General features: G+C 41.6%; 43 protein-coding genes, 1 tRNA gene and 1 pseudogene (1 of these 45 running past the window's edge). 26 read left to right on the forward strand and 19 right to left on the reverse strand.

Going from position 1 to position 42,808, the window contains the following annotated elements:
* Together V7K21_RS02370 and V7K21_RS02375 are read left to right on the forward strand one after the other, a co-directional pair.
* Window positions 1–624 carry the 3' end of a hypothetical protein gene (locus V7K21_RS02370; protein WP_335171218.1) on the forward strand. 636 nt of this gene lie to the left of the window's left edge, so the window shows 624 of its 1,260 coding nt (coding positions 637–1,260); its start codon lies off the left edge, out of view; its stop codon occupies window positions 622–624.
* A gap of 50 nt (window positions 625–674) precedes the next feature.
* Window positions 675–745, forward strand: a tRNA-Gly gene (locus V7K21_RS02375).
* A gap of 353 nt (window positions 746–1,098) precedes the next feature.
* On the opposite strand, the gene pstB is transcribed toward V7K21_RS02375, so the two are convergent.
* The 4 genes from pstB to pstS form a co-directional block, all read right to left on the reverse strand.
* Window positions 1,099–1,905: a phosphate ABC transporter ATP-binding protein PstB gene (gene pstB / locus V7K21_RS02380; protein WP_334794310.1), complete on the reverse strand. Its 807-nt coding sequence runs from the start codon at window positions 1,903–1,905 to the stop codon at window positions 1,099–1,101.
* A 58-nt stretch (window positions 1,906–1,963) separates the two neighbouring features.
* Window positions 1,964–2,845, reverse strand: a complete 882-nt coding sequence (gene pstA, locus V7K21_RS02385; RefSeq protein ID WP_335135561.1) for a phosphate ABC transporter permease PstA — start codon at window positions 2,843–2,845, stop codon at window positions 1,964–1,966.
* A gap of 19 nt (window positions 2,846–2,864) precedes the next feature.
* Entirely contained in the window at window positions 2,865–3,815 is a 951-nt protein-coding gene (gene pstC / locus V7K21_RS02390; RefSeq protein WP_335135563.1) for a phosphate ABC transporter permease subunit PstC, read from the reverse strand.
* A 184-nt stretch (window positions 3,816–3,999) separates the two neighbouring features.
* Entirely contained in the window at window positions 4,000–5,181 is a 1,182-nt protein-coding gene (pstS, locus tag V7K21_RS02395; protein ID WP_335171219.1) for a phosphate ABC transporter substrate-binding protein PstS, read from the reverse strand.
* Between the two features lie 936 nt (window positions 5,182–6,117).
* On the opposite strand from pstS, the gene V7K21_RS02400 reads away from it, so the two are divergent.
* Together V7K21_RS02400 and lspA are read left to right on the forward strand one after the other, a co-directional pair.
* Window positions 6,118–6,705, forward strand: a complete 588-nt coding sequence (locus tag V7K21_RS02400) for a biotin transporter BioY (RefSeq protein ID WP_335171220.1) — start codon at window positions 6,118–6,120, stop codon at window positions 6,703–6,705.
* Window positions 6,706–6,785: 80 nt separating this feature from the next.
* Window positions 6,786–7,262 carry a signal peptidase II gene (lspA, locus tag V7K21_RS02405; protein ID WP_273767335.1) on the forward strand — a complete coding sequence of 159 codons (477 nt, stop codon included), beginning with the start codon at window positions 6,786–6,788 and terminating at the stop codon, window positions 7,260–7,262.
* Between the two features lie 202 nt (window positions 7,263–7,464).
* Here lspA and V7K21_RS02410 read toward each other — a convergent pair whose 3' ends face one another.
* Complete coding sequence (locus V7K21_RS02410; protein WP_335171221.1) at window positions 7,465–8,187, reverse strand: hypothetical protein; 723 nt, start codon at window positions 8,185–8,187, stop codon at window positions 7,465–7,467.
* 429 nt (window positions 8,188–8,616) lie between these two features.
* Here V7K21_RS02410 and V7K21_RS02415 point away from each other — a divergent pair, with 429 nt between their 5' ends.
* Window positions 8,617–10,887, forward strand: a complete 2,271-nt coding sequence (locus tag V7K21_RS02415; protein ID WP_335171222.1) for a transglycosylase domain-containing protein — start codon at window positions 8,617–8,619, stop codon at window positions 10,885–10,887.
* A gap of 126 nt (window positions 10,888–11,013) precedes the next feature.
* Window positions 11,014–11,319: pseudogene (locus V7K21_RS02420) on the forward strand (four helix bundle protein); the annotation flags it as partial.
* A 58-nt stretch (window positions 11,320–11,377) separates the two neighbouring features.
* Here V7K21_RS02420 and V7K21_RS02425 read toward each other — a convergent pair.
* Complete coding sequence (locus tag V7K21_RS02425; protein ID WP_335171224.1) at window positions 11,378–12,808, reverse strand: DUF4335 domain-containing protein; 1,431 nt, start codon at window positions 12,806–12,808, stop codon at window positions 11,378–11,380.
* A complete protein-coding gene (locus tag V7K21_RS02430) occupies window positions 12,805–13,431 on the reverse strand; it encodes a DUF3038 domain-containing protein (protein ID WP_334964448.1) in 627 nt (208 codons plus the stop codon). The genes V7K21_RS02425 and V7K21_RS02430 overlap by 4 nt, the downstream gene beginning before the upstream one ends.
* A 482-nt stretch (window positions 13,432–13,913) precedes the next feature.
* Here V7K21_RS02430 and V7K21_RS02435 point away from each other — a divergent pair, with 482 nt between their 5' ends.
* Genes V7K21_RS02435 through V7K21_RS02445 form a run of 3 tightly spaced genes read left to right on the forward strand, consistent with a single transcriptional unit; the run spans window position 13,914 to window position 15,823 of the window.
* The gene (locus tag V7K21_RS02435) at window positions 13,914–14,432 is read left to right on the forward strand and encodes an adenine phosphoribosyltransferase (RefSeq protein WP_335171225.1); all 519 of its coding nucleotides are present in this window, start codon (window positions 13,914–13,916) and stop codon (window positions 14,430–14,432) included.
* A gap of 32 nt (window positions 14,433–14,464) precedes the next feature.
* Complete coding sequence (locus V7K21_RS02440) at window positions 14,465–15,511, forward strand: ABC transporter permease (protein ID WP_335171226.1); 1,047 nt, start codon at window positions 14,465–14,467, stop codon at window positions 15,509–15,511.
* 30 nt (window positions 15,512–15,541) lie between these two features.
* Window positions 15,542–15,823, forward strand: coding sequence for a hypothetical protein (locus V7K21_RS02445; protein WP_292832379.1), 282 nt, complete (start codon window positions 15,542–15,544; stop codon window positions 15,821–15,823).
* 216 nt (window positions 15,824–16,039) lie between these two features.
* Here V7K21_RS02445 and purF read toward each other — a convergent pair whose 3' ends face one another.
* Together purF and purL are read right to left on the reverse strand one after the other, a co-directional pair.
* Window positions 16,040–17,539 (reverse strand): amidophosphoribosyltransferase, encoded by a 1,500-nt coding sequence (gene purF / locus V7K21_RS02450; protein ID WP_335171227.1) that lies wholly within the window; start codon window positions 17,537–17,539, stop codon window positions 16,040–16,042.
* A 369-nt stretch (window positions 17,540–17,908) separates the two neighbouring features.
* Window positions 17,909–20,281: a phosphoribosylformylglycinamidine synthase subunit PurL gene (gene purL, locus V7K21_RS02455; protein ID WP_335171228.1), complete on the reverse strand. Its 2,373-nt coding sequence runs from the start codon at window positions 20,279–20,281 to the stop codon at window positions 17,909–17,911.
* 374 nt (window positions 20,282–20,655) lie between these two features.
* On the opposite strand from purL, the gene V7K21_RS02460 reads away from it, so the two are divergent.
* Window positions 20,656–20,886 (forward strand): hypothetical protein, encoded by a 231-nt coding sequence (locus V7K21_RS02460; RefSeq protein ID WP_335171229.1) that lies wholly within the window; start codon window positions 20,656–20,658, stop codon window positions 20,884–20,886.
* 846 nt (window positions 20,887–21,732) lie between these two features.
* Here the strand turns inward: V7K21_RS02460 and V7K21_RS02465 are convergent.
* Window positions 21,733–22,218: an allophycocyanin subunit alpha-B gene (locus V7K21_RS02465; protein ID WP_273767312.1), complete on the reverse strand. Its 486-nt coding sequence runs from the start codon at window positions 22,216–22,218 to the stop codon at window positions 21,733–21,735.
* Window positions 22,219–22,498: 280 nt separating this feature from the next.
* Between V7K21_RS02465 and rlmD the strand changes: the two genes are divergently transcribed.
* Together rlmD and V7K21_RS02475 are read left to right on the forward strand one after the other, a co-directional pair.
* Entirely contained in the window at window positions 22,499–23,905 is a 1,407-nt protein-coding gene (gene rlmD / locus V7K21_RS02470) for a 23S rRNA (uracil(1939)-C(5))-methyltransferase RlmD (protein ID WP_335171255.1), read from the forward strand.
* 390 nt (window positions 23,906–24,295) lie between these two features.
* Window positions 24,296–24,745 (forward strand): ATP-binding protein, encoded by a 450-nt coding sequence (locus tag V7K21_RS02475; protein ID WP_298911492.1) that lies wholly within the window; start codon window positions 24,296–24,298, stop codon window positions 24,743–24,745.
* Between the two features lie 64 nt (window positions 24,746–24,809).
* Here the strand turns inward: V7K21_RS02475 and V7K21_RS02480 are convergent, their stop codons facing one another.
* Window positions 24,810–25,088, reverse strand: a complete 279-nt coding sequence (locus V7K21_RS02480; RefSeq protein WP_335171230.1) for a DUF6439 family protein — start codon at window positions 25,086–25,088, stop codon at window positions 24,810–24,812.
* A gap of 45 nt (window positions 25,089–25,133) precedes the next feature.
* On the opposite strand from V7K21_RS02480, the gene V7K21_RS02485 reads away from it, so the two are divergent.
* A complete protein-coding gene (locus tag V7K21_RS02485) occupies window positions 25,134–25,496 on the forward strand; it encodes a hypothetical protein (RefSeq protein ID WP_335171231.1) in 363 nt (120 codons plus the stop codon).
* Between the two features lie 2 nt (window positions 25,497–25,498).
* A complete protein-coding gene (asnS, locus tag V7K21_RS02490; protein WP_335171232.1) occupies window positions 25,499–26,890 on the forward strand; it encodes an asparagine--tRNA ligase in 1,392 nt (463 codons plus the stop codon).
* 137 nt (window positions 26,891–27,027) lie between these two features.
* Here asnS and V7K21_RS02495 read toward each other — a convergent pair whose 3' ends face one another.
* The 4 genes from V7K21_RS02495 to V7K21_RS02510 all read right to left on the reverse strand — a co-directional run bounded on the left by V7K21_RS02495 (window position 27,028) and on the right by V7K21_RS02510 (window position 29,189).
* A complete protein-coding gene (locus tag V7K21_RS02495; protein ID WP_335171233.1) occupies window positions 27,028–27,213 on the reverse strand; it encodes a hypothetical protein in 186 nt (61 codons plus the stop codon).
* Window positions 27,214–27,331: 118 nt separating this feature from the next.
* The gene (locus V7K21_RS02500; RefSeq protein WP_335171235.1) at window positions 27,332–27,769 is read right to left on the reverse strand and encodes a hypothetical protein; all 438 of its coding nucleotides are present in this window, start codon (window positions 27,767–27,769) and stop codon (window positions 27,332–27,334) included.
* Window positions 27,770–28,106: 337 nt separating this feature from the next.
* Complete coding sequence (locus V7K21_RS02505; RefSeq protein WP_335171236.1) at window positions 28,107–29,024, reverse strand: hypothetical protein; 918 nt, start codon at window positions 29,022–29,024, stop codon at window positions 28,107–28,109.
* A gap of 27 nt (window positions 29,025–29,051) precedes the next feature.
* Window positions 29,052–29,189 (reverse strand): hypothetical protein, encoded by a 138-nt coding sequence (locus tag V7K21_RS02510; protein WP_335171238.1) that lies wholly within the window; start codon window positions 29,187–29,189, stop codon window positions 29,052–29,054.
* A 359-nt stretch (window positions 29,190–29,548) separates the two neighbouring features.
* Here V7K21_RS02510 and V7K21_RS02515 point away from each other — a divergent pair, with 359 nt between their 5' ends.
* Complete coding sequence (locus V7K21_RS02515; RefSeq protein ID WP_335171239.1) at window positions 29,549–29,713, forward strand: hypothetical protein; 165 nt, start codon at window positions 29,549–29,551, stop codon at window positions 29,711–29,713.
* Window positions 29,714–29,928: 215 nt separating this feature from the next.
* Here the strand turns inward: V7K21_RS02515 and V7K21_RS02520 are convergent, their stop codons facing one another.
* The 3 genes from V7K21_RS02520 to V7K21_RS02530 all read right to left on the reverse strand — a co-directional run bounded on the left by V7K21_RS02520 (window position 29,929) and on the right by V7K21_RS02530 (window position 31,412).
* Window positions 29,929–30,606, reverse strand: coding sequence for a response regulator transcription factor (locus V7K21_RS02520; protein ID WP_273767301.1), 678 nt, complete (start codon window positions 30,604–30,606; stop codon window positions 29,929–29,931).
* 328 nt (window positions 30,607–30,934) lie between these two features.
* Entirely contained in the window at window positions 30,935–31,105 is a 171-nt protein-coding gene (locus V7K21_RS02525) for a hypothetical protein (protein WP_335171240.1), read from the reverse strand.
* 43 nt (window positions 31,106–31,148) lie between these two features.
* A complete protein-coding gene (locus V7K21_RS02530) occupies window positions 31,149–31,412 on the reverse strand; it encodes a hypothetical protein (RefSeq protein ID WP_335171241.1) in 264 nt (87 codons plus the stop codon).
* A 246-nt stretch (window positions 31,413–31,658) separates the two neighbouring features.
* On the opposite strand from V7K21_RS02530, the gene groES reads away from it, so the two are divergent.
* The 11 genes from groES (at window position 31,659) to V7K21_RS02585 (ending at window position 41,944) form a co-directional block, all read left to right on the forward strand.
* On the forward strand, window positions 31,659–31,970 hold the full coding sequence (gene groES / locus V7K21_RS02535; RefSeq protein ID WP_069071443.1) for a co-chaperone GroES: 312 nt from the start codon (window positions 31,659–31,661) through the stop codon (window positions 31,968–31,970).
* 165 nt (window positions 31,971–32,135) lie between these two features.
* Window positions 32,136–33,770, forward strand: a complete 1,635-nt coding sequence (gene groL, locus V7K21_RS02540; protein ID WP_335171242.1) for a chaperonin GroEL — start codon at window positions 32,136–32,138, stop codon at window positions 33,768–33,770.
* Window positions 33,771–33,870: 100 nt separating this feature from the next.
* On the forward strand, window positions 33,871–34,311 hold the full coding sequence (locus tag V7K21_RS02545; RefSeq protein WP_335171243.1) for a hypothetical protein: 441 nt from the start codon (window positions 33,871–33,873) through the stop codon (window positions 34,309–34,311).
* Window positions 34,312–34,323: 12 nt separating this feature from the next.
* Entirely contained in the window at window positions 34,324–37,017 is a 2,694-nt protein-coding gene (locus tag V7K21_RS02550; protein ID WP_335171244.1) for a MinD/ParA family ATP-binding protein, read from the forward strand.
* Between the two features lie 38 nt (window positions 37,018–37,055).
* Window positions 37,056–37,595, forward strand: a complete 540-nt coding sequence (locus tag V7K21_RS02555) for a class I SAM-dependent methyltransferase (protein WP_335171245.1) — start codon at window positions 37,056–37,058, stop codon at window positions 37,593–37,595.
* Window positions 37,596–38,435, forward strand: coding sequence for an urease accessory protein UreD (locus V7K21_RS02560; RefSeq protein ID WP_335171247.1), 840 nt, complete (start codon window positions 37,596–37,598; stop codon window positions 38,433–38,435).
* Window positions 38,436–38,501: 66 nt separating this feature from the next.
* On the forward strand, window positions 38,502–38,804 hold the full coding sequence (gene ureA, locus V7K21_RS02565) for an urease subunit gamma (protein WP_335171248.1): 303 nt from the start codon (window positions 38,502–38,504) through the stop codon (window positions 38,802–38,804).
* 21 nt (window positions 38,805–38,825) lie between these two features.
* Window positions 38,826–39,131 carry an urease subunit beta gene (locus V7K21_RS02570; protein WP_335171249.1) on the forward strand — a complete coding sequence of 102 codons (306 nt, stop codon included), beginning with the start codon at window positions 38,826–38,828 and terminating at the stop codon, window positions 39,129–39,131.
* A 403-nt stretch (window positions 39,132–39,534) separates the two neighbouring features.
* A complete protein-coding gene (ureC, locus tag V7K21_RS02575) occupies window positions 39,535–41,250 on the forward strand; it encodes an urease subunit alpha (RefSeq protein WP_335171250.1) in 1,716 nt (571 codons plus the stop codon).
* A gap of 113 nt (window positions 41,251–41,363) precedes the next feature.
* Entirely contained in the window at window positions 41,364–41,573 is a 210-nt protein-coding gene (locus V7K21_RS02580) for a hypothetical protein (protein ID WP_335171251.1), read from the forward strand.
* On the forward strand, window positions 41,573–41,944 hold the full coding sequence (locus V7K21_RS02585) for a type II toxin-antitoxin system VapC family toxin (RefSeq protein ID WP_335171252.1): 372 nt from the start codon (window positions 41,573–41,575) through the stop codon (window positions 41,942–41,944). Before V7K21_RS02580 ends, V7K21_RS02585 begins: the two co-directional genes overlap by 1 nt.
* A gap of 107 nt (window positions 41,945–42,051) precedes the next feature.
* On the opposite strand, the gene V7K21_RS02590 is transcribed toward V7K21_RS02585, so the two are convergent.
* Window positions 42,052–42,808: ABC transporter substrate-binding protein (locus tag V7K21_RS02590; RefSeq protein WP_335171253.1), on the reverse strand; the 757-nt coding region annotated here is incomplete at its 5' end.

Below are 42,808 nucleotides of genomic sequence, written 5' to 3' on the forward strand. Positions count from 1 at the left end.
ACTCAGGAAACTCCAGCAACTCCGACTAAAGAAACTCCATCAACTCGAACTAGGGAAACTCCCGCAACTCCGATTAAAGAAACTCCATCAACTCGAACTAGAGAAACTCCAGCAACTCCGACTAAAGAAACTCCATCAACTCGAACTAGGGAAACTCCAGCAACTCCGACTAGAGAAACTCTACCAACTCGAACTAGAGAAACTCCAGCAACTCCGACTGGGGGAGCATCGGTAGCAATAGTAGCTCCTTTGCTTAGAGATAAAGTCAGTAACTTAATACAATCAGGAAGATTACGACAAGATGCTTTACCAGACGTTATCGCTTTATACAGAGGAAGCAACACAAAACAATTGGACTCAAGTTTTCTCCCCAGCGATTCCAAAGTTAAGCCTGCACAGCTCCTTGCTAGCTTAGTAATTGATAACAAGGGCAACTTTCAACAGGCTTTAGTCATAGAAATAGAACCAGCAACATCACAAAGTGAAAAAAGCACATATGAGCGAATTCTCAACGAAGTTTTCAAAACAGAAAACTTTCTTGCCGCTCACAACAACGATGGCACAAAACCAGATTTGAGCAATCTGTATGTATGGATCAAAATCCAACCTGCAAATTCCAACTAAATGCTTCAATTTTTGCAAAAACTGTGTTATATTTATAGGGTTGGAATTTTGCGGGCGTAGTTTAGTGGTAAAACTATAGCCTTCCAAGCTATTAATGCGGGTTCGATTCCCGCCGCCCGCTTATAAAAAGCTCTTAAGTGCATTAATCCACCTGAAATTTTAATTAGACAAGGGGCAAAAATTTTATATTTAATTTCGCCTAACTACTTATGTAGTTATCACAATACCTACAGGTAGATAATAAATAGCAAGGCAAGCCAACCTAATACTGCATTGTGTGTCGGGCTATTTTTGATCGGGTGTCTAATCTGCCCAGTCAATGCAAGTCTGATGTTAAATAGCTTAATTATTGCTTTTCTTTACCAAGAAATAGCCATAATTGGTAAACAAATAAAAAATAGAGGAATATCGCACAGCTTTAATTTCCGAGTATCCCTCATTGCTCTCACATCAACAATAGAAATATTTATCTATTTATCCAAATCTGCCGCTAACGTAATCTTTAGTATCTTGCTGCTGAGGATTGTTGAAAATTAGTTCTGTTGCGTCGTACTCTACCATGTACCCGTTACGACCTCCAGTTTCTGTAGTTTTAACATTAAAAAAGGCTGTTTTATCAGAAACTCGCGCTGCTTGCTGCATATTATGGGTGACGATAACGATTGTATATTGCTCTTTAAGTTGGTGAATAAGTTCTTCAACCCGTAACGTGGAAATGGGGTCGAGGGCAGAGCAAGGTTCATCCATTAATATAACTTCAGGTTGGACTGCGATCGCTCTTGCAATACATAACCTCTGTTGTTGTCCACCTGATAAAGACGAGCCACTTTGTCGCAGTTTATCTTTTACTTCGTCCCACAAAGCCGCTTGCCGCAAACTCCGTTCTACCAATTCATCCATATTACCTTTGTAGCCGTTGATTTTGGCTCCAAAAGCAATATTGTCATAAATTGATTTTGGAAACGGGTTTGGTCTTTGAAAGACCATCCCAATTCTGCGACGCACTTCTACAGGATCAATATCGGATGCATACAAGTTTTTATCGTAAAAAAGTATTTTACCTTCTGCCCGAAATGACTCAATCAGGTCATTAAGGCGGTTATAGCATCGCAACAATGTACTTTTACCACAACCAGAAGGGCCAATAAAGGCTGTCACCTGATTTTTCGGTATATCTAGCCAAATATTCTGCAAGGCTAAAAATTTGCCGTAGTAAACGTTGAGGTTTTCGGTGCGTAAAACGGTTTGAGTATCATTCACTGTGCTAACATTGGTAGCCATAAATTAAGTGCAGTATTAGTTTTAACGATACAAATCCGCCATGTAAATTGCTATTTCACTAAGCTTTCTTACGAGTTGCCCAGCGGGCGATGATACTTGTGATTAGAACCATCAATACCAAAATCAAAGATGCTGCCCAAGCTAGTGATTGCCAATTTTTAAACGGAGAAATAGCGTATTTGTAAACCAAAACAGCAAGGGAAGCTGTGGGTTCAAATAAGCTACCAGGCCAAAAATTGGAAAAAAGAGCGGTAAATAGTAAAGGTGCGGTTTCTCCAGATGCTCTGGCGATCGCTAGTGTTGCCCCTGTTACAATTGCAGGTAAGGCTGCTGGCAACACTACTTGTGTTACTGTTTGAAAGTTAGTTGCTCCTAACCCTACAGATGCTTGTCGCAAATCTTGCGATACTAACTGCAAGGCTTCATCAGTGGTTCGGACAATAATTGGCAACATCAAAATTGCCAGTGCAAACCCTCCACCTAGAGCAGAATATGATCCTAAGTTTAACTTTACCAGTGTCAAAACTACAATGCCATAGGCAAATACCCCAGCAATAATTGACGGAACTCCACTCAGCACGTTAGCCGCAAAACGTACCCCTCTCGCTACTTGGGCGGAGCTAAATTCTGTGATGTAAATCGCCGCTAAAATACCAAACGGGATACTAATCACCGCAGCAATTCCTACCATTAATAGTGTGCCCAAGATTGCATTACCAAACCCTCCTCCCTGCTGTAGAGCTTTGGGTGGCAGTTCAAAAAAGACGCTGGGACTTAAACTGCTAAAGCCTTGAATAATGACGTAAGAAAGCACTGCTATCAAAGGCACAAGTGCCAATACCCCACAGATAAATGCGATTACGGTCATTACTGTATTAAACAGTGTTCTTTGAGACATGGGAGCGCGAGTTAGACTGCGCTCTGGAAAACTAGAAGTCATAATTCAACCCAAAACTAAGCTACAGTCGCTTGACTCTTAGAACGATAAACTCGGCCATGATATTTACTACCAGGGTCAAGAAGAATAGAACTAAAGCAGCGTACATTAAAGCCGAAACTTGCAAACCACTAGCTTCTGAAAATTGATTTGCTAGTAGAGAAGAAATCGTATTGCCTGGTGCTAACAGTGAGATACTAATGTTGTTGGAATTACCAATCAACATTGTTACAGCCATTGTTTCTCCCATTGCCCGACCGAGTGCCAACATCACAGCACTAACTATCCCTGAAAAGGCTGCTGGAACCAGAATTTGCAAAATCGTTTCCCATCTGGTTGCTCCTAGTCCTACGGCGGCTTGACGCAAACTGGGGGGTATAGAAATCAAGGCATCGCGTGATAGGGCTGTGATGATGGGCAAAGTCATAATTGCTAATATGACTCCCGCCGGCAACATTCCTGGCCCTGTAGGGGAGGTACTAAAAAATGGTATCCAGCCAAAGTAACTATTGAGCCATTTTCCCAAGTTAGTTAAGATAGGCACTAAAACAAAAATACCCCAGACGCCGTAAACGACGCTGGGAATAGCTGCGAGCAGTTCTACCGCAAAAACCAGTACCAACTTGACTTTTGCAGGTAAAAAATCCTCACTTAGTACAATAGCCGTACCAACCCCTATCGGTACAGCTATCAACAGACCAATAAAAGAACTCAAGAGAGTTCCATAAATTTGAGGTAGCACCCCATAGCTATCATTAACTGGGTTCCAAGTCGTGTTAGCTAAAAAGCTAGCCCCAAACTTTTGGATGGCAGGCCAAGAAGCAATTGCAACCTGCAAGCCAATCCATAATAAAGTGGCAGCAACCCCAAAGGCGAAAATTTTAGTAAGCCAAATAAAACCCTGATCTAGAGATTTTTCTACATCAGAGCGATTTTTTGTCGCTGATGAAATGTTTTGAGAATTTGTAGTCATGACTACCGACTTTCACAATTAAATCAGAAGAAAATGTAGGAGGCAACCAGATCAATAAAATTGTTGCTTCATCGTTTTTTGAAACTGAGACACTGGTAACACAGAGTTTCAATTTACGAATGCTTATAGTCTAGTAAGCAGCCTAAAAATTATTGTCTAGGAATACCTCATGTCTTGACTGTGGCTACTTGCTAGCCCTAGTGCCACTACCGACAGCAATTTTATAATCTGGACTAATTTGATCGGCAGCAGCAGCCACCTTTGTAATCACGTTATCGGGTAGAGGAATATATCCTAGTGTAGTAGCCTGCTTTTGACCATCGGTTAAGGCGTATTCGATCGCAGCTTCAACTGCCTTAGCTTTTGCCGCATTGGGATATTTCTTGTAAGCCAAAATCCAGGTGTAAGTGACGATAGGATAGGAATCAGCCCCTTCTGGATCGGTAATGAAGACGCGGAGATCAGGGGGTAGAGTTACTGATGCCAGAGTTTTAGAGGCTGACTCCTCACTAGCTACAATAAACTTACCGCCTTTGTTTTCCAAAGCAGCAAACTTGAGACTATTTTGTTTGGCATAGCCATACTCGACATAACCGATAGAACCTTGTGTTTGTTGAATTTGGGCAGTGACACCCTCATTCCCCTTAGCACCAACTCCCGTAGGCCAGTTGACAGTTTTGCCTTCACCAACTTTAGTCTTCCACTCCGGGCTAACAGCGCTGAGGTGTTTTGTAAACACACCTGTTGTTCCGCTACCATCTGAACGATAAACAACTGTGATTGGCAGTTTAGGAAGCTTTGCACCTGGGTTAGCCTTGGCAATTTGGGGATCATCCCAAGACTTGATTTTGCCTAGTAAAATATCGGCGTAAACGGCTCGTGGTAGTTTTAGTTCTGCAACATCTGGCAAGTTGTAAGCTAGCACGATGCTACCAGCAGTTACAGGTAGTAAAATAACGCCTCTATCTGCTGGCACCTTCTGGATTTCTTCATCCTTCATGGCAACATCGCTGGCACCAAAGTCTACAGTCCCTTTGATAAATTGCTCAACTCCAGCACCGCTACCAACTGAGGCATAGTCAACTTGCAGATTTGGATATTTTTTATTTAGATCCGTAAACCATGTATCATACAGTGGTGCTGGAAAAGACGCACCAGCCCCGCTTAATTTTATATTTCCACCCAAATCTAATTTGGTTGGGCTGGAGGCAGTAGTATCTGTAGCAGTACCAGAAGGTGTGTCCTTGGTGGCTGTATTATCTGAGTTTTGCTGTCCGCCACATGCAGCTAGGCTGATTGTCAGTGCTAACACTGAAATTGAACCTGTGAGGCGATGAATTTTCATTACACTAAGACGTGAGGGCATCGCTATCAATTTGAGTAACTTTGCAGGTAAGCGCTTCTAAGGATACCCCTAAAGGATAATGGTTAAGGTAAAGGTTAGGTTAATAAAGCAAAAAAGTGCTTGTTTTTTTTGATGAAGAACAAGCACTCGTTTCTACTTTTGCTTGATAAAATTAATACTGCTGCTTTAGTTATCCGTTACAAAGAGTACCACAGTAATTTTGTTACAGATATTTACAAAACTCTATAAATAATGTAAATTTATTGGTCAATTCATAAAAAAATATGTAAGTGTGGTATCATTAAAAACTTCAATTTGGGAATTTATGAAATTTGTTTGTGTTTATCAGCCTAAACAAACTTAAAGTCATAACTAAACAATCTAAGTTTAGCCAGTGAACTTACTGTTTAGAGAAAGCATAAAATAATAAATTGCCTATTTTTATAGAGAGGAGGCGGGGCGATCGCTAAAAAATAGTGAATTAAGGAATTATCTTTAACACTTTGTAGCAGAATTTGGCGCTGAATCTAAAAACTTAGTTTAAATCCTAAATTTTGCTAATCTTAACACCTATTAAGTCAAATACTATAATCAGACTACGCTTCAGTCAATAAAATTACAGCTATAGACACCTAAGCCATAATTCGCAGAACTGAAAAGTTACATACCAAAAAGGCAAAAAAAAATATGCTAATTCTTAGAGGATGTTTTAAAAGTCGTAGAGTATACCAAAAACCCCACTTCCATTCCTCTAACAGAAGTGGAGAGAGGCTTTTAAACCCTCATTACCTTGTAGGGAAGGACTGCTCACAGGGCTAGGTTTCTGAAAATTTGATGTTAGCAATAATACTTTTAAAACATCCTCTTAGAAGTGTCAGTACAAATTTCATTTCAATACTAATGAACATATTAGTTGCTGTTGGTTTTCTCTTTTGCCTTTCCCCGGTTGTCTGATAAATGTTTGCTGCTTCCAATCAATTACTATGGTCCATGATTGGCTTACTCCTGACAATGGGTAGCACCTTCCTAGAAGCTTATGGCATTACCTTACCTTGGAATTGGAGTAAGCACGGAATTCAGACTTTTTCTTTAGGTGTCACTTTTCAAATTGGCGCAGTACTGTTGGTGGGTTGTTTAGGGGGCAAAAATGCCGGTGCGCTCTCGCAAATTGCCTATTTAGTGATGGGGTTAACCTTATTACCTGTATTTGCCGATGGAGGTGGTCTTGGTTATGTTAAGCTATCTCAGTTTGGTTATCTACTAGGTTTTATTCCTGGAGCTTGGATTTGTGGTTTCTTCGCCTTTAAAGCTAGACCTCGACTAGAAACTCTCGCCTTTAGTTGCATCTGTGGCTTATTAACTCTCCACCTATGGGGTATTACTTATTTAATTATTAGCTATATTTTTCAGTGGAAAGGTACAGAAAATCTACCATTAATGCAAGCAATCCTCAGATACTCCTGGTTTGCACTACCAGGGCAATTAAGTGTAGTCTGTGCCGTTACCGTAATAGCATATGTATTGCGTCACTTAATGTTTTATTAGTTATAAAGGGGCTAGAAATTTAAAATTTTTCTAATCCCTATACCTTACTACTTAGTCCCTAGTCCCTAGTCCCTAGTTTCATGCGTTTAAAAAATCGCCTTTTCTGGATCGCTGCCTTCATAGCTTTTTTCTTAGACCAAATAACAAAATACTGGGTGGTGCAAACCTTTAGCTTGGGGCAGACATTACCACTTTTACCTGGGATATTTCACTTCACCTATGTCACTAACACTGGTGCCGCTTTTAGTCTGTTAAGTGGGAAAGTAGAGTGGTTGCGCTGGCTATCTTTAGGAGTGAGTTTAGTATTGATAGCCTTGGCCTTATTTAGTCCAATGTTAAATTTGTGGGATCAGTTAGGCTATGGCTTGATTTTAGGTGGAGCTATGGGCAACGGTATTGATCGCTTTGTTTTAGGCTATGTCGTTGATTTTCTGGATTTTCGCCTGATTAACTTTGCTGTATTTAATGTGGCAGATTCATTTATTAGTATTGGTATTGTTTGCCTGTTAATTGCTTCCTTGCAAAAAACACCGACTTCAACTGGCAGGCCGCATTAAACTATTAAGCCTGGGATGATTAATCCCAGGCTATTGATTACAGAAATCCTTGCTCAGTCCTATATGCCAAGACTTTATCTATAGGTTGCAGCAATTATGGTTTGTCATCTTACACCAGTTCGCATAACTGGTGCAAGAGGTCAAGATGCAGCGGCGATCGCTAATGACAAACTAGTATTCAGATTATGCCCCAGATTTTAATTTAATTGCCTGTGGTAGGAGTTTTTGGCGAACTTGGAGTACTGGGAGATCCTGGTTCGGTAGTGCTGCCAGGAGTACCAGACTCAGGTGGAGTTGTTGAGCTTCCTGGTTCGGGATTGATTTCAGTAGTGCCAGACTCAGGTGAAGTTGGGTTTCCTGGTACGGTACTGCTACCAGGAGTGCTAGATCCAGGTGGGGTAATGCTTCCTGGTGCTGGAGTTAAGTTGCCAGGAGAGCCAGGTTGAGCTGGGGTAAGGGTTCCTGGTTCGGTAGGACTACCAGGAGAGCCAGGTTCAGATGGGGTAACGGTTCCTGATCCTGGAGTTAAGTTGCCAGGTTCAGATGGGGTAACGGTTCCTGATCCTGGAGTGCTTTCGGGAGTGCTAGATCCACGTGGTGTTCTGGTTCCTGGTCTGGTTCCTGGTGCAGTTGTACTATCTGGAGTAGTAGTGGTGCTACTGGGCGTGGTTTCTGCAGGAGCTGTAGTGCTACTAGGAGCGCTACTAGGGACGACTGCTGTGCCGCCGGGACAGCGGGAATTGAGCGGAAAATACTCGCACAGAATTTTCATCCCTTCTGGCGACATCTTGATTTCCGTTGGTGCACTAGTAGAGTCGCTACTGGATTGGGCTATGGGGGATTTACTAGATTCGGCTACGGCAATATTAGTGGTGAGAGCCAAAGATAGAGCTGTACCAATCAGGCTCAGAGATTTTCCCATCATTCTAAAATTCACCTCAACGGAACACTCGGCCCATTAAAACAGACAATAAGATTTAGAAAATCTTCCTAAATGAAGATATTTAGGTTTGTTTCAGAATATGTGGATATGTAAAATCGGTAAAAATTAAATCTCTTGTTTTTTAATGACTAGTGTTTAAAAATACAAGATTAAAAAATATTTTTGTAGTTATTGAACTAGTAATAGTAGATAAAACAAGTCTTTTAGAATAGATAAAAAACTTCTGCCTCTGGAGATAAGTGATAAAAATAACAAATTAATTTAAAATTAAAAGTAAAATAAAGTATAAAATAGCGCAAAAAGTTCCGTATAGCTAATTTATGCTTTGGCTTATGAGTAAAATGATGAAAGACTAACATCTAAATTGTAATTCGCCCGATTCTTCACTAAAAAGTGTGATGTGAATAGCCGATGAGTTCACCCCAACCCCCCCACAAGCCACAAACGTTACTAGGTCAACTGACTCAAGCAGTACATACGATTCAAGCTAGGGTCGATTTTTCCAAATTGGCGCTCAAGCCTAATGCCAAGGTACCGGAACTTTGGGTGCAGGATGCGGGGGCGGATAAGGCAGAGGTATATCCACTGTTGGGCGATCGCTATATTCTAGGTCGTAGCTCTAAATCCAGCGATATCGTCATCCGTAACCCTGTTGTCAGCCAAATTCACTTATCGCTATCGCGGAATTCTACTCAGCGTACACCAGTTTTCATTATCAAAGATGAAAACTCCACCAATGGCATTTATCGTGGCAAGCGTCGTGTCAATTCCTTGGAACTACGTCACGGCGATATTTTCACACTGGGTCCTCCAGAACTTGCCGCTTCTGTGCGGTTGCAATACGTCGATCCACCAGCCTGGTATGTCAAAGCTGCAAGTTGGACAGCTTATGGTGTCGGTGGTGTCAGTGCCCTGTTAGCGTTAGTGATTGGCGTTGAATGGCTGAAATTTTCAGTTAAACCTCTACCTACAGCTACACGCGCCCCAGTAGTTGTTTACGCTCGTGATGGAGCCACCCCGCTAAGAGAGCCTCGAACTATCTCTCACGTAGATATAAAGCGATTAGAGGAATTTGGCCCTTATTTGCCTGCTGCGGTGGTGGCTTCAGAGGATAGTCGTTATTACTGGCACTTTGGTGTTGACCCTCTAGGGATTTTACGAGCCGTGTTGATTAATAGCCGTAGCGGAGATGTGCAACAAGGAGCCAGCACTGTTACCCAGCAAGTTGCCCGCAGTTTGTTCCGCGAGTATGTAGGCAGACAGGATACCCTTGGACGCAAATTGCGGGAGGCAGTTGTCGCCCTGAAGTTAGAAACCTTTTATAGCAAAGATGAAATTTTGCTGATGTACTTAAATCGGGTTTTTTTGGGGGGAGATACCTCTGGCTTTGAAGATGCATCCCGGTATTACTTTGAGAAATCGGCTAAACAATTAACTTTGGCAGAAGCAGCAACATTGGTAGGAATTTTACCAGCTCCCAATGCTTTCGATTTTTGTGGGGATGGGCCAAATAAGCTACAAGCATCTGAATACCGGAATCGCGTGATTAAGCGGTTACTGGAAATGGGCAAAATTAAACCTGAAGATGCGAACCGAGCCAGACGCTCCACTGTTCAAGTTAGTCCTAAAGTTTGTGAACAGCAAGCTAAGACGATCGCTCCTTATTTTTACAGTTACGTCTTCTCTGAACTTGAATCAATCTTGGGGGAGGGAGCCGCAAAGGAAGGGAATTATATCATTGAAACCCAGCTTGATCCAGCGATTCAGAGCAAAGCAGAATCAGCGTTGCGAAATTCAGTCAACAATGGTGGTAGAAGTTTTAATTTTTCTCAAGGAGCGCTAGTCACTCTTGACTCCAGTACTGGCAGCATTTTGGCAATGGTGGGGGGGACTGATTACAAAAAAAGTCAGTTCAATCGCGCTGTTCAAGCCAAAAGACAACCAGGTTCTACCTTTAAAATCTTTACTTATACGGCCGCTATTCAACAGGGGATTCCAGCATCCAAGAGTTATTCTTGCGCCCCTTTAACTTGGCAAGGCTTTACTTACAAACCCTGTCGTGCTGGTGCTGACACTAGTTTAGATATTGCCACGGGGCTTGCTCTTTCAGAAAATCCGATCGCCCTACGAGTTGCCAGAGAAATTGGGCTGAATAAAGTGGTGGGAATGGCACAGAATTTGGGAATAAAGTCAACCCTTAATCCGGTTCCTGGCTTGGTACTAGGTCAAAGTGTGGTCAATGTTTTGGAAATGACTGGTGCTTTTGGCGCTATTGGCAATCGTGGTGTGTCGAATCCTCCCCATGCGATTAACCGAATTTTAGATAGTGGTGATTGCCGCGATCGCAATGATATCAAAACCTGCCGTGTCATCTATTCCTTCGACCAAAATACGGATGCCAACAAACGAGTACTGCCAAATGGTGTAGCCGATGAAATGACTAGTTTGATGCGCGGCGTCATCACAAGAGGTACTGGTCGTAGTGCTGCCATTGGACTGGGGGAAGCTGGGAAAACAGGCACAACAGATAAAAACGTTGATTTATGGTTCATCGGTTTTATCCCCAGTCGGCGGCTTGTAACTGGTGTTTGGCTGGGAAACGACAATAATTCCCCTACATCTGGTAGCAGTGCTCAAGCAGCTCAGTTATGGGGAAATTATATGCAAAGAATTACTCGGTAAACGGGTATGGGGCATTAGGCATTGGCAATTAGGAACTATTGATCAATAAATGATCAATGGGTTTTTGTGATAAGACCTGATTTTGAGGACTTAAAAGTTTATCAACTCGCCTAAAAGCTAGCTAATGAAATTTGGCATGTTGTTAAAGGATGGGACAATTTCACTAAAGATACACTGGGCAAGCAAATTGTTCGGTCTGCTGATAGTATTTGTGCGAACCTTGCAGAAGGTAGAGGTAGGTACAATGACCAAGACAATCGACGTTTTTTCAAGATTGCGAGAAGGTCTTTGGATGAAACTATCAGCTGGTTGAGGTTAGCCTACGCCAGACAGTTATTGATAAATGAACAGGTAAGTAGATTCAAACCAATTCTTGATGAACTATTATCCAAGCTCAATGCTTATCTAAAATTCATAGGGAATAGGGAATAGCAACTTAATTCTCTTCCCAATGCCTATGTATGCCCCATGCCCTATGCCCTATGCCCTATTACTGATATCCCTGCCAAGGTATAACTTCAAGTTTGCCGCTAGGCTTAAATATCACTTGGAAGTGGGCGAGAGGTTCTTTATTGTTGGGAGCTGCTACATTGGAACCGTAAATAGCGTTGAACATTTTCGGAAGGGGTGTTTCTCGAAAATAGTCAAAGGCAACTTGGTTGAGTGGTTCATAGTCAGCAATTACACCATCTTTGTTGACTGCTACCCGGTATTTCAAATCTCGCGTAAAGGTGGGGGTACCACTCCAGGTTTGCCGAACTGTACTATAAAGCTTTTGGTTTAAACCTTTGACTATATTAGAGTCAGTAATTCTTGCACCCACTACCTCTGGCGTCCTCGCATATCCTCGCCAAGGGCTAACTTCTAGTACCCCTTGTGTATTAAAGACTACTCGAAATTGGGCGATTGGTTCATTGGAAATGGGAGCGCGGTTAGCTGGATTGTAAAGTACATTAGGCAGAGGAGTTTGACCTACTCCTAGATTCGCCTCTTTATTCACTGCTTTATAACCGACGATCGCTCCATCTGCTGCTACACCCAGACGATAGATCAAATCCTGTTGCAATCCTGAGCGATTAGTCCAAGCTGGATGAATTTGGTTGTACACTTGACGATTCAATGCACGCAGTTGGGATGGATCAGTAATTTCTGGAACTGTATTTAAAAGTGCTTCTAAATCTTTAACTGCCGGCTTTGCATTAGCTGTAGGCTTTGATGTGGGCGTTGCAGCAGCTATGGGAGTTACAGCAGCTGATGCTGGAGGAGTGATATTATTTATTCTAGAGCTAGTTTGCTCATCTGGTTTAGGCTGCGGTGGACGCATTTGGGGAGGTGGAATCAAGTTAAAGGCGATCGCTGCTACTGCTAAACTTGACACACCCACAGCAGCAGGAACAGCCTGCCTGGTCAAAGCTTGACTAGCACCGCCATAACGTCTGGTAACTGGTTGTAGTTCTAGGGAAAGTTCAGGTAAAGTTTGGGTATCAGCAAAAAACTGATCCACTGCTTCCACTAAATCAAACAACTGCACTGTATTCAAATCTATTTCAATAGGCGGACGTTTGGAATTGTTAGAGTGATCGAACCCCTCTGGAGCACCTTCTGAATGTATAATTAACCTGTGTCGGTTGCTGTCAACTTTCTGAAACTCAACTAGCTCCGATTCCTGGTTATGTGCTTGGGGATTGGGTACACTACTTAAAAATTCTTGGGCATAGCCACTAACAGCCCTCACCAAACTTTCAAAAAATTCCCGCCCTCCCGTTAGGGGTTGATTATAACCAGATAAATAGCATTCTGCATTTACCAATATTGATAATTCTGGGCGCATTTCCTGGAAGTGGGCAGCCCTACTGAGATCACTTAACCCTTCTAAAAGCAGTGTACAATTAGGTAGACTGTACTTACGTTGAATATTCATTCCACTTCACCGTCAAAAAGACTAATCCAGAACCGCTGCATTCCAGCTGTACCAGTACAAAATAGTAATTGTCCTAACAAATTTATTGCTAGCTGATCTAATTTTTCATCAGAACTTAATGCCAGTACACCAGAACGTCGAGCATTCATCCGGCTCTTAAAATGCGCTCTAAACCGTTCTAAGTAATTAGATAGGCGCAAATTCTGTTCTAATGGAATCTGCTTTTCTTCCATTTGTTGACATATCATTAATAACTGGCGGATGACAACAGTTAAACGCCGCGCTATGTAACAAGCAATGACCACTAGAGCTTTTGCTTCCATGATAGTTAAAGGACGGCGCATATGCGCTCTACGTAGCGGGTTAGAGCTACGCATCCGCCATAAATTCACCCTGTCTTTAACAATTCCTTTAAGATCCAACTCTTGAGCAAAAGTTAGGATTGCTTCAGAACCACCAAGCTCTAAAGCTTCAATTGCCAATAAAATTAGGTCAATTTGCAACCGCGTTCTCCGAGGACACGTCTTGGAAGCGATCGCAGGATCTGGTAAAGTGTCCAGAATCATCGGCAGTGATTCTTGGGTTGAACTGTTGAACGGCGTTAAACTTGCTGAGACATTCATTCTATAAATACCTTGTGCGGTTCCAACAGACTAGGTAAAACAAATTTAAAATCGGTAGCCAAGACTTGAGCATTAGACTTGTAGTAGTATGACTAGCTGATATATACATTACTTAACTCTTTCTACTCAAAGTTTTCCCTATATTGAAATCAAAGTTTTAAAACATAAGTTAATTCACCTCATTTATCAGTGCTATACCTTTTCTAGCTTGGTTTAGATTCTAATTATCGTCAATCAAAGGCGAAGCTTCAGCCTCGACCCCCAGCGTATGACATTATAGTGTACGATTTTTCAGGTATCTGAAATTGGGCATTGGAAAGTCACTGCGTTGCCGAAGTTCCTCCGGTTAAAGCAAGTGGCCTCATTGGGCATTTGTCAATAATCAATAGTTCTTTCTTCCTCTGCAAAGCCAGCTCCTTCACTCCTCCATTCTCCACTCTCCATGCTCCATGCCCCATGTCCCATTCCCCAATCCCTATTTTATGGATTTGAAGTCTCTCGTTCGTGACATCCCAGATTTCCCCAAGCCCGGAATTTTATTTCGGGATATTACTACGCTACTGCGCGATCCAGAGGGGCTGCGCTTTACTATTGACTTTTTAACACAAAAATGCTATGAGGCTGGTATCAAGACGGATTATGTCATTGGCATGGAGTCGAGAGGATTCATTTTTGGCTCACCTCTGGCTTATAAATTAGGAGCTGGTTTTATTCCTGTCCGCAAAAAAGGTAAGTTACCAGCAGCAGTTCATTCAATTGAATATCAACTAGAGTATGGTACAGACTGCCTGGAAGTGCATCAAGACGCTTTACACCAAGGTAGCCGAGTTTTGATTGTGGACGATTTGATTGCCACGGGTGGAACTGCGAGTGCAACAGCAAAGTTAGTACAGAAAATTGGCTGCGAACTAGTAGGGTTTGGGTTTATTATCGAGCTACGGGATTTAGAAGGGCGTAAATATTTGCCAGACGTACCAATTATCTCTCTAATTGAATATTAGTCATTGGTCATTAGATAAAGCACAAAGGACAAATGACATCTACAAGAATTTCCTTGGAGACAGGTCGGGATTGGCTAATCAGGCTAGTCACGAGCGAAACTTTTATTTATGTGGTAAAGCGGGTATTGCAGGCACTACTGACTTTGTTTTTGGCGTCAGCGTTGTCGTTTTTCATTATTCAACTCGCTCCAGGGGATTATGTAGATACGCTGCGGCAAAACCCGAAGATATCTCCAGAAAGAATTGAGGAAATAAAGCGGCAGTTTGGTCTGGATAAGTCTTGGCCAGAGCAATTTTGGCTATGGGTATGGCGAATCTTGACAAAAGGGGATTTTGGCACGAGTTTTATTTATCAACGTTCAGTGGCATCGCTGTTGTGGGAACGGGTACCAGCGACTTTGCTATTAGCGATCTCATCTTTAATTGTCACATGGGCGATCGCCATCCCTCTAGGGATTTTTGCTGCTGTTAATCAAAATAAGCTATCAGACCGAATTTTACAGGTGATTAGCTACGCCGGACAAGGCTTTCCCAGTTTCATCACTGTCTTAGCGCTGCTGGTTTTAGCCCAACTCACCTCGCCTTTATTCCCAGTGGGTAGTATGACTAGCATTAATCACTCAGAACTGACGTGGTTTGGCAGAATTTTAGATATCGGTTGGCACATGATTTTACCCACGATCGCCCTCTCAATTACTAGTTTTGCTGGTTTACAACGCATCACTCGCGGCGAATTATTGGATGTTCTGCGTCAAGATTATATCCAAACGGCTCGTGCCAAAGGACTGCCAGAAAACCGCGTGATCTACGTTCATGCACTCCGCAATGCGATAAATCCCTTGATTACCTTATTGGGTTTTGAATTAGCTAATTTATTAAGCGGTGCCTTCATTGCGGAATATTTCTTCAACTGGCCCGGTTTAGGGAGATTGTCTCTACAGGCTTTACAAGCTCAAGATTTATATTTGTTAATGGCAAGCTTGGTAATGGGCGCAGTGTTGCTGATTGCTGGTAATTTAACCGCCGATTTAATGTTAAAAGCCGCCGATCCTCGCATTCGCTTAGAAAATCTCAATTAGTCATCCCCCATTTCTCTTCATCTCATCTCCATGTTGTCCGAAGTTTATTACTTGGTGCGCTCAAAAACTGACGGTAATTATCTCATAGCTCGTCCTGACACCGAAACATCAGGTTATTTATTGCTGTTTCAGGAAAACTTTGATGCCCTTAGCTATCTCAACACCCATGCGGCAGAAGTGGCAAATCGCTTTACTGTAGAATCTATTGCGCGTACACAGTTGGGAAACTTGCTCAAACGCTGGGGTTTTAGCGGTGTGGGTATTGTAACTGACCCGTTATTGCCCAAGGTTGAGTTTTTGCAGCACAGTTAAATTTATGGATTAGCGTAGACGCTTCCTCGGCTTGTCGTCAGACATCGCTTGCTAATATTGTTTAAGCAAATAATTGTGCGATCGCACAAGTAAAATCAGACAATATGGGTAAATTCAATTCATCACCATTGAACAACCCTGAGATTGACAGCATTTATTTAGCCCGCGCAGGCGGGCTTGGTTTGTTTAGCCGCAGACTTCAGTCTGTCGAAGCCTTTACACTACTACCTTTTCTAAACTCAACTTAGAACGTTTCACTTGCTCAGGAATCGCTACGGGATAATCTCCGGTGAAGCAGGCAGAACAGAAACTATTAGTGTCTTCTCGTGTCGCTTCTAGCATTCCCTCCCAACTGAGATAGGCGAGGCTATCTACTTCCAGTTGATTGGCAATTTCTGCTACTGACTTGGTAGCAGCAATCAGCTGATCCTGAGAATCGGTATCAATGCCATAGAAGCAGGGATGAGTTACAGGCGGAGAAGAAATTCGCATATGTACTTCTACTGCACCTACCTCACGTAAGGTTTTGACTAGTTTACGGCTGGTAGTACCCCGGACAATCGAGTCGTCTACGATGATCACTCGTTTACCCGCTAGCACATCTTTGAGAGGGTTGAGTTTCATGCGGATACCTGACTCACGCATGGTTTGGGTTGGTTGAATAAAGGTTCGTCCAACATAGCGATTTTTAATCAGTCCTTCGGCGTAAGCTACACCAGAAGCTTGGGAAAATCCGATGGCAGCAGGGATACCAGAATCAGGAACACCAAAGACAATATCGGCATCTACAAAAGATTCTTTAGCTAATTGATGTCCTAACCGCATCCGATAGCTGTACAAACTCTCATTGTGCATGACGCTATCAGGGCGGGCAAAGTAAATCATCTCAAAGATACACAATTTCCGCTGGGGCTGTTGACTCCAATGATACGAAGCCAAACCTTCTTCAGTAATCCAAACTAATTCACCTGGTTCTACGTCTCGCAGGTATTCGGCTCCAATGATGTCTAAACCACAAGTCTCCGAAGCCAAAACGTAACGGACTGGATTACCAGCCAAAGTGCCAATTACTAAGGGGCGAATGCCATTGGTATCCCGGACACCCATAACGCCGTTAGGAGTGCCAATAACTAAACTAAAAGCTCCTTGGCAACGATGAAATGCCTGAATTGCACCTTCTAACCAATCTGCACCAGTATTGATCGCTTCGGCGATCGCAAAAGCGATCATTTCTGAGTCTGTTGTTGTGACTAAGTTGTATTTTTTCTCAAGCAACTCTTGACGTAATTGCACCGTATTGACTAAATTGCCGTTATGTGCTAGTGCTAATGACCCTAAACGAGTTTCCAGCACTGCGGGTTGGGCATTAACTTTGCGGCTAGAACCTGTGGTGGAATAACGTGTGTGACCAACAGCAAGGCTACCAGGCAATTGATCCAAGATGGATTCATTGAAAACTTGAGACACCAAGCCCATATCTTTGTGGAGGTGTACTTGTGTACCCTCAAAGGTGGCAATACCGGCTGATTCTTGACCCCGATGCTGAAGGGCATACAATCCAAAGTATGTCAGTTTAGCAACGTCTTCTGCTGGTGCGTAGATGCCAAAAACACCACAAGCTTCTTCTGGCTTGTCAGGCTGATTTTCATGACTATTGATTGGGTTGTTGGTCTGCTCGGGGTATTCATCCGAAGTGACAGAATGAATAGAAATCATGCTAGCTTTGCTCCTGGTGGGGGGGTCAATCAATTTTGGATTTGAGATTTACAATTTTGGATTGACCGCACCCTAGTAGGAATGCGGCTTGAGATTTGAGAGTGGCTACTTTTAAATTTGTTTCGCTCACTAGGAGTAAGACATAAACCATAAGAAACACCCTCAATCCAAAATCTAAAATTCAAAATCTAAAATCGGTAGTCAAGTCACTGGGATTATATAGATGGTAGCGAAGTCTTAACAAATCTTTAACCATCCATTAAAACAGTACCGTAATTATGCTCAGGGATGCTAATAAAAGAGTTAAAAGTGAGGAATGAGGAGTTATGCTTTTTATTCCTAACTGCTTACTTTCAACTCCTAACATCTTTAACTGTGGGTAGTAGTGTGGATGGCGAGACGTCTGGCGAGCGCATGGGAATAGCGATCACTCATATCTTCGATCCTAACTTTGATTAAGGCTTGGTTATCAGTAGTGAAAACCCCCAAACCCGTCTCATAATTACGAACCGTACCCAGTTTTTGCCATTCTTGACCCAGATGTTCCTGTAAGTATGATTTCCAAATTTCTTGTTGTTCTGATGCTACAGAAACTAAAATCCTGGTACCACCTTCGGCAAACAACACCTCATCCAGACGGTTTAAGGGCGCTGGTGCTATTTCTAAATTGATTTCGGCACCAAGGTTACCAGCAATACAACATTCGGCTATTGCGATCACCACCCCTCCCTCAGAACAATCATGGGCTGAACGAACCCAACCATTACGAATTCCTTCACGACAAACTTTCTGGACGCGGCGTTCCAAGTCAAAATCTACCCGTGGCGGCTTTCCGGCAACAGTACTGTGGATAGTGGCTAAATACTCAGATGCTCCCAAACTGATTTGGGATGCCAGAGGTAATCCGAGAAGATAAATTACATCGCCAGATGCTTGCCAACCTTGACCACAAATTTTGGTTATATCGGGAATCAAGCCTACCATACCCACAACCGGAGTGGGATAAATGGGTTGTGGAATACCTTGGGAATCGAGGGTTTCATTGTACAAAGAGACATTTCCGCCTGTGACGGGTGTTGCCAATTCTCGACAAGCTTCTGCCAAACCGCGACAAGCTTCTGCCAATTGCCAGTAACCAATCGGTTTTTCTGGAGAACCAAAATTCAGGTTATCCGTTACCGCCAGAGGTTCTGCACCCACACAGCTAAGATTGCGTGCGGCTTCTGCCACCACTGCCTTAGCTCCCTCGTAAGGATCAAGATAAACATAACGAGGATTGCAATCTACTGTTGCTGCCACTCCTAATTTTAGATTTGGGATTTGGGATTTTAGATTAGGGACTTGTTCAAGTGGGCGTAAGCGCACTACAGCTGCATCTGCACCACCTGGTAGTATCACTGTATTATTTTGTACTTGATGATCATACTGACGATATACCCAGTTTTTAGAGGCGATCGTGGGTGTATCGAGCAAAGTTAAGAGAATATCATTCCAAGTTTGCAGGCGTCCTTGGAGTTCTATTCCAGCAGTTGTGCAGGGAGGTAAGGAATCAGGAGTCCATTCCCAAGCTTGACGTGCATATTCTGGAGGTTCTGTCAACAAATCCCGGTGATAAAGTGGGGTATTTTCCGCCAAAGCTTCAGCGGGAATTTCTGCTGCTACTTCACCCTGGAAGAGAATCCGCACGATGGGTTCAGCAATTACTGTACCGGCAACAACAGCATGAAGTCCCCAACGGTGGAAAATGTCGATTAATTCTTGCTCATGCCCTTTATGGGCAACGAACAGCATTCGTTCTTGAGATTCCGAAAGCAAATATTCATAGGGAACCATCCCCGTTTCTCTTGCGGGAATCTTATCTAAATCTAGTTCAATTCCCACACCGCCTTTCGCCGCCATCTCTGAGGTAGAACAGGTGATCCCGGCTGCTCCCATATCCTGGGCGGCGACAACTGCACCTGTCTTAAACGCCTCCAGACAAGCTTCAATTAACGACTTTTCCAAAAAGGGGTCGCCCACTTGCACAGCAGGACGGTCATCCATTGACTGTTCGCTCAATTCTGCACTGGCAAAACTTGCGCCTCCTATACCATCGCGTCCTGTGGTGGAACCGACATACAACACAGGGTTACCTAAGCCAGATGCCCCAGATTTGACAATTTCTAGCGTTTCCATCAACCCCAGCGCCATAACGTTCACCAGAGGATTACCAGAATAAGCAGAATCAAAGTAAACTTCGCCACCAACGGTGGGCACTCCCACACAGTTGCCATAATGGGCAATTCCTGCAACTACACCAGTAAATAACCTTTGGGTTTTGGCATCTTCGAGGGAACCAAAGCGCAGCGAGTTCAATATCGCAATGGGACGCGCACCCATTGTAAAAATATCTCGGAGAATGCCTCCCACTCCCGTTGCCGCTCCCTGAAAGGGTTCGACAGCTGAAGGGTGATTGTGGGATTCAATCTTAAAGGCTAGTTGTAGTCCGTCACCCAAATCTACAACCCCAGCATTTTCACCAGGCCCTACAAGGATGCGGGACCCTTCGGTAGGAAACTGTTTGAGTAAAGGTCGAGAATTTTTGTAACAGCAATGCTCTGACCACATTACGCCAAACATTCCCAGTTCAGCTTTGTTGGGATGACGCCCTAAGCGACGGACAATTTCTGCGTATTCTTCTGGTTTTATACCTTCAGCAGCGATTTCTTGGGGGGAAAAGGGAGCAGGAGATGTGGCAGTCATGGAAATAATGCACCAATTGTACAGAGCATTATTCTATCGATTTACTTGACCTCTAAATGCAGATATAGGATTGTTCATCGCTAGATGCTACAGATCGGTTGAATAGGTAAATCTATTTAGGGACTTCCAAAGAATAATTTATCGAACAAGTAAGAGTACAGCACCGATCAAATATCTGTTTTACCGAAAGTCTGTGGATGCCATACCCCTACAATTTGGGTCTTTTTTTGATTGGAAGTCCCTAGAACCTATCCTACTATTCTAAAAATCCCTAGTCCTTTTCGTAAAATGCGCTTAAAAACTTGATTTTTAGTTTTTAGTTGTCAATAAGCTTAAGCTTTGTAGCACAAATATTATTAATGGGATAAGTTCTAATGATTTATACGCTTTCAGGAAAGGACACCATTAAGGGCACGGGTGCTGCCAGCATCGGCGACTTGAATCAGGGTGGAAATGGGACTGGCATCGCTAACAGTGGCAGTCTGAATATAGAGAACGGTGAAGACGCGATCGCTGGCACAGGGAAGGGCGGTAACGGCGGCGATGAGAAATTTATCTTTGCAGATAGCTCTTTCTGCTACAGTACTTTGGTAAACGGGGCATAGGTTTGTTAACTATCTCGCCTTATATCCCTGTATGGAGGATGTCACTTCCTCTATCTCGTGTTTTAACCCCTGAGTGTCTAATAGGTGTAGTATGCTCTTAGTCTGAAAAAGCATCTACCAGCGTATATATTCTTAGCTCCAAACTTGCATAGATTTACTGTAACTCAGCGATTACTCGCCTATATGCAGTTTAGCTGTAACAATGAAGTGACGAAAATCACACGGATCTATGATTAGGATCGTCTCCCTGCACTTGTGAAGTAGGCATAATTAATGACAACTGAACTCTAGCCGAGTCATTAATAGGGAACACACTTAATTGCCGACAGCCTTAATCAAAGACTGTCGGTTTTTTATGTCCGTATATCCTTCATCCTTTGAGAAATGCCCCATAAATATACCTATTGAACAAGAATTCACCTATTCTGAATACAAGAGCAAAGCTGGAGACTCCGAAAGCTGTGGTCAGTAATCAAAATGCTAAGGGACTCGCTTTTTCGTGTCACTATCAGTGGGAGATTCAGACCCACCACTAAGAAAGTTGACCACCAGATCTATGATTTAGTGGGGGTCTCAAACCCCATTTATTCATCCGCCAAGGGACTTGCTACCGCAGCGGTACCCGCTTTTTCGGTCAGAATTCATGGCTTTATTCTGACTCCTAATTCTTTCTTAATAAAATTTCCCCACAACTGGTTGGTAACTTGACAAATATTTTGCCAGAGCCACTACCAAATGTGGGGAGGGTATGATCAAATTGGGGATCTTATGCCTATCGAGTGCTAATATTTTGCACTCACTTTAGTAGACCAGAAGTATACTCCTAGAACCAGCACACACTTTGTATTAAGACATCGCTTGAATGATGTAATCAAAGTAGGGTGCTGCTTGGGCAGTGTCTTCCGCACTCAGCAAGCTAAGAGAGGCTGTTTTGAGAGAATTGATCGCTTCTACCATTCCAGGCACGGGAACGCCCAATGAATTGTACATTTCCCGCACGCCAATCAAACCGATTTTTTCAATTGGCTCTTTGTCGCCTGCAAGCACACCATAAGTAATTAGACGTAAGTACCAACCAAAATCACGGATACATAGAGAGCGCTGGCGTTCTCCGTAAGCATTACCTCCGGGGGAGATAAAATCAGGACGCTTCTGCCAAAGTTGTTTGGTTGCTTCCTGAACTATCTTTTTTTCGTTTTCGGCTAAGGTAGCCGCAATCCGCGTCCGTTGTACGCCGGTTTGCAAAAAGTCTTTGATATTTTTAAGTTCGCCACTGCTGGGATAGCGCAGTTCGTCGTCGGCTTTGAGAATAACTTGGCTAATTACAGTCATGATTGTTGAAATCACCTGAAATATTATCTGTTAGTTTAACGAGTCGGAGGTACACAAGTGAAGGGATAGGAGCTACTTATATATTGAATTTATCTGTTTGGGGAGATGAGGGAGGTGACGAAGCAGGGGAACAGGGAAGAGGGAGCACAGGGGGGAAAGAGGTATTTTATATCATTCCCCCTTGGAAGAGCAGCACCCTGCCCCTATGCTTCTTACCAATGCCCCATGACGCCACTTGCTTGAAGTAAGTGGCTCCCCCATGCTCAATAACTAATAACTAATAACTAAAATGATTTGGCAACAGGGTGAATTAATTGAAGTGACGATCGCTAACCTGAGTGATACAGGCGATGGTGTAGGACGCGCTGATGAGCGTGTTGTCTTTGTCCCAGATACTGTACCAGGCGATCGCGCCATTGTCCGCTTGGTTCATGTTAAACCCAAATTCGCCCACGGGAAGTTTCAGCAGCTATTAGAGCCATCTCCCCACCGGATTCGACCTAGTTGTATTGTGGCGGATAAGTGCGGTGGTTGCCAGTGGCAGCATATTAATTATGATTACCAGTTAGTAGCCAAGCAAAATCAAGTTATTCAAGCTTTGGAACGCATTGGCGGTTTTGTTCAACCACCGGTAGATCCGGTACTTGCCGCCCCTTCTGCTTTAAACTACCGTAATAAATCTACATATCCTCTGAGCACATCGGCAACAGGACAGGTACAAGCTGGTTACTACCAAAAAGGTAGTCACCAATTAATTAATTTAAATCAATGTCCAGTCCAAGACTCGCGCTTAAATCCCTTACTTGCCGAAGTTAAGCAGGATATCCAACAACGGGGTTGGCAAATTTATGACGAACAGCGCCACCTTGGACAAATTCGCCATCTCGGTTTACGCATTGGCCGACACACAGGAGAAATGTTGCTGACTTTGGTAGTGAAGAACTGGAATTTATCAGGAATTGAAACCCAAGCCCAGGAATGGTTAAAGCGCTATCCCCAGTTAGTGGGAGTGTCGCTCAATCGCAACTCTGATCGCACAAATGCTATCTTTGGATCAGAAACCCGTTGCATCGCTGGAGTCCCACACCTGCGTGAAAATTTTGCTGGATTGGAATTTAAAGTGCGCCCAGATACATTTTTCCAAGTTTATACAGAAACAGCAGAGGCACTATTGCAGGTAATTCAATCAGAACTCAATCTTCAAGGGCATGAGTTGCTAGTTGATGCCTACTGTGGTATTGGGACTTTAACTTTACCCCTCGCCAAAAAAGTCCGGATTGCTACAGGATTAGAAATGCAACCAGCAGCAGTGGAACAAGCTATTTTGAATGCCCAGCGTAACAGAATTGATAATGTGACATTCCAAGTCGGGGCGGTAGAGAAATTGCTGCCAAAAATGGGCACAATACCAGAAGTAATAATACTCGATCCGCCACGTAAGGGGTGCGATCGGGCTGTCATCGACACTTTACGGCAACTGAAACCATCTCGGATCGTTTACGTCAGCTGTAAAGTAGCCACCCTCGCCCGCGACCTGAAATTACTTTGTCAAGATGGGCAATATATTATCACACGGGTACAACCTGCTGATTTTTTTCCTCAAACGGCTCATGTTGAAGCTGCTGCCTTTCTTGCGCTATCAAATTTGTACAAGGATAGTAATTCCTTTACAAAAACTGAAATTTGAAATTTTTAGTCTAGCGCATACTAAAGATGCTAAAATTGAATTAAGCTAAAAATAGAAATTCATTTTGTTTAAATAAATTCAAGTTGCATAGCCTCTTAAAAATATGAATTGGATTGTGTAAATCAGAAATCGCCAATTAATTAGAGTATGCCAATACTCTGTCAAATTACTAGCATCTTTTGAAGTTGCTGAATTCATTATCAAAACTATTCCAGCCGTTTTATATCTAAGCAATCCAAACTCATACTATAGAGCTAATGCTCCCTAGCATTTTCAAAATTTAGTTTTAAAGACGCAAGTTTGAAGGCAGCATGACCACCTCAAGTTTTATCAGGGTGCCTGTAATAGCAAACTGATGTCTAGCTAACTGAAAGCTATGGGGTTTCTCTTGTGATTACTATTTCACTCCGTCCAGTTGGACGTTATTGGGGCACTATTAGTTTTGCCTCAACCCTCTACCTTTGTCCAATATTAGACTTACTATTGGCAGAAATCCCAGCAAAATTACAAGCAGAACTGCGGCTAGGACTTCAAGAAGCCTTAGTGAACGCAGCTAAACATGGCAATAATCTTGATCCAAGTAAAACAGTTGTAGTCCGTTTTTCCTTAATAGATAATCAATATTGGTGGATAATATCAGACCAGGGTAGCGGCTTTACTCCTTCATCTACTAGTGATGAGGAGCCAACAGACTATTTACCACCAGATGAATCAGAAAGTGGTCGTGGTTTATGTCTTCTGCATCAAATTTTTGATCAGGTAGAGTGGAACCGCAAAGGCACAGAATTGAGGCTTTGTAAACAAATGGAAAATCGTCCCCGTTTATCTCTGCGACGGTAGCTTATTTAAGAGTTAGGAGTTAAGAGTTAAAAATTTGAAACTTTTAACTCCTGACTCCTAATTTTTAAGTTTTTCCGTGAGTTGGACAGGGAGGCGCAGAAATAGAGCGATCTAACCAACCAACTGCTTGTTCTAATCTGGCTTGAGCTTCTTGTGGCTGATTTTTTAAAAGAAACACAACAGCTGCTGCCACTTGTTCATTAGCGCGGGAATTACGGTTAGACTTGAGGCGATGCCAATCGTTAGGGGAGATGCTCAGTCTTTCCATCAAGGCTTGAGCTAGTTCCAGAGTACTAAGTTCATTCAGTTGACTAGTTTGAGGCAGCTGGGTAGATTGGGACATAATCTATTGGCACATTTGCATTTACTTCTACTGTACTACTTGTAAATGAAGCCGTCTAAACAATCACAGCCATCAGGGGAAACTCCAGAACCAGATTTTGAACAAGAATTGGAGGAAGTAGAGCGATCGCTCCTATCCTTAAAAGAGCGTTATGATCAAGTGCAAAGCGATCGCCAACAACAGGCACAATGGCAACAGTACCGCGATCAACTGAAGCACAATAAATCTCAGACACCAAAAATCAAAGCAGAGTTAAAGCAAATTCAACAGCAGTTGGAAATGTTAGAACTAAACTTAGAAAGCCAGTTATTTTCTTGGCGTAGCCTCAAAAAACCTTTCTGGCAAGTCGTCCGCTTTGGTGGAATGGGCGTTATCATAGGCTGGATATTAAAGTCTTATGCTGGATAAATATGGTAAATCGACGGATTGCAGAAATATTGCGAAGTGGTGAACCTGATGAGTCTCTCCAAATTCAAGGCTGGGTGCGGACGAAACGCGAGTCCAAAGGGTTTGCTTTTATTGAAGTCAATGACGGCTCATCACTAGCTAATTTGCAAGTCGTCATTAATCAGGATTTGCCAGATTACGAAGCTATCTTGAAAAAATTGAATACAGGTGCTGCTGTTGAGGTGACAGGGGCACTAGTGGCTTCTCTTGGTAAAGGACAGCGGATTGAGTTGAAAGCCGAGTCCGTGAAAGTTTACGGCGAAGCTGATCCCGATACATATCCCCTGCAAAAGAAACGCCATTCCTTTGAGTTTCTGCGAACCATTGGACATTTGCGATCGCGTACCAATTCTTTTGGTGCTGTTTTTCGCGTCAGAAATGCTTGTTCGACAGCAATTCACCAATTCTTCCACGAGAGAGGCTTTTTGTGGATACATACACCCATTATCACTGTTAGCGATTGCGAAGGTGCGGGTGAACTATTTAACGTTACCAGTTTAGATTTAAAGAATATTCCGCGCACAGAAAATCAAGCAGTAGATTACAGTCAAGACTTTTTTGCTAAACCCACATATTTAACAGTTAGCGGTCAGTTGGAAGCGGAAGTGATGGCGATGGCGTTTTCCAACGTTTACACATTTGGCCCTACCTTCCGTGCAGAAAATTCCAACACCTCCCGCCACCTAGCAGAATTTTGGATGGTTGAGCCAGAAATGGCTTTTTGTGACCTAGAAGGCGATATGGATTTAGCCGAGGCGTTTCTCAAACACATTTTTAAATATGTGTTGGAAACTTGCCCAGAAGACATGGAATTTTTTAATGAACGCATTGATAAATCTGTGTTATCAACAGCCGAAAATATTATTAATAATCAGTTTGAACGCTTAACTTATACAGAAGCCATCAAACTTTTAGAAAAAGCTGATGTAAAATTTGAATATCCTGTAAGTTGGGGTTTAGATTTACAATCAGAACACGAACGTTACCTAGCTGAACAATTATTTAAAAAGCCTGCGATCGTTACAGATTATCCAGCGCAAATCAAAGCTTTTTATATGCGTTTAAATGACGATGAAAAAACCGTCCGCGCAATGGATATTCTCGCACCCAAAATTGGCGAAATTGTCGGCGGTTCCCAGCGCGAAGAACGCCTAGAAGTATTAGAGCGTCGTGTCTTAGCGCAAGGGTTAAAGCCAGAAGATTTGTGGTGGTATCTTGATTTGCGTCGTTATGGTACTGTTCCCCATGCGGGTTTTGGACTAGGTTTTGAACGACTTGTGCAATTTATGACTGGTATGGGAAATATTCGTGATGTGATTCCTTTTCCGCGTACACCACAAAGTGCTGAGTTTTAGTTTTAAACCCAGGCGATTGATTATAAATCGTGTTTACCCAAATCAAGTCCGTCTGCGCGGACTAATAAAAACTTTAAAACCCGCATTCACGGGTTTTGCTTGTATAGCCGTGTATTTTCTTAAACGATTAATTAAAATTAAGATTTTTGAATCTCCTCTTGTAAAACTTGAATTTGGTCAATAGATAATTCAGTAACTTGAGCAATTTGCTCTAAACTCATTCCAATTCGCAACAAATTTAAAGCCAACTTTCTTGTTGTTTCTGCTTTGCCTTTGGCTTCGCCTTCTTCTAGGATTTGTTGATAAATGACTGATTCGCGCATAATCTCACTTCTTAAAATCTTGCTAATTACATTTTTATTTAACACCAGACCTGCTAGAATTCCACTGGCAGCAGCTATATTTCTTTGTAGCTGTTGATCTAACTATTGTAAATTTTACCTACTGTCCAAGTAACTCTTGTCTACGCCGCTCTTGTTGCTGCTCATCAACACGTTGCTTTACTTCTTCATACTTTACTGCGGCTGCAAATGCTTCTTCAAAAATTTGTCCACTTAAGTTTTTACTTTCATTTTCATCTCTTAACACAGAGATTATCTCCCTTCTTTGTTTATTGTCCAGGGCTAAAAACCATTTTATCAAAGCATTTAATATCATTTTCCTTGAGATAATTTTATTGTAAAAAATAACACATAAATGACACACGTACACCAAATAGCAATCCCCATTAAAATGCCTAGAATCTACATCTTGACAAGAAGATATTGCGCTATCTCTAGCGATAGATTTTAACATTGTTTCATCACATTCTTTACTAGATGCATCTTGACTAGCAAGACAATCTAATAACTTTATATCAGGAATATTACTCTCATCCACACTATTATATCCATTATAAAATGCTAGGCTTGCAGCAGCTACAGAAGCAGGATATCCATCAACTAATTCTCCTGAAGAGGCTAACCAAGGAAACTTAGATAAAATTAATAAGTAGTGATATCTATAATCAATGCAAAATGAAACTTTATATCCATTTGATTCGATGCCTGAAAAATTTATTTTTTGTAATAATCAGGTGAAAATGTATCTTTCTGCCAGCTTTCAGCAACTTGGCTAAGTATCTTCATATTAACCTGTGCATCACTTCTCATTGATGTTAACAACAAAGCCGAGCTAGTAACGAGCAAAGTTATTAAGCTTTTCACTGTAAAATTTCTCATTGATTTTCCTCTCTTATTACTTGTTTTAATTCATCATAAGTTTTAGGGATGGGATATGTAGATTCCCAAGGATTAGGGATATTAGCCGTATCATCTTTTATATCTATTGCATTTGTGAGTTGTTTTTTTGGAACTTCTTGTTTAGGTGTTAATTTCCGTGTAATTGAGGTTACTACAGTTGTTTTTGGTTGCTGCTTAATTTGCAAATAAACCTGTTTAGCCTTTTCAAGTTTAATTTTTGTCTGTCGGTCTTTATCGGCTTGTTGCCTTTTTTGTGCAACTAAAGCATCTTGATGTTCGTTTTCTCTGATCACAGCCTCTAGCTGTTCCCTTTCTGCTGTAGCAGCAGCTTCTTTTTTAATAGCCGCTTGTTTCTCTTGCTCTGCTTTTAAAGCAGCCTGAAGTTTTTCTTTTTCTATCTCTTCTATTTGAGCTTGTTCGGTTCCTAATTTGTCAGATGTAGGCAAATTTAGAGAACTTATTGTGGGTTGAGGTTGAGCATTTGGTGGAGTTTCATAAACTTTGGTAACTGGTCTATGAATAGGTACTGGGACATTTTCTTCAGGAGAAACAGAAACTAGGTTTTTATTGTTTGGTAGGTTAAGATCAGCAATAAAAACGGCAAAACATCCGACTCCTAAGCCGATGAAAACTTGCCAAAGTTTTTGTCTTTTCCGAGTCTGGCTAAAAGGTGCATTGACTGATTTAATTCCACCGACTGATACAGTAACTACAGAACTAGATGACGCAGCAGATTTAGACCCATTGTTTGATTGAATTGTCGTTTGTTGGCATAGTATTTTAGGCATTTGTAACGCTTTTTCAATTTCGTTCAATTTCTGCAAAATTACTTGCGTATTTTGAGGACGATGATTTGCAATAGGAGCTATCAAATGGTCGATTAAATCTCCCAAAAGGGGAGAAATACTGAGCGCATATTTTCACCAGTGCAACTCGTTAGTCAAAGGGTCATAAATTTCTTTATCCTGGGGTTCCTTACCTGTGAGCAGAAAAATAAAAGTCCGTCCCAATGCAAAAATGCTTGATATTTTAATTGCGATCGCACTCAATTTAGTCAATCCCAAGCATTTGAAAAGCTGGTTTACAAACTGTTGTTACTGTACCTCATAAACCTGCAATCTGCTGTACTTAGCATTTGTCAGTTAAGTATTGAATTTTATACACATAAATTAGGGTTACAACAATTGTTGTAACCCTACAGATTGGCTATATTAAATCTGCTCGAAAAGCACTATAGAATAACAATTAACTTCATAATTACCGAATTATGAGCAATTTTTTAGATTTACTATATCTAGATTAATGGTTTGCAAAAGCAAATACTTTCTTGCTTGCCTGTGCAGGATAAGTGACGCTAGTGTTAAAAGAATTGTGCAAAGTAAAACTCGTCATCCCAGAGGTCGAGTAGGAAACTAGAATGGCAATTCCAAATAAACAAGTAAAATCTAATATAGATATTTTAGATAATAGACGCACCCAAACTTGTATCCAGATTCGTATTCCTAAAGACTTGCATGAGAAACCAGCCATTTCACGACTGGTTTCTCACTATAGGGTCATAATAATCATTGCTGATGCTTAGGTAAGCACAAACGTGCCACAACATAGTTGCTTCCATCTACAACTGCGAAGTACTGTTTCCCAGATTGAAAGCGCCTTAACTTACCTGGATGAGTTGGGTTTATAAGTTTTGCACCAATCCAGCCCTGAAGAAGATGGGTGGTAATAAATTTTTGATTTCGGATTTTGGATTTTAGATTGATAATCCAAAATCCAAAATCTAAAATCTAAAATTGGCTATGCCATTTGATTTTCAATCGCCCACCGCGCTAGTTCAGTGCGGTTGTGTAAATTGGTTTTGCCCAACATATTGGACACATGGCTTTCAACTGTACGCTGACTAACATTAAGTTCTTCAGCTATTTCCCGGTTAGCTAAACCCCTAGCGACAAACTGGACTACTTTCAGTTCGGTTGGGGTTAACTGCACATCGAAGGGAACCTGGATGCGGGAACTGTTTTCGCCTCCTTTTGCTTGGTGTTCTTTCCAACGGATAGTTTGTTTCAGCGAGGATTCAACTTGTGCTACGAGTTCTTCTGGTTCAAAGGGTTTGACCATATAAACATCAGCACCTTTATTTAAACCCTTAACTCGGTCTGCACTTTGTCCCTTAGCTGAAAGGAAAAGAACCGGAATCCAGCTGGTGCGTTCGTTTTGCCGGACTTGTTCCACAAAAGTATATCCGTCCATTTCCGGCATCATCACGTCGCAGATAATCATGTCTGGAACATCTTGCTCTAAAATTTCCAGAGCTTCACGTCCATTTTCGGCGGTGATGACTTCGTATCCCCGGAATTCCAAGTAATCCTTCACCAGCAAGATGAGGTTAGGGTCATCATCAATCAATAGAAGTCGTTTGTGATCTTTCATGCTGGGCTCTTTCATAGCAGTGGCACTTGTCGCGCTTCGGTCCATCAAAGTCTTGAATATTTATCCTCTATGGTGGGTTATTCGAGATGTTGTCCTTTTTCCTACTTAACTTGCCTTTGCTGTCTCGAAGTCTCAAAAATGCCGAGCACTTTCAATAGACTAGTAGCTCGATAGCAAAAGTCCAGCAAGGATACGTATAGCAGTAGTATCTATAATGCGCTATTATATATCGCTTTGAAAGGGGCGGGGTAAAAAACACTGATTAAATAATAATCTTTCTGATTCACAAGTAAGTATTGGCTTAAAGATGACCCTACCTCAAAACCAACCCGCACTTTCTTAAAGCTTACTGCTATAACATATCCTTCGGTTGTTAAGCCTCTATAACGTGTTCACAAGAAACTAGGGAAGTTTCTGGCAAAGGATGGGTTGAAAATGCATATTCTTCTACCACCTTATTGCCTATTAAGTGTTCTCGGATGAGCCGCAGGGTAACTTCCGGGTTTGCTTGGCGATACCAGGCCCCATCAGGGTAAACCACCATTATGAGTTCAGAACAACAAACGCGCAAGCAGTTGGCTTTAGTTCTAGAGACAGACGCAAATGGGATAACTTTGTTGCGGCTCATCAAGTTTTAACTCTTTAAGTCGCTTTTTGAAGTATTCCCAAGATTCCAGACTAGCTCGTTTTGAGCAGCAGTTAGCAATTGTCTGGTCAGCGCAAATAAAAATGTGTCGCTGAATTTTTGCAAGTCCTAAAGTTTCTACACAATTACTCAGGGCTTGATGTTCGACAGACTTAGTGGTTTTGGGGATTTGATGGCTAGACTGGATCACTGTATTGTTACTCATTGAGTAGCTCCCTGATTACAGTTCTATAACAATTTCCAAGCTTTGCAAATAAAGTTGACCAGATAAAAATATTCGTAACTTACGAAACGGAACCTAAAAACTAGAAATAATTAAGCATTTATACTTAAATACCCTGATTCTCTTCTAGTTCGGGAACCCGTACTCAAGGAATTCTTGCCATTGGACGCCACTTTTCGGTAGATTAGCACTCAGGAGTTGAGAGTGCTAAACTATGGAGGAAATAATATGGCTGCTTTATCTTTAAGCGTTTCTACAGTTAAACCTTTGAGCGATCGCGTTTTCGTAAAAGTGAACGCCTCTGAGGAAAAGACCGCAGGTGGTTTGTATTTGCCCGATACCGCCAAGGAAAAGCCCCAGGTAGGGGAAGTAGTCGCCCTTGGTCCTGGCAAGCGTAACGATGACGGTAGCCGTCAGGAATTGGAAATTAAAGTTGGTGATAAGGTGCTGTACTCGAAGTACGCTGGCACCGACATCAAGCTCGGCACCGAAGAATATGTACTGCTTTCTGAAAAAGATATTTTAGCAGTTGTTATCTAATGGGTTATGAGGGCTATGGGTTATCAGGTATGGGTTATGGCGTATGGGAACAATCCCCAATCCCCATTACCCCTTATCCCTAGAGGGAACCCCAAGTTCCCCAATCCCCAATCCCTAATACCCAATTCAAGAAAAAATTGACCTAATCCCTGGATTTAGACACCTATGGCAAAGCGCATTATCTATAACGAAAACGCCCGTCGCGCCCTAGAGCGAGGCATTGACATTCTGGCTGAGGCTGTAGCTGTTACCCTTGGCCCCAAAGGTCGTAACGTAGTCCTAGAAAAGAAATTTGGCGCACCGCAAATTGTCAATGACGGTGTAACGATCGCCAAAGAAATCGAATTAGAAGACCACATTGAAAACACTGGCGTAGCTTTGATTCGTCAAGCTGCTTCTAAGACCAACGATGCTGCGGGCGATGGCACCACAACTGCCACCGTTTTAGCTCATGCGATCGTCAAAGAAGGCTTGCGGAACGTTGCAGCTGGTGCTAATGCGATTTCGCTGAAGCGTGGTATAGACAAAGCTACCAGCTTCCTCGTAGAAAAAATTGCTGAACACGCCCGTCCAGTGGAAGATTCCAAAGCCATTGCCCAAGTTGGTGCGATCTCGGCTGGTAATGACGAAGAAGTCGGTCAGATGATTGCTCAAGCAATGGACAAAGTGGGTAAGGAAGGCGTAATTTCCCTAGAAGAAGGGAAATCTATGTTCACCGAGTTGGAAATCACTGAAGGGATGCGCTTTGACAAAGGGTACATCTCTCCCTATTTCGCCACCGACGCTGAACGGATGGAAGCGGTTTTTGATGAACCTTTCCTACTACTGACCGATAAGAAAATCGCTTTGGTACAAGACCTTGTACCAGTGTTAGAGCAAGTAGCTCGTGCTGGTCGTCCTTTGGTGATTATCGCCGAAGATATTGAAAAAGAAGCTTTAGCAACCTTGGTAGTAAACCGTTTGCGCGGTGTACTCAACGTCGCTGCTGTTAAGGCTCCTGGCTTTGGCGATCGCCGCAAAGCACTACTAGAAGATATCGCCGTTTTAACTGGTGGTCAATTAGTTACTGAAGATGCTGGTTTGAAGCTAGATAACACCAAGCTGGATAGCCTGGGTAAAGCTCGCCGGATCACCATTACCAAGGACAGCACCACAATTGTTGCCGAAGGTAACGAAGCTGCTGTTAAGGCTCGTGTCGAACAGATTCGTCGTCAAATCGACGAAACCGAATCTTCCTACGACAAAGAGAAACTACAAGAGCGTCTTGCTAAACTCTCTGGTGGTGTCGCTGTAGTGAAAGTGGGTGCAGCCACCGAAACCGAAATGAAAGACAAAAAACTGCGCCTAGAAGACGCTATCAACGCCACCAAAGCTGCTGTGGAAGAAGGTATCGTTCCTGGCGGTGGTACAACTCTGGCTCACCTCGCTCCTGATTTGGAAACTTGGGCGAAGGAAAATCTTAAGGATGAAGAGTTGATTGGTGCTTTGATTGTGGTTCGCGCCTTACCCGCACCTCTGAAGCGGATTGCTGAAAACGCCGGTCAGAATGGTGCTGTAATCGCTGAACGCGTGAAAGAGAAAGAATTTAGTGTTGGCTACAACGCTGCAACAAACGAATTTGTCGATTTGTTAGCCGCTGGTATTGTTGACCCTGCTAAGGTGACTCGTTCTGCTCTGCAAAACGCTGCTTCTATTGCTGGTATGGTGTTGACAACCGAATGTATCATAGTTGACAAGCCTGAGCCTAAAGATAGTGCTCCTGCTGGCGCTGGCGCTGGTGGCGGTGACTTCGATTACTAATACTTTGTAGTTACATAAGTTGTAAAACAGCCGCTTTCCTTGTAGAGGCGGCTGTTTTTTTTTGTCAAGATTCAGGTGTTTCTAACGAGAAAATAACGAAATGGAAGATTACCAAGCCGCTTTTATGCAGCGTCACCTTGATACTGAAATATTATGTAGAAAAGAATCGGAAAGAAGAGTAGCCGCTATGCACTTTGGAGGTGTAACCATTGAGTGTTTATTAAAAGCAATGATTTTTGCTACCTTAGCAAAGGGTGCAACTCAGGAATGGAAGACAGATTCTACTAATCCTGGGCATACTATTACTAATCCGGGACATAGTTATATAGAAGCATTAAATCGGCACAATCGACTTAAATCTAGAATTGCTAATTTTCCTGAAGTGCGAAAATGGCTTAATGAAGTGGAAAATCCAAATAGCCAAAATTTTATAGATATGCGTTATTGTGGCCTTGAGCCTGATGATGAAAGTTACAAACGCTGGTTAAAAGCTTATCAGAATATCAAGGGGTGGTTACAAAAGCAAGCTACTCAACTTTAAAGAGGTGGTCAAATGCAAGAAAATTGGCAAGTTTTGCTAAAGAAAGAAATTGCAAACCAATATGTGCATAATTCACAAGAATGGGTTGATTTAAATATTTCTACATCAGGTTTATTGAATTTGACTATTGTAAGCGATCGCTTTATTAATTTATCTATTCCTCAGAGGAAAGAAGAAAGTTTAAATTTACTTAAATCACAAGTTCCTCATTTATCTCCTGGGTTTATTTCTTTATATACGCTTCAAGAAGCAGATTCACTAAATCTTTCAGCACCGCAGGCTTTTAATACAGCTTCAGTACAAACTTGGCAAGATTTAGCAATTCAAGCAGCAAATCCGCAAAATCAACCTCAACTTCCGCAGCGTGAACCCAGTTTACCCAGAACCGTAACCTTTTATTCCTTTAAAGGAGGAGTAGGTAGAACTACTGCATTAACCCATGTTGCTTCAATTTTGGCAATGCGTGGTCTTAAAGTCGTAGCTGTGGATTTAGATTTAGAAGCACCTGGCTTGAGTACAGCATTCAATCTCAAACCTCAACCAAAGTATGGAATAGTTGACTATTTTTATGAGCGTTCCTACTTACCAGAAGACGTAGAACCAAGTATTTCAATTGCTGAAATATTTGGTGAAGTGAAAATCTCTAACGCCACAGGAAGATTATTTGTTGTTCCTGCTGGTTGTCTTAATCTTGATTATGTCTCTAAAGTTGATGATCTTCATGCAACTACTATTATTGATAGAGATCAAAGTCTTTGGTCTGTTTTTAAACGTGAGATTTACGAACAATTAAAACCTGATATTATCTTAATTGATTCGAGAACTGGAATCAATCAATGGGGAGCTTTATCACTAATTCAAGCAGCTGACGAAGCAATTGTATTTCTTTTTCCTAACGAGCAAAATAAACAAGGAATAGAACTTTTAATACAATCACTACAATGGTTAAAAAACTTATCTATTAATTTTGTTTTTTCTCCTGTTCCTGATGTTACTGAGATTGGTCTTTCAAAAGTAAAACAAATTTGGTACTCATTGCTGAACAGATTAAATACGGTAACAAATGAAAACTATGAAACAGATGAAGATGAGCCAGATTTAGATAATTCTCAAACTCCAATAGAAAAACTTTTAGTAGTCCCTTATCTTTTGCCAATCGCTTTGGCTGATAGCTATCCTGTACAAGGTATGCAAGATTACTACACAAAAATTGCTAACTTAATTGATGAAAAAACTGATGAATTGAAACGTAGCAATGTTTTAAATACAATAGATCATCGGTGGGATATTATTGAAAGTTTGCGATTTCCTGAAGTAAATGCTGCCGATCCAAAACAAGATTTGAATTTATTATTTCAGCGTACTACTGATTTTGAAAGATTTTTAGACGATACAACCTGTCTAATTAGAGGGCGAAAAGGCACAGGAAAAACTGCACTTTATTGGCTTTTTCTAAAACACAAAAGTGTTGCTCAAAAATTAGCTCATGGACGGTTAGATAATACTGTATTTTTGTCAGCACATGGGAGATTTCAGGAAAGTCGCCCATCTCGTGATGAATTTCAAATTATCCATCAAACTTTACAACAAAATAGAGGCACATGGGAAGCTTTCTGGAGAGCTTATTTACTATTTAGATGTCATCAGGAAAATTTGTTTAACTTTCCTAAAGGAAAGAAAAGCGCAAAGTATAGTGAATTGAGGAAAATTATTAACAATTTACCTAAAGAAAGATGGCAGTCTGAATCTACTCAAGTTTTGTTAGAATTATCTACTAACTCTGAACTTCGCCTCATAGTCAAAGATGCCATAGATATTCTGCTTAATGAAGAAACCAAAAATAATTCTCAAAAACTGTGGTTTCTTTACGATGATTTAGATGAAGATTTTCCTGAAGTAGGAGGAATAAGACAGCAAGCACTTACTGGATTATTTCAATTAGTACAATCTTGTGATGCTAACAGATTAACAGAAATTAGATTCAAAATCTTCTTAAGAGAAGATATATGGAATCGTTTAAGTTTTGACAATAAAAGTCATTTTACTGGACGGGATATTATCTTACAGTGGACTAGGATTGATTTTTTACGATTAGCACTTCGTCAAGCAATACAATCTGAAGATTTCAAGAATTTGGTTGACCGTATTTCTCCTGTCGCTTTTGAAAGTATTGATCAAGCTACAGAAGAGGCAATTGATAAAGCCTTAGAATTACTGTGGGGAAGTCGTCGCCGAGGTGGAAATAGAGCTAAAAATGTATCTCGATGGGTTTATGAGCGATTAACAGACTCAAGTAACACTACTTTTCCTCGGAGTTTAAGTATATTACTTAAAGGAGCAAAAGAACAAGAACTAACCTATAAGGGACAATCATCAAGCAAATTCCGTACAGATCGCCTACTTCAAGGAAAATCCTTAGAATTTGGTTTGAAAAAAGCATCAGAAAAGCGGTGTGAAGAAATTAAAGAGGAATACCCTGATTTGACTAAATTTTTTGATTATCTTAAGGGTAAATTGGCTTTCTTATCTAAAGAACAGTTACAAACAGTATGGCAAGAGTCAGCACATGATATAGCAGACTTTGAAGAATTTGCTTCTTTTTTAAGTGAAATTGGCATTATTGAATGGCGCGAAAAAGAGAAACGCTATAAGGTTGCTGATATCTATGTGTATGGTTTTGAAATGGATCGTAGAGGCGCGGTATAAAAACAAATTTTATCGTATCACTATTTTGAACTACAGCGATGTCTACGACGGGCTACGCCTACGCACTTCTACTTTTACATAAAAACCCTGGAACAGCAGAATTTACCCAACTACCTGATAATTCAGTTGATTTAGTTACTTGTTTTCAAGCTTTCCACTGGTTCAATCCTGAACCAACGTTATCAGAATTTCATCGTACTTTAAAATCGTCAGGATGTTTAGCTGTAGTTTGGAATAATCGGGATAAAGAAGATACTTTTACAGCAGAATATAGCCGAATAGTCCACGAAGCATTTAACAATCACCCAGGAGAATCAAGGATGCAGTCAGTAGAGCTACTGTTAAAAACTCCTCATTTTATCAACATCCGCGAATCCACTTTTACTTATAGCCAACAGTTAGATTTAACTGGACTTATTGGACGGGCAAAAAGTGTTTCTTATTTACCGAATGAAGTTTTAGCAGACAACAAATTTATTAATAATTTTCAAGAATTATATCAGCGTTTTTGTAATGAAAGTGGTTTTGTGTACTTGGTCTATTGCACTAACGTACACCTTGGCGAATCAATTAATTAAATGACTTGTAACTCACAAATTACAGAAGGTTGGCATGGCAAACTTAATTTAGTCTATGCCGATCGCCACAACACAACCAAATTAATTTACAGTCACCAACAAGCACCTTTGAAGGTACAACGCCCATTTTACCCAGAAGGGGAAAAAGTTTGTCATAGCGTAATTTTACATACAGCTGGGGGAATGGTGGGAGGCGATCGCTTATCCTCTAACATCCACCTCCAACCCCAAGCCCAAGCTTTAATCACCACAGCTGCTGCAAGCAAGATATATCGCAGCAATGGCTTACAAGCTAGACAAACCATCCAGATGCAAGTTGATGCTGGTGCTTGTTTGGAGTGGTTGCCGCAAGAGACAATTTTATTTAACGACGCGATTTATCGGCAAGATTTACGGGTAGAATTAGCAACCGGGGCCAGTTGGTTAGGCTGGGAAATTACCCGATTTGGTCGCAGTGCTAGAGGAGAAAAATTTTACCTTGGAGAATGGCGATCGCACACCGAAATTTGGCAAGAGGGTATTCCTTTATGGATTGATCGGCAATACTTACCGGGTAGCGAAGATATTTTTCACAGTCCCCACGGCTTGGCTGGAAAACCAATAGTAGGTAGTCTCGTTTGGGTTGGTGGTGCAGTTTCAGTAGAAATCGTCGAAAAAACGCGAAATTTATGGTATGGGGAAGGAAAAGCGGGTGTTACCAGGTTACAACATGGATTATTGTGTCGATATCGCGGTTCTTCCACATCTGAGGTTAGAAACTGGTTTATTAATGTTTGGCAGCTGCTGCGAGTTTCTTTTTTGAATCGTGGTAATTGTATACCAAGAGTCTGGCAGGTTTAAAACGTAGACGCGTAGCGGCAAGCCGCAGGCTACCACAGAGGCGCAGAAAACACAGAGGAGATAGGAATGCAATTGACGCCGCAGGAAAAAGATAAGCTATTAATTTTTACTGCTGCTTTATTAGCAGAAAGACGTAAAGGAAGGGGTTTGAAACTGAATTATCCCGAAGCAGTTGCTTATATTTCTGCTGCCATTTTAGAAGGTGCAAGGGATGGGCAAACTGTAGCTGAATTAATGAGTTATGGTACAACTCTATTGACGCAGGATGATGTCATGGAAGGGATACCTGAAATGGTACATGAAGTACAGGTAGAAGCTACTTTTCCTGATGGCACAAAGTTAGTAACTGTACATAATCCAATTCGTTAAGTTTAGAACTTTTAATTTATTATGATTCCTGGAGAAATTATTACACCACGAGGTGAAATTGAACTAAATTCTGGTCGCCCAACTGTAAAATTACAAGTATCAAATACAGGCGATCGTCCCATACAAATCGGTTCCCACTATCACTTTTATGAAGTCAACACCGCTTTAAATTTTGACCGAGAACAAGCGCGAGGAATGCGCCTCGATATCCCTGCTGGAACCGCAGTTCGTTTTGAACCCGGCGACGAAAAAGAAATAACTCTAGTTCCCCTCGTTGGTACTCGCCAAGTCTACGGCTTCAACGCCAAAATTAACGGAAACCTCTAAAAACCTCCGCCTACCTCTGCGCTTCCCTTAGCGTGCCTCTGTGTTTGAAAATTGCATAATTTCACAAACCCAATATTTAGCTTAATTGATTAATTATTTGAATTACATTCTAAAGAATTCCACGCCCCTCTCTCCGTTTCAAGTAGGCGGCTAATTTAGCAGGTGATTTTAACTTAACAATTTGGTGGCATCCAGTGTGAGGACATGCGATAAAAAATACGGGATTTTTCAGGAAATGTACCAAATATTTTTAATTACTGTTAACTTCAGTTTTATTTCATTAATATTTATTTACCTAAATTTACTATGAGCGTAAAAATATCAAGTTATACAAAATTTATATCTTAGTTTCCTAAGGTTGCTCAAAAATATTCAAATCAACACCATCGTCAGGAGTAGCATTATGCCTTACAGAATGGATCGCCGTGCCTACGCTGAAACTTATGGGCCGACAGTAGGCGATCGCATCCGACTTGCAGATACAGAATTATTTATTGAAGTTGAACAAGATTTCACTACCTACGGCGATGAAGGGAAATTTGGCGGCGGTAAAGTTATCCGAGATGGAATGGGACAATCCCCCATTTCTAACGCCGATGGTGCTGTAGATTTAGTAATTACTAATGCTTTAATCCTCGATTGGTGGGGTATTGTCAAAGCGGATATCGGCATTAAAGATGGCAAAATTTTCAAAATTGGTAAAGCCGGAAATCCTTATATTCAAAATAATGTAGATATTATTATTGGCCCTGGAACTGAAGCCTTAGCTGGTGAAGGAATGATTCTCACTGCTGGCGGTATCGATGCCCATATTCATTTTATTTGCCCCCAACAGATTGAAGTTGCGATCGCTTCTGGTATTACCACTATGATCGGCGGCGGTACTGGCCCAGCTACGGGTACAAACGCCACTACCTGCACCCCCGGCCCTTGGAACATTTACCGAATGCTGCAAGCTGCTGATGCTTTTCCTGTCAACTTAGGATTTTTGGGTAAAGGTAATGCTAGTCAACCCCAAGGACTTGTAGAACAAGTAGCCGCCGGTGCAATGGGGTTAAAGCTGCATGAAGACTGGGGAACTACACCCGCAGCAATTGATACTTGTCTCAGCGTTGCCGATGAATATGATGTGCAAGTAGCGATTCATACTGATACCCTGAACGAAGCCGGATTTGTGGAAGATACGATCGCAGCTTTCAAGAATCGTGTCATCCACACCTACCACACTGAAGGCGCAGGCGGCGGACACGCACCAGATATCATCAAAGTTTGCGGCCAAGCCAATGTTCTGCCATCTTCTACCAATCCCACACGCCCTTACACCCTCAACACCTTAGACGAACATCTGGATATGTTGATGGTATGCCATCATCTTGATCCTGCGATCGCCGAAGATGTTGCCTTTGCCGAGTCTCGCATTCGCCGAGAAACCATTGCTGCTGAGGACATTTTGCACGACTTAGGTGCATTTAGCATGATTTCTTCTGATTCCCAGGCGATGGGAAGAGTAGGCGAAGTGATAATTCGCACATGGCAGACATCTCACAAAATGAAGGTGCAACGGGGAACTCTTAACCCACAAGGAACAGAGCAAAAAGCAGATAACTGTCGGGCTAAAAGATATGTTGCCAAGTATACAATTAATCCGGCGATCGCTCACGGAATTGCTCAATATGTCGGTTCAGTGGAAGAGGGAAAATTAGCAGATTTATGTTTGTGGCGATCGGCGTTTTTTGGGGTGAAACCAGAGATAGTGATTAAAGGCGGAATGATTGCATGGTCGCAAATGGGCGATGCCAACGCCAGTATTCCCACACCGCAACCAGTGCATATGCGACCGATGTTTGGTAGTTTTGCTGGTGCGCGTCATGCTACATCATTAACTTTTGTTTCCCAAGCAGCTTTAGAGAAAGAAATTCCCAGCCAGCTAGGTTTACAAAAGGCAGCAGTTGCAGTTTCTGGGACACGCCAATTGAGTAAGCGGGATATGAAGCTGAATGATGCACTACCCCACATTCAAGTAGATCCAGAAACCTATGAAGTAAGGGCAGATGGTGAGTTGCTGATTTGTGAACCTGCGACAGTTTTACCAATGGCACAGAGGTACTTTTTGTTTTAATTCATGACCGAGCAATTTATCCCTTTTAAGGATGAGACTAATATTGGCCTGATAAGTTTTTTGTTTTAGAGTTACGATCAAATAGTTAAACGTTGCATCTGATGTAGAAAATCATGCTACCTTTTAAGAAAAAAATTGTGACTGATGAAGCGATGTGTCCGGTAGCGGTGTTGATTGATTATCAGGACTGGCAGCAAATTGAGAAGATATTAGAAGCTCATCAATCACAACAAAAACAAGAGTTTAATTTAAACCAGTATGCTGGTGTAATTCAACTAACTCAAGACCCTTTGGAATATCAGCAGCAAATTAGGGATGAGTAGTGTTGATACAACCTTTTATTTTTTTAGATACAAATGTAGTCTTGTATTTTTTGGGTGGTCGCTTGGTAAATCCACTACCATCAGGACAATATTTTATTTCAGTGATTACTGAGATTGAATTGCTCTCTTATCCGAGTCTCAGTTTAGAAGAAGAAACACAAATTATTGATTTTTTAAATAAAATTACAATTATTGGTATTGATAGTAATATTAAAAATTTAACAATTGCATTTTGCAAACAATACAAACTCAGGCTTCCTGACGCAATAATTGCAGCAACGGCAAAATCTCTAAATGCAACATTGTTTACAAATGATGTAAGATTGGTTAATTTAACAGAAATTAATACTCAGTCAGTGCAAATTGTGTAATGGGTGCGATCGCAATTCCTTTCTCAGTAGAATTCCAGCAACTATTAGATAATCTCACGTCTGGAGAATGAGCGATCGCTTATTTTGGAGTACGATAAATTTCTTTGTTACTTAACTTGTTCAAATTTAAACAGACCGTCACTACCTTTAACTACTTTGACAAGAACAGGTGTTTCGTTCGATGAAAGATTAACAGATTTGAGGTTTTCTAAAATGGTTTGACGAGTAGGATTGTCAGACCTAGATATAGCATCAATAAAAGCCTGAGTTGCATTATAAGCTGTAACTGTGCGCCAGCTAATCTGTCCTCCCCATCTTTCTTTAGCTGTATCCGCAAATTCTTTTGAGTTCTGTTCTCCTGCGAACCAATCTACAGATATAACTAAACCTTCAAAAGCTTTTCCACCCGATCTTAAAGTGTCTTGGCTGTACAAAGCATTTCCTCCTACCAGAGGCAATTTTTTACTTCTTTGAGCGCGAGCAATTGCAAGTGCCACAGAAGTTAACTCTGTATTCGGAAAAAGGACAATTGCATCTGCTTTATCTTGTTCATTAATTTTTAAAATTTCGGCAGATGTATCCAATAAAGGATCAGCCAAATTTATACTACGTATAACTTCCTCATTCTGAGCTTTAAATAAGCTTTCAAACTGTCCTTTTACGTTCTTACTATAAGTATCATCAGGATTGTAGAAAATAACTACTTTTTTATAGCCCTGATTCCTAGCATAATCTGCTAATTTCCCAGCATTTACTTTAGTAGAAAGTACTGTACGCCTTATGTGAGTGAGAAGGGGTAGCAAAAAAGAAAGGGAAACCACAAGATAAAGGTAACGAAACCAAAGCTTGAGGTCTCCCAATGAA

This window comes from Nostoc sp. (assembly GCF_036919595.1).
Taxonomy (GTDB): Bacteria; Cyanobacteriota; Cyanobacteriia; order Cyanobacteriales; family Nostocaceae; genus Nostoc.

Excerpts from the sequence above, each read along its gene's own strand:
- pstB (WP_334794310.1), bottom strand. The coding sequence starts at position 1,905 with ATGGCTACCAATGTTAGCACAGTGAATGATACTCAAACCGTTTTACGC.
- pstA (WP_335135561.1), bottom strand. The coding sequence starts at position 2,845 with ATGACTTCTAGTTTTCCAGAGCGCAGTCTAACTCGCGCTCCCATGTCT.
- pstC (WP_335135563.1), bottom strand. The coding sequence starts at position 3,815 with ATGACTACAAATTCTCAAAACATTTCATCAGCGACAAAAAATCGCTCT.
- pstS (WP_335171219.1), bottom strand. The coding sequence starts at position 5,181 with ATGCCCTCACGTCTTAGTGTAATGAAAATTCATCGCCTCACAGGTTCA.
- V7K21_RS02400 (WP_335171220.1), top strand. The coding sequence starts at position 6,118 with ATGTTTGCTGCTTCCAATCAATTACTATGGTCCATGATTGGCTTACTC.
- lspA (WP_273767335.1), top strand. The coding sequence starts at position 6,786 with ATGCGTTTAAAAAATCGCCTTTTCTGGATCGCTGCCTTCATAGCTTTT.
- V7K21_RS02410 (WP_335171221.1), bottom strand. The coding sequence starts at position 8,187 with ATGATGGGAAAATCTCTGAGCCTGATTGGTACAGCTCTATCTTTGGCT.
- V7K21_RS02415 (WP_335171222.1), top strand. The coding sequence starts at position 8,617 with ATGAGTTCACCCCAACCCCCCCACAAGCCACAAACGTTACTAGGTCAA.
- V7K21_RS02425 (WP_335171224.1), bottom strand. The coding sequence starts at position 12,808 with ATGAATATTCAACGTAAGTACAGTCTACCTAATTGTACACTGCTTTTA.
- V7K21_RS02430 (WP_334964448.1), bottom strand. The coding sequence starts at position 13,431 with ATGAATGTCTCAGCAAGTTTAACGCCGTTCAACAGTTCAACCCAAGAA.
- V7K21_RS02435 (WP_335171225.1), top strand. The coding sequence starts at position 13,914 with ATGGATTTGAAGTCTCTCGTTCGTGACATCCCAGATTTCCCCAAGCCC.
- V7K21_RS02440 (WP_335171226.1), top strand. The coding sequence starts at position 14,465 with ATGACATCTACAAGAATTTCCTTGGAGACAGGTCGGGATTGGCTAATC.
- V7K21_RS02445 (WP_292832379.1), top strand. The coding sequence starts at position 15,542 with ATGTTGTCCGAAGTTTATTACTTGGTGCGCTCAAAAACTGACGGTAAT.
- purF (WP_335171227.1), bottom strand. The coding sequence starts at position 17,539 with ATGATTTCTATTCATTCTGTCACTTCGGATGAATACCCCGAGCAGACC.
- purL (WP_335171228.1), bottom strand. The coding sequence starts at position 20,281 with ATGACTGCCACATCTCCTGCTCCCTTTTCCCCCCAAGAAATCGCTGCT.
- V7K21_RS02460 (WP_335171229.1), top strand. The coding sequence starts at position 20,656 with ATGATTTATACGCTTTCAGGAAAGGACACCATTAAGGGCACGGGTGCT.
- V7K21_RS02465 (WP_273767312.1), bottom strand. The coding sequence starts at position 22,218 with ATGACTGTAATTAGCCAAGTTATTCTCAAAGCCGACGACGAACTGCGC.
- V7K21_RS02480 (WP_335171230.1), bottom strand. The coding sequence starts at position 25,088 with ATGTCCCAATCTACCCAGCTGCCTCAAACTAGTCAACTGAATGAACTT.
- V7K21_RS02485 (WP_335171231.1), top strand. The coding sequence starts at position 25,134 with ATGAAGCCGTCTAAACAATCACAGCCATCAGGGGAAACTCCAGAACCA.
- asnS (WP_335171232.1), top strand. The coding sequence starts at position 25,499 with ATGGTAAATCGACGGATTGCAGAAATATTGCGAAGTGGTGAACCTGAT.
- V7K21_RS02495 (WP_335171233.1), bottom strand. The coding sequence starts at position 27,213 with ATGCGCGAATCAGTCATTTATCAACAAATCCTAGAAGAAGGCGAAGCC.
- V7K21_RS02515 (WP_335171239.1), top strand. The coding sequence starts at position 29,549 with ATGGCAATTCCAAATAAACAAGTAAAATCTAATATAGATATTTTAGAT.
- V7K21_RS02520 (WP_273767301.1), bottom strand. The coding sequence starts at position 30,606 with ATGGACCGAAGCGCGACAAGTGCCACTGCTATGAAAGAGCCCAGCATG.
- V7K21_RS02525 (WP_335171240.1), bottom strand. The coding sequence starts at position 31,105 with ATGGTGGTTTACCCTGATGGGGCCTGGTATCGCCAAGCAAACCCGGAA.
- V7K21_RS02530 (WP_335171241.1), bottom strand. The coding sequence starts at position 31,412 with ATGAGTAACAATACAGTGATCCAGTCTAGCCATCAAATCCCCAAAACC.
- groES (WP_069071443.1), top strand. The coding sequence starts at position 31,659 with ATGGCTGCTTTATCTTTAAGCGTTTCTACAGTTAAACCTTTGAGCGAT.
- groL (WP_335171242.1), top strand. The coding sequence starts at position 32,136 with ATGGCAAAGCGCATTATCTATAACGAAAACGCCCGTCGCGCCCTAGAG.
- V7K21_RS02545 (WP_335171243.1), top strand. The coding sequence starts at position 33,871 with ATGGAAGATTACCAAGCCGCTTTTATGCAGCGTCACCTTGATACTGAA.
- V7K21_RS02550 (WP_335171244.1), top strand. The coding sequence starts at position 34,324 with ATGCAAGAAAATTGGCAAGTTTTGCTAAAGAAAGAAATTGCAAACCAA.
- V7K21_RS02555 (WP_335171245.1), top strand. The coding sequence starts at position 37,056 with ATGTCTACGACGGGCTACGCCTACGCACTTCTACTTTTACATAAAAAC.
- V7K21_RS02560 (WP_335171247.1), top strand. The coding sequence starts at position 37,596 with ATGACTTGTAACTCACAAATTACAGAAGGTTGGCATGGCAAACTTAAT.
- ureA (WP_335171248.1), top strand. The coding sequence starts at position 38,502 with ATGCAATTGACGCCGCAGGAAAAAGATAAGCTATTAATTTTTACTGCT.
- V7K21_RS02570 (WP_335171249.1), top strand. The coding sequence starts at position 38,826 with ATGATTCCTGGAGAAATTATTACACCACGAGGTGAAATTGAACTAAAT.
- ureC (WP_335171250.1), top strand. The coding sequence starts at position 39,535 with ATGCCTTACAGAATGGATCGCCGTGCCTACGCTGAAACTTATGGGCCG.
- V7K21_RS02580 (WP_335171251.1), top strand. The coding sequence starts at position 41,364 with ATGCTACCTTTTAAGAAAAAAATTGTGACTGATGAAGCGATGTGTCCG.